We start from the raw sequence: 57671 nt of genomic DNA on the forward strand, positions 1-57671 counted from the left end.
GCCATTGGTGGGCTAACTTCTACAAAAAAGGACATCAACATGGAACTAATCTTAAAACAAGACGTTCAAAATTTAGGTTTTAAAGACGATATCGTAACGGTTAAACCAGGTTACGGAAGAAATTATTTAATTCCTCAAGGATTTGCAAGTTTAGCTACTCCTTCTGCAAAGAAAGTTTTAGCAGAGAATTTAAAGCAAAAAGCTCACAAAGAGCAAAAATTAGTGGATGATGCTAAAAAAATAGCGGAAGCATTAAAAGCATTAGAAATTAAAATCACAGCAAAAGCTGGTGGTGAAAAATTATTTGGTTCGGTTACCAACATTGATATTGCTGAGGCATTAGAAAAAGCAGGTCAACCAATTGATAGAAAATTCATCACTTCAGGTACAGTGAAAAGAACCGGTAAATATAGTGCTACTGTTCGTTTACACAGAAATGTTGTAATTGACTTACCATACGAAATCATTGCTGAATAATTTTATCAGTATAGTATATCAAACCCTGTCAATTGGCAGGGTTTTTTATTTTTATTCCGATTAGAAAATAAATGATACATTTGTCAAAATTTTTGAAATGGCACAGTTTATCAAAATTTATCCGCAAAATCCTAACGAAGCAGCCATTGCAAAAGTAGTGAAGGTTTTGAAAGAAGGTGGTTTAGTCATTTATCCCACAGATACCGTTTACGGATTAGGTTGTGATATTACCAATACGAAAGCTTTAGAACGCATTGCAAAAATAAAAGGTATTAAACTTGAAAAGGCAAATTTTTCATTTATTTGTCACGATTTGAGTAACTTATCTGATTATGTTAAACAAATTGATACTCCAACATTTAAAATTTTAAAACGATCATTACCCGGTCCTTATACCTTTATTTTACCTGGAAATAATAATTTGCCAAAAGAATTTAAAAAGAAAAAAACAGTCGGTATTCGTGTACCGGATAATGCTATTGTGTTAGAAATTGTTAAACAATTAGGCAATCCTATCGTATCTACTTCTATTCACGATGATGATGAAGTTTTAGAATATTCAACCGACCCGGAATTGATTTTTGAAAAATGGCAAAATCTTGTAGATGTTGTAATTGATGGCGGTTATGGTGATAATCAGCCGTCAACCATCATTGATTTATCGGAAGGTGAACCGGTTGTTATCCGAGAAGGAAAAGGAGATATTGATATTTTTTAAACAAAAAAAAACGCCTCAATTGAGACGTTTCTTTACTTCATTCTTAGGTATTATTTGGATTGTTTTTTCATTTCTTTTTCAATCATATCATAAAACTCATCGATTTTAGGCATTACGATAATTCTTGTTCTGCGATTTGCTGCTCTATTTTCAACAGTATTGTTGGCCACTAAAGGTAAAAACTCACCTCTTCCCGCTGCAATCAATTGTTTTGGATTTACTTTATGTGTTTCAGTTAATACGCGAACTACGGCAGTAGCACGTTTTGCACTTAAATCCCAGTTGTCAAGTAATACTCCATTTCTGTAAGGAACATTATCAGTATGACTTTCTACCATACATTCAAAGTTGGGTTTATCGTTTACTACTTTAGCAACTTTACCTAAAATTTCTTTTGCACGGTCACTGATTTCATAACTTCCTGATTTGAATAATAATTTATCCGCAATCGAAATCATTACTACACCTTTTTCTACATTCACTTGAATGTCCGGGTCAGAAATACCAACAGCACCTTTTAAACTAGTAACCAATGCCAAAGTAACACTATCTTTACGTGTTAAAGCATCTTGTAAACGTGATATTTTTAAATCTTTCTCTTTTAAACTTTCTAATGATTTTTCTAAGTTTTCAGCACCTTTTGCAGATAACATTGTAATATTTCCCACATTACTGATTAAGTCGGAATTTGATTTTTTTAAATCGGCTATTTGATTGTTTAACAAGTCTTTTTCAGATAAACAAAGATTTAATTTTACTGTCGTGGAATTTAATAAATCTTGACATTCTTTGTTTTTGGCTTCTAACTCAGCGATTTTTTTCTTTGTACCGCAAGAAGTAAGGGTTAATGCTACCACGGATAATACTAAAACGACTTTTTTCATATGGATTGATTTTTGATTTTACAAAATTAACGCTTAACTATTGTTTATACCAAATTAGAAATAGATAAACTATTGTTAATTTTTGTCCTCAAATATCGTGCTATTTTTGATGAAATAGTCAAAAACAATGCTTGTTTTATAGTAATAGAGAGAGTTATTGCTTGATTTTCTTTTCTTTACGGTTTTAAAAAATAATGCATAAAAAGAAAAGTGAGCTTTTAAAATGGATGTGAAATGCTTTAACTTTCCTTTGAATAGTAATTGAATTCCGGCAATACCATCTAAAATTAACCTTCCAAAAAGTATAAATAGTAATGATTGAGTAGGTAAATTTTTAGTAAGCATCAACATTGAATTCCTAAAATTCAAAAAAGTTTTTCTTGGATTGGAAGATGATAAAGTTCCGCCACCTAAGTGATAAACGGTTGATTGTCCACAATAAAAAGTATCGTAATTCATGTTAAAACTACGCCAGCATAAATCGATTTCTTCTTGATGGGCAAAAAAATCAGCATCAAAACCATTTAATTCGTAAAAGACATTTTTTCGGATAAAAAAACAGGCACCGGAGGCCCAAAATATTTGTAGAGTGTCATTGTATTGTCCTTTGTCCTCTTCAATGGTATCAAAAATACGACCACGACAATACGGATAACCAAACTTGTCAATAAATCCGCCACCGGCACCGGCATATTCAAAATGAGTTTTCTTTTTGGAATCTAAAATTTTGGGTTGAACAATCGCCGCATTCTGATGTTCTTCAAAAAGGGAAAGGATAGGAGTAAGCCAATTTTCGGTTACTTCAATATCGGAATTGACCAAACAATAGATTTCTTCTTCAATGTTTTGCAAACCTTCATTATAACCTTGTGCAAAGCCGTAATTTTCTTTGTTTTGAATGATTTGAACAGACGGAAAATCTTCTTTCAAAACCAATAAAGAATCATCTGTAGAAGCATTATCAATCACGTAAATCGTAGCTTCAGACGAATATTTGACCACCGAAGGCAAAAACTCTTTTAAAAGTTTGGCTCCGTTCCAATTCAAGATGACGACTGCAATTTTTTTCATTCAATAATTCTTAAGGATCGTACTAAAAATAAAATGTTTATAATTATGATTTCAGATTAATTTCAATTAGATTTAAGTTAAGCTCAATTTTCTTTATTCTATTCTCTATACACTATTCTCTATTCTCTATTCTCTCCATACTCCGGAATATCTTTCAAAAACAAATAACTTTCCTTCTCCAAATCCATTTGGCAAAAATAGTGATTCAATCCGTTGGTAACCATTAAATAATTCGCTTTTAAAGTCAAATTATAACGGGCAATTTGATCAAAAACAGTTTGTGTAATCGGTACATTAGGTTGTTTACATTCTATAACCAAGAAAATATTTCCATTCGGTTGAAAAACAACAATATCATACCGTTTGGTTAAACCGTTAATTTTGATGACTTTTTCAACATTAATCAACGATTTCGGATAGTTTTTTTCGACCATCAAAAACTGCACTACATGAATGCGTACCCATTCTTCCGGTGTGAGCACCACAAATTTTTTCCTGATTTCATCAAAAACCAACAAGTTATTTTCACTATTTTTGAAGCGAAACGAATAGTCGGGAAAATTTAGTTTTTGCATACCGCAAATGTACTTATTTAAAATAAAAAGCCAACTTATTCGCCAAGACAAGCTCTAACATGGATGAAATTGTAAAAATTATAAACGATATTAAAAACGGAAACATCAAACCCATTTATTTTTTAATGGGTGAAGAACCGTATTATATTGATAAATTAACGGAATATATTGAAGATAATGTATTGTCTGAAGAGGAGAAAGGCTTTAACCAAATGGTGCTGTACGGACGTGATGTAACCGTGGAAGACATTGTTGGCAATGCCAAACGCTATCCAATGATGGCCGAACGACAAGTGGTGATTGTGAAAGAAGCTCAAGAACTTTCTAGAACCATTGATAAATTGGAAAGTTATGCCGAAAATCCTCAACCCACAACGGTTTTGGTGATTGCATACAAATATAAAACGTTGGATAAACGCAAAAAAATAACGAAGACCATTGAAAAAAACGGACTCCTTTTTGAGAGTAAAAAGTTATATGAAAACCAAGTCGCCGCTTGGATTTCCAGAGTGATAAAACCAAAAGACTATTCCATTGAACCCAAAGCTGCCGCGATGTTGGTCGAGTTTTTAGGAACGGATTTAAGTCGAATCAGCAATGAATTAGACAAACTACAAATCATTCTACCCAAAGGCACAGTCATCAATCCGAATCATATTGAAGAAAATATCGGATTTAGCAAGGATTATAATGTGTTTGAATTGCGAAAAGCTATTGGCGACCGCAACGAATTACAATCTTATCGAATTGCACAACATTTTTCGCAAAACAAAAAAGAATACCCAATGGTATTGACTGTTGGAATGGTATTCGGCTTTTTCTCAGCATTATTGCAATACCATGGTTTAAAAGACAAATCTCCGGGAAATGTTTCAAAAGTCTTAAAAGTAAATCCGTATTTTTTAAAAGATTATGATGTTGCTTTGAAAAATTATCCTATGAAAAAAGTTAGTACAATCGTTTCCAAACTCCGCGAAATTGATGTGAAAAGCAAAGGAGTAGGAGCCAATCAACTCAACGATGAAGAATTATACAAAGAGTTGCTGACTACCATTTTTGCAAAATAAAAAACCACCAATCGGAGGAGGAACGATTTTGATTTTTGAAGAAATTTAATTTTAGGATAAAAAAGTTTGAAAGAATTTCCAAAGGATATAGAGTTTAAATATAGTTGGAGAAAATACCAGCAGAGAGTTCTTGACGACTTACAAGACCACTTAAATGACGGACATTTACACGTAATTGCTCCACCAGGCTCGGGTAAGACAATTTTAGGACTTGAAGTTACTATTCGACTAAATAAACCAACTTTAATTCTTGCCCCGACAATCGCAATTCGCAATCAATGGATACAACATTTTTGTGAACTGTTTCTTCAAACCAACTTGACACCTGATTGGATTTCGAGAGACATTCGCAATCCTAAATTTATGACTGTTGTCACTTATCAAGGGCTTCACGCAGCTTGTAACAATTGGAAAATTGACGAAGAAGAAATTGAAAGTGAAGAAGAAGAAACAGAAGAAACAAACGGAAATGGCAGAGCTACAAATCACAACCTTGACAACATTGTAAGCGGATTAAAAGCCCAAAAAATAAAGACCATTGTAGTTGACGAAGCACACCATTTAAAAAATGAATGGTGGCAAACGCTGACAAAAGTTAAAGAAAAATTAGACCCGAATATTGTTGGTTTGACAGCCACACCGCCATATGACGTTACAGCCACAGAATGGCAACGATACATTGACTTAAACGGACCTGTTGATACAGAAATTTCTGTTCCTGAATTGGTAATTGAAGGTGATTTATGCCCACATCAAGATTATGTTTATTTCACTCTCCCAACTGAGAAAGAAAATCAAAGCATTGTTGACTTTAGACAAAACATTGAAAATCTTTTTCAGGAAATTAAAAGTGATGAAACAATTATTCAAGCTATTGAGCAACATCCCATTTGGCAAAACCCAACAGAGCATTTAGATTGGATTTACAACAACCTCTCCTGCTATTCAGCTTGTTTAATTTTTCTAAAAACTAACGATAAAGAAATACCCGAAACACATCTTGAAGTAATTGGAGATAAAAAATTTAAAATTCCCAAACTTGATTACAAGTGGATTGAAACGCTTTTGGATTTTTATCTATATAAAGAAAAGGAACACTTTAAGACATTTGAAGAACATCAAAAAAACCTTGAAAACCGACTGAGAAGATACGGAGCAATTGAAAGAAGACAAATCAATTTTTCGCATAACAAGAGAGTTACAGGATTTTTGACTTCAAGCATCAGCAAACTAAACGGCATCAAAGAAATTGTTGATTTTGAATACAAGAATTTAGGAAACAATTTGCGTTTAGTAATTCTTTCCGACTTCATCCGAAAAGAGTTTTATATCAACTCTCATGACAACAATCTTGAACTAAATAAAATCGGTGTAATTCCAATCTTTGAAAAATTAAGACGAGAAAACAAAGAGAACAAGAAAATTGCTGTTTTGACAGGTTCAATGATTATCATTCCTATTAGTGCCTATCCTGCATTTGAAGCTAAAGCTGCAAAATATGGAATTACACAAATCAATTCTAATCCTGTTCCTTTTGACAGTAATTACATTTTAATTAGTCAAACCGAGCAACTCAAACACGATATTGTTCACATAGTAACTCAAATTTTTCAGCGTGGAGAAATTGAAGTTTTAATAGGAACAAAATCTTTGCTTGGAGAAGGTTGGGACGCACCAGCAATCAATTCTTTAATCTTGGCAAGTTTTGTAGGTTCATTTGTTCTTTCCAATCAAATGCGTGGCAGAGCCATTAGAACACAAAACGGAAATGGCGATAAGACAGGTAATATTTGGCATTTGGTCTGTATTGACCCAACCTCGCCAACAGGCGGAGATGATTTTGATTTACTAAAAAGACGTTTCAGAAGTTTTGTGGGTGTTTCTTTCAACGAAGAATCTGGGATTGAAAACGGAATTGGCAGATTGAATTTGCCAGAAAACATTTTCCAGAAAGAAGAAGCCGAAAAGAAAAATATTGAAATGTTAGCCCTAGCTGGTGACAGAGAAAGTTTGAAACAAAGATGGAAAAAGGCACTTGTAACAGGCGTTAATCTTGTAGAAGAAATCAAAATTCCATTCCCCGAAGAAAAGGAATATAAAGCAGTTAAGTCAATGTATTTGAATAAGACAATTCGTAACCTTTTAGCTACTTTAGGTTCGGGTTTAGTTGGTTTTGGTTTAGAGAGTTTACAAGGACTTGGAAGAGCAGCAAGAAACATTAAAACTACTCAAGACTTATATGCTTTCCTTGCAATTGTCGGAGTCATAGGAATGGCTATTTTTGGTAGGCTGACATTTAAGACATTAAGATTGTATTTCATATACCGAGACATTTCTAAAGACATTCAACATATAGGAGACGCACTTTTAAATTCTTTAATTAAAGCAGGAGCAATAAAAACCGACTATTCTAAATTAAAGGTGGAAACTTCGGTTGACAAATGGGGTGCGGTTTTCTGTCATTTAGAAGGTGGAACGACTTTCGATAAATCAACTTTTATAAACGCACTACAAGAAGTAATTGCTCCAATTGACAATCCAAGATATGTTCTTATAAGAAAGAACACGTTTATGCTATTTGTTAAGCAAAAAGACTATCATTCTGTTCCTGAAATACTCGGACGAAACAAGAATTTAGCGGAATATTTCAAAAACCAATGGGAAAGACTTGTTGGTTCTTGCGACTTGATTTTTACAAAGACACTTGACGGAAGAAAAATACTTTTAAAGTCAAGAGTAAAATCATTAGCAGCACAATTTGACGACAAAGTAGAACACATAAACAAATGGAGATGAAAAAAGTCAGCTCCATCGTAGCCAAACTCCGCGAAATTGATGTGAAAAGCAAAGGAGTAGGAGCCAATCAACTCAACGATGAAGAATTATACAAAGAGTTGCTGACTACCATTTTTACAAAATAAAAAACCATCAATCGGAGGGATTGATGGTTGATATAGTATTAGGAAGAAATTAGAACTTCACATTTACTGTTTTCGTTTCCCCATTGCGTTTGAATGTAACTAGTAATTCATCACCAGAATTGATTTTTGATAAACAGTTCATGTAACCATATACTTCTTTTATCTCACAATCTCCAATTTTTAAAATCACATCACCGCCTTGAATTCCGGCCAATTGAGCCGGTCTGTTGTCAGTTACACCATCAACATGCAAACCATCGCCGTGGTCGGTGTAATCAGGCATGATACCTAATGTAACTTTGTATTTTGGAGCGGTTTTAGGAGCGTCTGTTTTGGTAGGAACAAATTCTACTTTGTCTAAAGCAGCAATTTCATTACACACTCTAAAAACATAATCGGTAATATTGCGGACTCCGTAATAATTGATTTTTTCTTCATCATCTGAAGGTTTGTGATAATCGGCATGGGTTCCCGTAAAGAAAAACAAAACCGGAATATTTTTCAAATAAAAAGATGTATGATCTGATGGTCCCATACCGCTTTCGTCCAACGTAACGGCAAATCCGGCCGGTTTATTTCGTTCTACAATCGATTTGAAGTTGGGATTGGTTCCAATTCCGCCCACTGTCAAGTTTTTCATTTCATTCAAGCGACCAATCATGTCCAAATTTATCATACTAATAATATTCGGATGATTGTTTTTTAATACATTGGCCAATTGTTTTGAACCAATTAAACCGTCTTCTTCACCAGAGAAAAAAGCAAATAAATAGTTTACATTCTCTGTAGTTTTGTTTTTCGCATACATACGAGCCAATTCCAGAACTGCCGCCACACCCGAAGCATTGTCATCTGCACCGTTGTGAATTTCTCCTTTTGAATTGGGTTTAGAAGAATGATTGTGCTCATTCAATCCCAAATGATCATAATGAGCTCCAATTAAGATCGTTTTTGTCGCTTTGTTATCTAAAAAGCCAACCACATTCTTTCCTGAATTTTGTTTGATTTGTGTGGAATCATGCGGATTCAAACGTACTTTATAGTCGAATTTTTGAATATAGTTTTTTCCATCATACGGCTTTACACCTAAACTTTTTAATTCTTTTACTAAATTATTAGCCGCTAATTCTTCGCCTTTTGAACCAGTTAATCGACCTTGCAATTCATCAGAAGCTAAATATGAAATGTGTTTTTTCAACGATTTTGGTTGAGCCAATTCCGCCTCGTCTTGATCTACCCAATCCGCGATAAATACATTGGTTTCTCTGGGTTTGGATTGTTGACGATTACTTGAAAAAACTAACTTTTTTCCATCCGGTGAAAACATTGGAAAGGCATTAAATTCACTTTCCCATGTAATTTGACGTAAATTTTCTCCGTTGATATCAATCATATACAATTGAAAATCATATCCTCTGGTAGAATGATGATTGGAAGAAAAGATGATTTTTTGGTCTGACTTATGAAAATAAGGAGCCCAATTGGCTTTTCCTAAGTTAGTAATTTGCTTTAAATCAGACCCGTCAATGTTACAAGTGTAAATTTCCATTTCTGATGGAGCAACCAAATTTTGACTCAATAAATCTTTGTATTCTTTGATTTCTTCCTCTGTTTTAGGGCAAGAAGAACGGAATACAATTTTTTTGCTGTCATGTGAAAAGAAACATCCCCCGTCATATCCTAATCCAAAAGTGATTTGTTTTAAGTTTGAACCATCAATGTCCATTGTATAAATTTCCAAATCACCACTTCTAATACTGGTAAACGCAATTTTTTTTCCGTCAGGCGAAACTACCGCTTCGGCATCATAACCGGGAGAATCAGTTAATTTTTTGGTGATGTTTCCATTTAAATCGGCAATGTAAATATCAAATTCAGGATAAATCGCCCAAAGATATTTTCCATCGGTTGATTTTGGTGGTGCGGGACACGCGTGATTGTCGGCATGCGTAGAAGCATATAAAATGTGCTTTCCATCCGGCATGTAATAAGAGCAAGTGGTTCTTCCTTTTCCGGTAGAAATCAATTTTAAACTTTTTTCATTGAATTCTTTTTCCTGTAAATCCAACATAAAAATTTGGTCACATGGAACACCAAACGCTTTATTAGTAACTTGTAAGGTTAATTTTTTTCCATCGGGACTAAAATAAGCTTCGGCATTATCGCCACCAAAAGTGAGTTGTTTGATGTTTTTTAAATGTTTCTCTTGTGCCACCAAAAGTGTTGACAAACAAAGAAAAGCAAGAAGAAAAGTATTTTTAAACATGATGTAAATTTTGAAATGAGGACAAATATACCAATTCCAAATGGGTCGAAAAAAGATTTTTATTTTGTTTGTGATTTGTTCCATTCAATTCATTTTGTATTAAAACTTTATTGTCGATATTTGCATTTCCAAAAAACAAAAAATAACTACATCATGAGCATGAATAAGAATACAGTCTTAGCATGGGCAACTTTCATTATGATTATTATGGGAATAATTCTTATCGGATTAGGCATTTATCGTTATGCCGATGTAGCCGGTTGGGGATTTGCCACAGTAGGCATAGGATTTTTAGCCATTGCATGGGTATTTAATGCCTTAAAAGGAAGAGTATAATTTAATTTTAAACAACAATGTCAGACGATAAAAAGGTCATCTTTTCGATGTCGAAAGTGAGTAAAACCTACTCAAGCACAAACAAACAAGTTTTAAAAGATATTTATTTGAGCTTTTTTTATGGAGCTAAAATTGGTATTTTAGGTTTAAATGGTTCCGGAAAATCATCTTTGCTTAAAATTATTGCCGGAGTAGATAAAAATTTTCAAGGCGATTTGGTTTTTGCACCCGGTTATAAAGTGGGTTATTTAGAACAAGAACCACAGTTGGATGAAAACAAAACAGTGATTGAAATTGTGAGAGAAGGAGCAGCCGAAATTTTTACTCTCTTAGAAGAATTCAACAAAATCAATGATATGTTTGGTTTACCGGAAGTCTATGAAGATGCTGATAAAATGCAGAAATTGATGGACCGTCAAGCGGAATTGCAAGATAAGATTGATGCCGTTGGAGCTTGGGAAATTGATAATAAATTAGAAGTAGCGATGGATGCACTTCGCACACCGGATTCGGATACACCAATCAAAGTATTGTCCGGTGGTGAAAAAAGACGTGTGGCTTTATGTAGATTATTATTACAACAACCTGATGTTTTATTATTAGATGAGCCAACCAACCACTTAGATGCAGAATCAGTATTATGGTTAGAGCAACACTTACAACAATATCCGGGAACGGTAATTGCTGTAACGCACGACCGTTATTTCTTAGATAATGTGGCCGGATGGATTTTAGAATTGGATAGAGGAGAAGGTATTCCGTGGAAAGGAAATTACTCTTCTTGGTTAGACCAAAAATCAAAACGATTAGAATTAGAAGAAAAAGTTGCATCTAAACGTAGAAAAACATTAGAACGCGAGTTAGATTGGGTGCGTCAAGGAGCAAAAGGACGTCAAACGAAACAAAAAGCACGTTTACAGAATTATGATAAACTCTTGAATGAAGACCAAAAAGAGTTGGATGAAAAATTAGAATTGTATATTCCAAATGGACCGCGTTTGGGAACAAATGTAATTGAAGCAAAAGGTGTTGCTAAAGCGTATGGTGATAAATTGTTATATGAAGATTTGAACTTCACTCTTCCACAAGCCGGAATTGTGGGTATTATTGGTCCGAATGGAGCAGGTAAAACAACCATTTTCAGAATGATTATGGGTGAAGAAACACCGGACAAAGGAACTTTTACAATAGGTGAAACCGTAAAAATTGCGTATGTTGACCAATCGCATTCCAATATCAATCCGGATAAATCGATTTGGGAAAACTTTTGCGATGGACAAGAATTAATTATGATGGGCGGAAGACAAGTAAATTCCAGAGCTTATCTAAGCCGTTTTAACTTTGGTGGTAGCGATCAAAATAAAAAAGTAGCTACGTTATCCGGTGGTGAACGTAACCGTTTACACTTAGCGATTACGTTAAAAGAAGAAGGAAACGTGTTGTTACTTGATGAGCCAACCAACGATTTGGATGTAAATACTTTACGAGCTTTAGAAGAAGGTTTAGAAAATTTTGCCGGTTGTGCCGTGATTATTTCTCACGACAGATGGTTTTTAGATAGAGTTTGTACACACATTCTTGCGTTTGAAGGCGATTCACAAGTCTATTTCTTTGAAGGTAGCTTCTCAGAATACGAAGAAAACAAACGCAAACGATTAGGTGGTGATTTGACACCAAAACGAATTAAATACAAAAAATTAGTTCGAAATTAAATTTAATTAAAATCCTGAGCAATCAGGATTTTTTTATTTAAAATAGTATATTTGAGCATTATATTAAAGAAGAATGTCCCCAAGAATACTATTTATTTTTTTACTGCTCTATAATGTAGCTTTTTCTCAATCCTCTTCAAATGGAAAAAGCAAAAAAGAAGTTTTACAATTTCTTTCTGTTTCTGATAGCTTGTTGCTAAAGGCAGATTATAAGAACTCTTTGGTTTCTTCTAATAAAGCTTTAACTAAAGCTATTCAACTCAATGAAAATAATCTTATTGCATTGTCTTATAATTCCATAGGAGGAGTGTATGAAGAAATATTAGAAATAGATAAAGCTTTGGGTTACTACGATAAGGCAATTCAATATTCTGATAAGGCAAAAAACGATACCCTTAAAATTTGGTTTTATAATAATATTGGGAATATTTATTTATATCGAAAAAATGATGCAAAAACCGGTATAGATTATTATTTAAAATCGCTTGAATATGCCGACCAATTTAAAGAAGAAGCATCAAAAGTTCTGACAAAGATTAATTTAGCTTGGGCTTATTTTCAACAAAATGAATACAAAAAAGCCATTGAAAATGTTGATTTTGCTGAAAAGAACATTGAATTGATGAAGTATCCGGATACGGAAGCCTATTTGAATTTGTTATTAGGTTTAAAATATAGTCATCTGAACAATGACGAATTGGTTGAATATCATTTCCAGAAAGCAATTGAAATCAGTAAAACCAATCAATTGGATAGTTATCTTTCGGATATTCACGAAGAATATGCACGCTATTTATTTAAAAAAGGTGATTATAAAAATGCATTCATCCAATTGGATTTGCATGAAGAAGTAAAGGATCGCATTTTTAATTCAGATAACGTAAAAAGTATCAATCTTACCGCTTTAAAAATTGAATTAGAAGAATCAAAACGCGAACTGGTAAAAGTAAACAAAGAGCGAAGTCTTCAACAGGAAAATCTTAAAAAGACTAAAATAATTACCTCACTTTCATTGGTTTTTTTGCTATTGATGGTCTTTTTGTTATATATGTTGTACCGCAATATTATTTTTAGAAAAAAAGTTAATATTTATTTAGAAGCAAAGAACAAAGAACTAAACGAAGCAAAAGAAAAAGCAGAAGAAGCTTCAAAATTAAAATCACAATTTATTTCGACTATTAGTCATGAACTTCGAACACCTTTGTATGGAGTGGTTGGAATTACCAATATGTTGGCAGATGAACACAATGAATTAACCGATAGTCCGCATTTGAAATCATTGAAGTTTTCTGCACGCTACTTATTGTCTTTAGTTAATGATTTACTTCAAATTAATAAAATTGAAGAGAACAAAGTAGTTTTAGAAAATGGAACGATGAATTTAGAAGATGAAATTCACATGGTGGCAGAATCGCTATCGTTTATTGCCACACGAAATAGTAATAAAATCATTACCGAAATTGATAAATCTATTCCTGAATATATCATTGGAGACAAGTTGCGATTATCTCAAATTTTAATGAATTTAGTGAGTAATGCTTTAAAATTTACTCAAAACGGTGAAGTTCGAATAATAGTTAAATTAGAAAATACAAATGGTAGCCACGCTAATATCCGCTTTGAAGTAAGTGATACAGGTATTGGAATTCCTCAAAAAGATTTAGCTAAAATTTTCGATAAGTTTGTTCAGATTGACCGAAAAGAAGATGATTACCAAGGTGCCGGTTTAGGACTTTCGATCGTTAAAAAATTAGTTCAAATATTTGGAAGTGAGATTTTTGTTGAAAGTGAAGAAGGTAAAGGAACTCGTTTTTATTTCACTATTGCTTTTGAAACCGACACTAAAAAAGTGGACGAGATTATCCATAATATTTCGGTAGATTTATCTGTTGAGCAAGTTTACAAAGTTTTGGTGGTGGAAGACAATAAAATCAATCAAATGGTGACCCGCAAAATAATGGAGAAAAATAACTTCAAGTTTTTGATTGTGGATGATGGTTATGCGGCCATTGAAGCGTTAGGAAAAGAACATTTTGACGTGGTGTTGATGGATATTAATATGCCACTTATCAATGGTTTTGAAACGACTCGACTCATTCGTAAAAAAGAAATTACCATTCCGATTATAGCTTTGACTGCTTTTGCAAAAGATGAAATTACAGATGAAGCTTTTGCTGTTGGAATGAATGATGTGCTAATAAAACCATTTGAACCCTCAAAATTGATTCAATGTATTGAAAAATTAATGAGAAATAATCGTTAATACCACCGTTTTTTATTCTTTTTCGAAGCATCAGATTTTCGGGAAGCGTTATTTTTCTTTGTATTTCGATAATCTTTTTTTGCCGGTTCTTCTGTTTTTGTTTCCTCAACAGTTGTCCATGGATACGGATGATCTTTTATGGTTTTTACATTCACTTTGACTAGCTTTTGAATGTCTTTCCAATATACTTCTTCATCTTTTCCACAAAAAGAAATCGAAATTCCTCCATTTCCGGCTCGACCGGTTCTTCCGATGCGGTGTACATACGTTTCCGGAATATTGGGCAAATCAAAATTCAATACGTACGGTAAACTTTCAATGTCAATTCCGCGAGCGGCAATATCGGTGGCTACTAAAACCGAAATTTCATTCTTTTTGAAGGCTTCTAAAACCCTTTGACGAGCCGACTGTGATTTATCACCGTGAATGGCTTCTGCATTTACACCGTTTTTCTTTAATGCTTTGACCACATTATCAGCACCGTGTTTGGTTCTCGAAAAAACCAACAATTGTTTTAATCCTTCGTTTCGAATCAAATGATATAACAATTTTCGCTTGTCTTCTTTGTTTACAAAGTAAATACGTTGCTCCACCGTTTCAGCTGTGGAAGATATTGGTGTTACCGATACATATTTTGGTTGTTTTAAAAAACTATCAGCCAATTCACGAATGGCAATTGGCATTGTTGCAGAAAACAATAAGGTTTGACGATTATCCGGGGTTAATTTGATGATTTTTTTCACGTCATTGATAAAACCCATGTCTAACATTTGATCAGCTTCGTCTAAAACTAAGGTGTGTAAATGGTCTAAATCGATAAATCCTTGTTTGTGTAAATCCAATAATCTACCTGGAGTAACGATTAATATATCAACACCTTTTTTTAATTGATCAACTTGAGGCACTTGACTTACGCCACCATAAATAGTGAGTTGGCGAATGTTGGTATATTTTCCATACGTATCAAAGCTTTCTCCAATTTGAATGGCTAGTTCACGAGTAGGCGTAACCACTAATGTTCGAATATATTTGCGTTTTTGAGCAGATCCTACAATTCTATGCAAAGTATTCAAGATTGGAATAGCAAAAGCGGCCGTTTTACCGGTACCGGTTTGTGCACAACCCACCAAGTCATTTCCTTCTAAAATGATAGGAATAGCTTGTTGTTGAATTGGAGTGGGAGTAGTGTAACCTTCATCCGATAAAGCATGTTGAATATTTGAAAGTAAATGTAAGTCTTGAAACGTCATAGTAAAAAAATTGACTGCAAAGATAGGGTAATTATTTTTGCGACTCTAACATTTGATTTGGAATAAAATTATCCCTCCAAACTACTTTTCGCCTTCACAAAATCAGTTATCAAATAGCCAATTAATTTTCCGATGAGTTGAGGATTTTTATCTTCCCCCAAATCCGGAGCTCCTTCACAAATATGTAAATAAGCAGCATTTGGATGTTGTCCAAAATGATGCACAAATTGTCTGGCTTGTTCAACTGAAAAACCACTAGGTGTCATGGCACTACTGGCAATGTTGGGAAGAGAATCCAAATCAATTTCAATTCCGAACGGTTCATTTTTGATAAAAGTCAACGCTTGATTCAATTCTTGCTCAAAATTTTTCACTTTTCTGATGCTGATTTCGTCATACGTATTGAAACGCACACGGTCTTCCAAGTCTTTTAAACGCATCAATACATTTTTTGAAGTATAGCTTTCGTGTAAACCATAAATGAAATACTTTTTTAAAAATCCATCATCAAAAGCATACGAAAATCCATTTCCGCTATGACGACCTTCTAAAATTCTAAAATCAGAGTGAGCATCAAGATTTACGGCATTGATGGGTTTTCCTTTTGCCAAGGCAGTTCCTTTAATATTGCCATAAGCATTATTGTGTCCGCCACCAATGATAATCGGTATTTTCCCGGCTTTCACAATGGTAAAAATGATATGTGAAACTTCTTTGTCTATTTTTTCAACAAGAGTAGAAAACGTTTTACGGTCTTCGGTATTGAGAAAATCTAAATTTTCAGCTTTTTTCATTTCATCTTTTACTTCTAATGCCCCTAAAAGCAATAGTTGACTTCCTTTACAGAAACGATTGTGTTGAATATTGGCAATACTTTTTATAGCACTTTCCCAAGCAGTTGAAGCTCCCGGACGTCCGAAATTGGCTCGAACACCAATATCTTCAGGAATACCAAGTACAACAAATTTAGCTTTACAATCCGAGATAAACTGAACAGGGTCCACATCTTTTGGAACCGTTAGCATTTTTTCACCAAATTTAACTTCACCACTTCTGTGGTTGGTAATTTTTCCTAATTCTATTGAAGTGAACGGAATCAGATTTTCCATATAAAAAAAATTGTACTCAAAAATACTATTTTTAAATAAATTACGTTAGAAAATTGCATATCGAATCTAAATTAAAATTAACTTTGCCTAAAAATCAACTAATCTTATGGAAAATCAAAACAACAATTCAAAATTAAAAGCTATCATTTTAGTATTATCCTTATTGTTACTAGCTAGTTTGGGATATATGTTTAAAATGAGTTCAGACGCTAAAAAAGTTGAAACAGAATTATCTTCTGTAACAACTGAAAAAGAAACAGCTTTAGATGAATTAGCTCAATTAAAAACAACGTATGATGCTGCAATTGCTGAAAATACCTCCATGTCTGAGGAATTAATTGCAGAAAGAGATAAGGTTGTAAAGCTAATGGAAGAATTGAAAAAAGCTAAAGTTGATTCAGGCACTTTAGCCAACTACAAGAGACAAATTGCAGATTTACAATCTAAAATGAATGCTTTGATTCAAGAGAATGACGCATTGAAGAAATTAAATCAAGATTTAACAACAGAAATTGATAGTACAAAAACAATTCTGGTAGAAGCTAAACAATATAATCAAGTATTAGCGGGTCAAAATGAAGAATTATCTAAAACGGTTGAAAAAGCTTCAAAATTATCTATCTTGAATCTAAAAACTGGAGCTTACAAGGTAAAAAGCTCAGGTAAAGAAGTAGCTACTGAAAAAGCTCGAAGAGCAGATATTTTGAAAGTGAGTTTTACTATTGCTGAAAATAAAGTAGCAAAATCAGGTGATAAATCATACTATGTTCAAGTAATTGATAGTAAAAATAATGTGTTAGGTGAGAAAAAATTAATTGAATTTGGTGATCAATCATTAACGTATAGCTTCATTACAACTGTTCAATACGAAAATAATACTGTAAATGTGTCTGAAAATTTACCAGGTGAAAATTTTGAAAAAGGCTCTTACTTTGTAAATATTTTTGACAAAGGAGAATTAGTTGGAAAAACCAGTTTTACGTTGAAATAAGAAATCTTTAAATAAAAAAAGGAGCAATTATAAGTTGCTCCTTTTTTTTTGAACTATATTAAAACTAAATTGTTTTGTTATAAAATGATTATTTTATAAACCAACTTCCTTCAATAAATCTTTTAATTTTGCATCTGAAGGTCTTGGAGCATCGGCATTCACAATTTTACCTTCGGTGTCAATTAAAATAAATCTCGGAATACCGTCAATTGCGTAATTCTTAACAAAATCAGATTTCCAATCATTATCGGCAAACAATTGAATTCCTTTTAATTCTTTGTCGGCTACCATTTTTTTCCATTTTTCAACATCTTTTTTATCATCAATTGAAATGCTTACAAATTCGATATTTTTTCCGTGGTATTCCTTTTCAACTGCTTTTAGAGCCGGAATTTCTCCAATACACGGTCCGCACCAAGTGGCCCAAACATCAATATAAACGAATTTTCCTTTCAAACTTTCTAATGAAGTTTTTCCACCATTTATGTTTTCATATTCAAAAGTAGGTGAGGGTAAACCTTTGGCAATATTTTTTAAAATTTCATATTTTTCAGTTAATTTTTCTTTGTATTTTTCATCCATTGAATAACTCAACATTTCTTTGTAAACGGATTCTAAATTTGGAGTTGTACCGTTAAGTTCATACATCATATTTTTGACCATTTCACTTTGAATGAGTTTACTTTTTATTGTTTTTAATGTAGCAAAACCTTTTTCAATTGGCGTTTTTGTTGAATCTGCTTCGGCATACATTTTTTCAGAAAAGTGATTTCCACTTAAATTACGATAGGAATAGGAAAATTTAAATAATTCTTCATTATCCATCGAAAAATCATCACCCACTTTTGGAAAACTTTCTGACGCTTTGAATTCTCTATTGTCAGTAAAATAACCATGATAAGACGGATATTGTTCATACAATTTTAAAACATGATAATCGGCATCTAATTTTTCAAGTTTTATAAAATTTTGATTGGTTAACTTTGCTTCATCCAATGTTTTCAAAATTTCTTTTTTGTATAATTCATTTTTTTCTATGAATGCTTTTTCGTCTAAAGAGAATAATGGTTTAATACCTTCCATATTATTCAATTTACCATAAATGGATTCAATTATTTGATGTTTTTTAGACATAAAATTATTTTCATCGGAACCATTTCCTTTGAAAACAAAAGATTTTTCAAACTCTTCGGCATTATTTTCTAAATTCAATTGAAAGCCTTTTTCTAAATAAATGAATCGTTGTTTTTCATCATTTAAAACCAATGAATAAAGTCCGTCATAATCCAAATTTAACGTATCAGAAAATGTTCCATCATCTTTAAGATTGATTTCTTTTGAAAAATTTAACCCTTCTAATTTGATTGTTTTTGAATCAGAATTCGTAATTTTTCCTGATAATGTGGTGATAATTTCTTTATCCTGACAAGAAATAAAGCAAATTACGGAGAGTAAAGCGATAATTTTTTTCATCATATAATTATTTAGATTCTCAAAAGTATAAAATTCAATTCACAATTTGTTATTAAAAAAACCACAATTATGTTGCATTTATGCAAACGTTTGCGGAATTTTGAAAACTCAACCAAAACCATAAATGGACGCATATCATTATATCAGTTCCGATGTACTTTCGTTGGAAACCATCAATCAAATTTTACTTGAAAATAAATCGTTGGCTTTATCGGAAGAAGCCAAAGTTAACATTCAAAAATGCCGCGAATATTTAGATAAAAAAATGCAATCACAAACCGACCCGATTTACGGAATCAATACCGGATTTGGATCGCTGTGCAATGTGAAAATTTCGAATGAAAATCTTTCGCAATTGCAAGAAAACTTAGTAAAATCGCACGCTTGCGGAACGGGTGATGAAGTTCCTAATTCGATTGTGAAATTGATGTTGTTACTTAAGATTCAGTCGTTGAGTTACGGAAATTCAGGTGTTCAATTAGAAACGGTGGAACGATTAATTGAATTTTTTAATCACGATATTTTGCCCATAATTTACACGCAAGGTTCTTTGGGAGCTTCCGGTGATTTGGCTCCGTTAGCCCATTTGAGTTTACCATTATTAGGTGAAGGCGAAGTGTTTTTTGAGGGTAAAAAAATCCATTCTAAAGAAGTTCTTGCTCATTTTAACTGGAAACCAATTGTTTTGCAATCCAAAGAAGGTTTGGCTTTGTTAAACGGTACGCAGTTTATGAGTGCATATGGTGTTTATATTTTATTAAAATCGTATAAGTTATCCTATTTAGCCGATTTAATCGGAACCATTTCTTTAGAAGGTTTTGATGGAAGAATAGATCCGTTTAACGAATTGATTCACTTGGTTCGTCCGCACAAAGGACAAATTGAAACAGCTCAACGCATCACTGAATTTTTAGAGGGCAGTGAAATTATAAATCAAAAGAAAGTTCACGTTCAAGATCCGTATTCTTTCCGATGTATGCCGCAAGTTCATGGAGCTTCAAAAGATACAATGGATTATGTGCGAAGAGTTTTTAGAACAGAAATCAATTCGGTTACCGATAATCCGAATGTTTTTGTTGGCGAAGATATTATTGTTTCCGGTGGTAATTTTCACGGACAACCGTTGGCTTTGGCTTTAGATTTTCTAGGAATTGCTTTAGCCGAATTAGGAAGTATTTCGGAAAGAAGAACCTATCAATTGATTTCCGGTCTGCGAGGTTTACCAGCATTTTTGGTTGATAATCCGGGTTTGAATTCAGGTTTTATGATTCCGCAATATACGGCTGCAAGCATCGTAAGTCAGAATAAACAATTGGCAACTCCAGCCAGTATTGATAGCATTGTTTCCAGTAACGGACAAGAAGATCACGTGAGTATGGGTGCGAATGCGGCGACAAAATGTTTCAAAATTATTGAAAATGTAGAACGCATTTTAGCCATTGAATTGATGAATGCTTCACAAGCGATTGAGTTTAGAAAACCATTGAAATCCAGTGAGTTTATTGAGCAATTTATAGCTTCTTACCGTACCGAAGTTCCGTTTGTAAAAGAAGACCGCATTTTGCATTATGACATTGAAAATTCAATTGCTTTTTTGAGGAGTTTTGAGATAGATATTGAAAATTAATTAAAAATTTAATACTTCACATATTCTGTTATCTCCAAACCATAACCAATCATCCCAACTCGTTTGGTTTGTTCTGAATTGGAAAGTAGTTTGATTTTAGAAATGTCTAAATCATGTAATATTTGAGCTCCAATACCAAAGTCTTTTGAATCCATTTTGATAGATGGAGCATTCATCTGACCGTTTTCTTGTAACGTTTTTAATTCGCCAATTCTGGTTAACAACTCAATAGGTGGAATTTCTTGATTGATAAAAACAATGGCTCCTTTTCCTTCAAGATTTATGGCTTCAAACATTTTTTCTAACCTTGAATCTGTATTATGGGTCAAGGTTTCTAAAATATCATTATTAACTTGTTTGGAATTGATTCGAGTTAAAACAGCATCTCCTTTGTTCCAACTTCCTTTTGTGAGGGCAATATGTACTTGTTTATTAGTTGTTTGTAGATAAGCTCTTAATCGGAAAGTGCCAAAGCGAGTTTGCATTTCAAAGTCTTCTTTCTTTTGAATTAAGCTATCATGTTGCATTCGATAAGCAACCAAATCCTCAATTGAAACTAATTTAAGGTTGAATTTTTGAGCTACTTTTACGAGTTCAGGAAGGCGAGACATTGTTCCGTCTTCATTCATAATTTCACAAATTACACCTGCTGGAGAAAATCCGGCTAAACGAGCAAAATCTATTGCGGCTTCTGTATGACCGGTTCTTCTGAGCACGCCACCTTGTTTAGCAATAAGAGGAAAAATATGTCCCGGTCGTGCTAAATCGTATGGTTTTGTATCTTCGTCCACCAATGCTAGTATTGTTTTAGCTCTATCAGCAGCAGAAATTCCGGTGGTCACACCATGTCCTTTTAAATCTACAGAAACTGTGAAAGCTGTTTCCATATGATCTGTATTATTTACAACCATTGCTCTTAAATCTAGTTCATTGCATCTTCTTTCAGTTAAAGGAGCACAAATTAAACCTCTTCCATGAGTGGCCATAAAATTGACCATTTCTGGAGTAACTTTATCAGCAGCTGCCAAAAAATCACCCTCATTTTCTCGGTCTTCGTCATCAACCACGATTATTACTTTTCCTTGACGAATGTCTTCAATTGCTTCTTCAATGGTGTTTAATATGATAGACTCAGCCATAATTTTATAATTTTTTTTCTTTTTTCTTGAAAAGTTTAGTAAACGGTTGCAAAATCATATCCATGTTGATTAAACCGATATCGTTTGTTGCTCTGTGAGTTAGTAATAATGCAAAAGGAGTTAAAAATATAGAAGACATCCAAGCACCTAAAAAAGGATGAATACCATCTTCCTGAGCTAATTTTTTACCAAATACATTTATAAAATGAAATACAATAAATACAATCATGGCAAAAACAATTGGTAAACCCAATCCACCCTTACGGATAATTGCTCCAAGTGGTGCTCCAATAAAAAACATTAATAAACAGGCGTAAGCGATTACAAACTTTTCATAAAATGCAAGCCAGTGATTATTGATATTTTTTGTTTTACTTTCAAAATCATAAACAGCACCATCAATAGTATATTTTGTATTAGTGACATTACTTTTTGCCATAGAAAGCACTTGTACTTTTTGATAAGGTTCTAAAATGGACAGCAAGTCTTTAAAAATAGTATCTTTTTTAACTAACTTCTGTTTTTTTTCTTCATTTATGACTGAATCTGTTTTGGTAATTACAGTTATTTTTTTTGAAAAAGCAGTCTGGCGTTCATGGATGTTATCTGTATAAGAAATTAAATCTTTCTTACGATTTAATACTAATGAATCCAATGTATAGCTTAATTCATTTACATTAAGCATATTATTAGTATTAGTTACCTGTTCATCATCAATATTTGTTTTTTGAAGTGGAGCTAAATCATAATTGATGATATATTTTTCAAAAGAACTTTTTGCAAAAGGCATTCGACTTCGCTCTTCAAATTGTTTAGGTGTAATATCTTCATAATAATTTCCGTCATATAAAACCAATTGAAGAAAATTTGTGTTTTCATTACTTAATATCTCTCCTCTTTTGGCTTTGATAATAACAGAAACACCAACTCCAAGATTTGAGATTTTATGAATCGTTATGTCTTCTAGCTTATTTTTATCTTCTCCATATTTTTTATTAACCTTAATATAGTAACTCCCTAACGGACTAAATTGGCCTTCTGCAATAGCTAAGGAAGGTTTTTGCTGTGCAATAGTTTTTCTTAGGTTTACAAATTTATATTCTGCTTGAGGAATAATATTGTTAGCAAAAACAAAAGCAACCAAACTCAATAAAGCTATAAATACAGTAAGTGAATACATTGCTCTTCTCAATGAAATTCCTGATGATTTCATAGCTGCAAACTCATAGTTTTCGGCAAAATTTCCGAATGTCATGATTGAAGCCAACAAAACAGAAAGTGGTAAAACTAAAGGAACAACTTTTGGAGAATAGAACAATAAAAATTTTATTATCAAAAACGAGTCTAAATCTTTACCCGCTAAATCAGCAATAAACAGCCAAATTCCTTGAAGTATAAAGATGAAAAATAGAATAACAAATACCGTAGCAAATGTTTGAAGAAATGAAACCAGTATATAACGATCTAGAATTTTCACCTTTGAATTAGTCTATTCTATTGATGTAGTAATTTTTATATTTACTCTCGTCAAAGGTAAATTGATTTTTCGATAACGGTTGATTGGTTTTGAAAGAATTAACAGTAAGCGTTGTTTTTGTACCTTTTTTACCCACTTCAATCAAATTATAAATGTGTTTGGTTTGAATATCTATTCCAAGAAGAATTTCTTTTCTTTGGTCTTTTGAACTGATTGGAACCAATTTTATATATTGTATTTTTCTTCCTTTTACATCTTGTAGAATATCCCAATAATATTTGTATCCGTTATTAAAAAATGTTAAGAGTCTTGAAGGAGTAATCGCATTTTCATCTTTTTCATCAATTTTTGAAATGGTCACTTCTTCATCCTCCGGTACAATTGTATATACTTTTTTGCCGTCGTATAATTTTGTTGTTCCCATGAAATTTAAATAGTATAAGTTCTTTTTCAAGATTACACTTCCTTTACTTTCTTGATTGATATTTTCATTAGTGTTTTGTAAGGCGTATTTAAAATCGATTGAAATATTCTCATAACTTTCAACCTTTGCCGTCACTTCATCTAATAAGTTTTTTGCTTTTTTGTCTTGCGAAAGGGCAAATTGGAACGTAAATAAGAAAATAAAAATCGTTAAAAAGGGTTTCATTTTAAGTATTGTTTTGTTCATTATTAAAAAATTCGTTGAGCGAATTTAAATCAGGAATATTTACGGCTCTAGCTTTACTTCCTTCAAAAGGGCCAACGATTCCGGCTGCTTCTAATTGATCAATTAAACGTCCGGCACGATTGTATCCCAATTTTAATTTCCGTTGGAGTAGGGAAGCAGAACCTTGTTGAGCAATTACTATCACTTCGGCTGCTTCTCTAAACATACTGTCTCGCTCTGAAATATCTATATCAAGTACTGTGCCATTGTCTTCACCTACATATTCAGGGAGTAAATAAGCATTTGGATATGCTTTTTGTGAACCAATATATTCAGTAATGCGTTCTACTTCGGGTGTGTCAACAAAAGCACATTGTACACGAACTAAGTCATTTCCGTTAGTATAAAGCATATCTCCACGACCTATCAGCTGATCCGCTCCTTGTGTGTCAAGAATAGTTCTGGAGTCTATTTTTGAGGTAACTCTAAAGGCAATTCTAGCAGGGAAGTTAGCTTTAATTAAACCGGTAATTACGTTTACTGATGGTCGTTGTGTAGCAATAATCAAATGAATTCCAATTGCACGAGCCAATTGTGCCAAACGAGCAATAGGGGTTTCCACTTCTTTTCCGGCAGTCATGATTAAATCGGCAAACTCATCAACCACCAATACAATATATGGGAGAAAACGATGTCCTTCATTAGGATTTAATTTTCTGTTCTTAAATTTTTCATTGTATTCTTTTAAATTTCTAACCATTGCATCTTTTAAAAGCGAATAACGGTTATCCATTTCAATACAAAGTGAATTCAAAGTATTGATAACTTTAGTGTTATCAGTAATGATTGCATCAGAAGTATCCGGCAATTTTGCCAAATAATGTCTTTCAATTTTGTTGAATAGTGTCAACTCAACTTTTTTAGGGTCAACCAAAACAAATTTAACTTCAGCAGGATGTTTTTTATACAATAATGAAGTTAACACCGCATTTAATCCAACAGATTTACCTTGTCCGGTTGCTCCTGCCATTAAAAGGTGAGGCATTTTTGCCAAATCAACAACAAATGTTTCATTAGAAATGGTTTTTCCTAACGCAATTGGAAGTTCCATTTCGGCTTCCTGAAAACGCTGAGAAGCCAAAACGGATTTCATTGGAACCATTGTTGGATTTTTATTTGGTACTTCAATACCAATTGTTCCTTTCCCCGGAATAGGAGCAATAATTCTGATTCCTAATGCTGATAAGGAAAGAGCAATATCATCTTCTAAACTTTTAATTTTTGAAATTCGAATACCGGCTTCAGGTACAATTTCATAAAGTGTAACCGAAGGACCAACTGTTGCTTTTATTTGAGCAATGTCAATTTTATAATTGCGAAGTGTTTCAACAATTTTATTTTTATTTTCTTCTAATTCTTCTTGATTAATTGTAATACCGCTACTTCCATAATCTTTCAACAAATCAAGCGTTGGGAATTTATATTTTGATAAATCTAGCGTTGGATCAAATTCACCAAAGTCAGCTACTAAGCGAGCCGCAATATTTTCATCAATTTGTTCTTCCTCTGGTGCTTTTTCTATTACAAATTGTTCATCATCAGTCTGAATTATTTCTGGCTCACGAACAACTGGTTGCGGTTCAGGCGTTAGTATTTTAATTTTGGGTTCTAAATTTATTTCAGATGAATGCTCAATTGTTGGCTTTAAATCTTCTTTATTGATTTCAAAACTTGAAGTAGGTTTAATGCTGATTACACCATCTTCCGTTTCTTCTTTATCTTTTTTCTTTTTTTCTTTGATTTCGTCTAGAGAATTATTGGCCTCTGTCCAATCTTCTTTGACTTCTTTTTTCTTCTTTTCAAAGAATTTTTCAAAGGTTTCAGGCGAAATATTCACTTTGAATATTAAATAAATAATGAAAGTAAACAAAAGCACTAACAAAGTTCCCGGTTTACCCATAAAATCCTGAAATAAAGCATTCATTTCAAACCCAATAACACCACCCAATTCTGGAATATAGTTAGAAAAAAAACCAAATAGCAATGAAAAATTTATCATAGCATAAATATCCCAAAACCAAATGTCTTTTAATTTTGAAAGAGAAAAATTAGCAATAAGATAAATTCCGGTTAAGAAAAATAATTTTACCAGTAGGAGAGAAGCTATTCCAAAACCACGATAAACAAATAAATCAGCTAAATAAGCACCAATTTTTCCTAACCAATTTTGTACTTCAACAGAACGATCAGCCAAGCTGTTTACTGCACTTTGATCTTGTTTCCAGTAAATGAAAAAAGAGATTATTGATAAAAATAATGCTACAGAAAAAAGAACCAAAACTACACCTAATAAAAAACGATGTTGTTTAGTAAACGTAAATCGCTTTTTTGGTGTTTTTACAGTATCAGTTTCTTTTTTGGAAGAATTTGTAGCGTTGGCCATTTTCCTTTGATGAATTGTTAATTCTTATTGAGCAATATACGGATAATAAATGATTGCACCCACTAATAAAGCTGTAACTGCAGCAAAAAATACAGCTCCGGCAGCAATGTCTTTAATAAAACCTATTTTTTCATGATAATCAGGATGGATAAAATCAGCGATTTTCTCTACAGCGGTATTTAATCCTTCAATAGCTAAAACTAAACCTACAGCTAGTGTTTGAAACAACCATTCTTCTTTTGTAATCTGAAAATAAAACCCTGCAATAGTAATCATTACAGCTAAAGAAGACTGAACCATAATACTATGTTCAGTTGTTATTAGTTTAAAAGCTCCACCAATTGCAAATTTTAAACTTTTTATTCTACCCTTAACAAATCCATTGTCTTTATTTAAGTCTATCATGTTATAAACAAGCTAAAGCGGCATCATAATTAGGTTCTTGAGCAATTTCCGGTACTTGTTCAGCGTGTAAAACTACACCGTTTTCATCTAAAACTATTACAACTCTTGAATGCAAACCGGCAAGAGGACCATCCGTAATTGTTAAACCATATTGATCACCAAAACTTCCGTTTTTGAAATCAGATAAATTTTCTACATTTTCAATACCTTCTGCACCACAAAAACGTTTTTGAGCAAATGGCAAATCTCTTGAAATACATAATACTTTGGTGTTTTGAAGGGAAGAAGCCTTTTGATTAAATGTACGAACAGAAGTTGCACAAACACCAGTATCTATACTTGGAAATATATTTAAAACTAATTTTGAACCGGCATAATCGCTTAGAGTTGTTGTTGATAAATCGGTTTTTACTAATTGAAAATCTGGTGCTTTTGAACCTTTTATAGGTAATTCTCCATTGGTATGTATCGGATTTCCTCCTAATGTAATTGTTGCCATTTTTTATTTAAATTTAGTCTTCAAAAATATAAAATATTTCCCAAATTTATGATGCTAAATAAAAAAAGGTTAATCCTCGTTTGTAAATGATTTTACAATCAATGCTATTAAAAGAGTTAAATCAAATAAATAAAGAATTAAATAATAAAAATGCTTCAAATCAATTTCAAAATATACACTTTATTTAGTAGTTAGCTGTTTGATTTTAATATTAAACGCTGCAAAAGTCAATGTCATAAACGGACTGATAATATTGAAAAATGCATACGGTAAATAGGCCCAAGTAGAAACACCCAACACTCCCGATTGGTAGGCTCCGCAAGTATTCCATGGAATTAAAACTGAAGTAACCGTTCCTGAATCTTCTAACGAACGGCTCAAGTTTTCAGGAGCTAATCCTTTATCTTGATACGCTTTAGCAAACATTTTTCCGGGTACTACTATAGCTAAATATTGATCAGAAGCAGTTAAGTTCAATGCTAAACAACTCGTAACTGTACTGGCAAACAAGCCCAATGTAGTGTGGAATAATTTTAAAAGTGAATCTGTAATTCGCGTTAAAGCTCCAATGGCTTCCATTACACCTCCAAATACCATCGCACAAAGAATTAGCCAAATGGTTCCCAACATTCCTTTCATTCCTTTTGATGAAAATAAGTCAGATAACATTTCATTGGTGGTTTCAATAGATGTTTCAACAGTTATGGCATTCATTACGCCTTTGTAACCGGATATAAAAGAAAGTTGGTTACTTCCACCGATTTTAGCGACTAATTCCGGTTGAAAAATCAAAGCGAATAAACCTCCTAAAAGTGTTCCAATTAACAAAGCAATTAAGGGTTCAGTTTTCTTTATAATGAGTAAAATTACAATTCCGGGAACTAAAAACAACCAAGGAGAAATCGTAAATGTTTCTTTGATAGAAGCCAATGTGGCAGAAGAATCACTCACACCGGAAGTGTTTTGTGCCAAACCTAAAAAGATAAAGATAATTAACGTCAACACCATTGTTGGAACGGTTGTTAACGTCATATAGCGAATGTGTGTGAATAAGTCCGTTCCAGCCATTGCCGGTGCAAGATTAGTTGTATCAGAAAGTGGAGAAAGTTTATCACCAAAATAAGCCCCTGAAATTACGGCTCCGGCTACCATTCCTAAAGGCATTCCGATGGTTGAACCTATTCCAATTAGAGCAATACCAACCGTAGCAGAAGTTGTCCACGAACTTCCGGTTGCAATTGATATTACGGAGCAAATGATTAAACAAGCCGGAAGAAAAATTGCCGGATGTAAAATTTGTAATCCGTAATAAATCATCGTTGGAATTACTCCACTTAATAACCAAGTTCCCGATAAAGCTCCTACCATCAAAAGAATTAAAATTGCTCCCGATGTAGATTTTACATTTTTGGATACATCTTCCATCATGGCGGCATACGAAACTTTATTTCTAAATCCGACCATTGCGGCAATAGCTGCACCAATAATTAAGGCAAATTGATTTGGACCGGAAGTAGCACTGTCTTCATACGCATAAACATTATAACCAAGAATTCCGATTAAAAGAAAAATCGGGAGTAGTGCTTCAAATAGTGAAAGGTTTTTATTTTCAATAAGTTGTTCGTCTTTTGGGTCGAATGGTTTAATGTCTTGACTTTCCATGAATGATGTTTAATGATGCAAGATATAAAAATTAGCTTAAATGAGAAATAAAAAATCCGACTCGTTGGAATCGGATAATATTTTTATTTTTTTATAATTTTTTGATTCTTCATTCCCCGATCTGTTTCAATCTTTACATAATAAATTCCAGACCTAAAATTACTGATGTCATAATCAGAATGGTTTGAAGAAAACACCTTCAAACATTGTCCTATAGAATTATAAACTGAAACCTTATTGATAAGTAAAGTAGTATCGGATGAAATTGAAAATGAATTAAATGTTGGATTGGGGTAAACATTCAAAGCTAGCATCTCAAAACCATCAATATTCATAGCAGGTACTTGCGTTGGAATATCACAATTATCACCAATATAAATCAAAACATTTTCATTTACATTATAGTCAGTATAGTTTAGATTATAAACTTCATAATCATCCATACAAATCGATTCTAATAAAGGTAGATTATTGAAATCAAAAGCAAAAAACAACATATCAGGATCGGAGTTAGAATTAATATTATTTCTAACATTAATTTGCGTTAAATTTTGATTGTTTTTACAAAAAAGCTGAATTACTCCTGTTTGACTGCAATTCAAATCACTTATCAATGTATCGTTGACAGATAAATACATTAGATTTAATAAACCATTACAATTTAATGAGGTTAAAGGATTATTAGAAATGTCAAAATAATTTAGATTTTGTAAATTAGATATTCCAATTTGTGAGAGATTATTTTCGGATAATATTAGAAAACGTAAAGCATTCAATCCGTTTAAGTTAATAGAAGAAATGGCATTACTAGAACCAATAACCTCTTCTAGAAATGCTAAGTTTTCAATATTTACAGAAGTTATGTTGTTGTGGTCAAATGCAGTATATTTTAACTGAGGAAGAACTGTTAAATCTAATGATGTAAAATTATTTGAGCTACAGTAAAATTGAATCAAATTTGGTGTTTCTGTTATATTTAAAGAACTAAGATTATTGCTATGAACTCGAAGTGTTTCTAGATTGTTTAAGCCGGTTAAATTTAATGAACTTATATTGTTGTAGGCACATTTTAATGTTTTTAATTGTCCTAAATTGGAAACGTTTAAATCAATTAAAAGATTATTATTAGCATTGATTTCTTCTAGGTTTGACAAGCTACTTAAATCTAAACTCGTGAGTTGATTTCCATTACAATTCAGTATTTTTAAATTTTGAAAGTTAGAAATTCCGGTTAAATCATACGTATCATTAACAGTATTTATTGGTGAGGTTGATATATTCAATTCAAAAACCAATAAAACTTCAGATACCTCAATTTGACCATTGTCATTACTATCTATTTTAATGTTTTGACCAAAACTATTCTTTGCTATTCCATTTGCTGTGTTGGCTGATAGTAATCTATTTTTGAAAATAGTATCATGAAAATCAATCACTTGAGCATTTATTGAAAGTGAAATAAACAAAAAAATAAATATTTTTTTCATAACAATGATTTTATCAAAATTACAAAAAATCCGACTCAATTGAATCGGATTTTGAAATTTTATACTTGCTGATGTTCTTAAAGTATTCCTAATTCCATCATACAAGCTTTCATCATTTGATATGTGCGTTCAATATCGTTGTCTAAACCAATTGAAAAGCGAATTAATCCGTCGGTTAAACCCATCTCTTTTTGCTCTTCTAATGGAATTTCAGATGATGTTGAAGTTCCCGGAGCACTAAATAAGGTTTTGTAAAATCCTAAACTTACAGCTAAATAACCTAGATTTCGATGTTGCATCAATTCCATTAATTGGTTTGCTTTTTCCAACGTTCCAACATCAACGGTCATCATTCCTCCAAAACCATATTCTTTGTTGATCATGTTGGTGTAAACTTCATGACTTGGATGACTTTTTAAACCGGGATAAACCACTTTTAAACCATCATTCTCAAATTTTTCAGCTAAATAGGCCGCATTATGACTATGCTGTTTCATTCGAATGTGAAGAGTTCTTAAATTCTTTAAGATACTTGCCGAACGAATACTATCCATTGTTGGTCCCAATAGCATACTTGCACCGTTATTTACATTCTTTAAATCATTGATGAATTCTTGGGTTGCACAAACAACACCGCCAACGGTATCGCTACTTCCGTTGATGAATTTAGTCAAACTGTGAATTACAACATCTGCTCCCAATTTTGCAGGAGCGACAGAAAGCGGTGAAAAAGTATTGTCAACAACCAATTTAATGTTGTATTTTTTGGCAAGTTTTGATAAAGCTTCAATGTTGGCAACTTCTAATAAAGGGTTACTTACGGTTTCACAATATAACACTTTGGTATTCTTTGTAATAGCTGCTTCAACACTATCTAATTTGGTTATATCAACAAAGTAGGTTTTAATGTTCCATTTGGGTAACATATTTTTCATAAAAGCATACGTTCCTCCATAAATGGTTCTACTTGAAACTATTTCATCACCGGCTGCACACAATTGCAAAAGAACCGGAGTTATTGCACCCATTCCGGAAGCGGCAACATTGGCACTTTCGGTACCTTCCATAGCAGCCAGAGCTTCACCAAGATAAAGATTCATGGGTGAGGAATGACGTGAATATAAATAACAACCTTCTGCATTTCCTTCAAAGGTATCAAACATCGTTTTTGCAGATAGAAAAGTATAAGTTGAACTATCTGAAATCGATGGATTAACACCACCAAATTCGCCAAAATATTGTAAATCTTGAATTTTATCAGCCGGATTAAAAGTTTCTTTATTCATAAGTATAATGTTACTATTCATTACAAAATAATGAAATAACAGTAAAATAATCAATAGTATTATATTAAATTAGATTTTATATCTATTATTTTTAATTTATATAGAAAAAAATTGTATATTTGAATTGCTTTTTAATACAAATTAGAAAATTTAATTATTTAGAAAATGGAATTTGATTTAATAGACAAAAAACTCTTGATGCTTTTGCAGGAAGACAGTAAAAAAACAACCAAAGAACTCTCAACAAAACTCAATCTTTCGGTCACGGCTGTATATGAACGAATTAAGAAATTAGAACGAGAAGGAGTGATTCACAATTATGTTGCTTTACTGAATAGAACAAAGATTAAAAAGAGTTTTGTAGTTTTTTGTCATATCAAATTGATTCAGCATACAAAAGAATATTTGAATACATTTGAACATGAAGTTACCCAATTGAAAGAAGTGTTAGAATGCTTTCATGTTAGTGGAGATTATGATTATATTCTTAAAATTTGTGTTGAAAATATGGAAGAATACAGAGAATTTATGGTAACCAAACTAACCAATTTGAAGCATATTGGCAGTACGCATAGTTCTTTTATGATATCAGAATTAAAAAATACAACTCAATTTGATTTGTTATAAACCATAATTTTAACGAATTCTTACGAATTTGCCGATTTGAAAAATGTAGATTTGTTTGTCAAAAAAAAGCACATGAAAATTGCCATTGTTTGTTATCCAACATTTGGAGGAAGTGGAGTAGTAGCCACTGAATTAGGGTTAGAATTAGCTCAACGCGGTCATGAGATTCACTTTATTACCTATAAACAGCCTGTTCGATTAGCATTACTAAATCCGAATGTACATTTTCATGAAGTGAATGTTCCGGAATATCCGTTGTTTCATTATCAACCTTATGAATTGGCTCTTTCCAGCAAGTTGGTGGACATGGTAAAACTGCATAAAATTGAATTGTTACATGTGCATTATGCAATACCGCATGCCTACGCTGGATACATGGCAAAGCAAATGTTAAAAGAAGAAGGAATCAACCTTCCAATGGTTACAACGCTTCACGGGACTGATATTACTTTGGTTGGAAAACATCCTTTTTACAAATCTGCTGTAACGTTTAGTATCAATCAATCGGATGTAGTAACTTCAGTATCAAAGAATTTGAAAGAAGATACTTTGAAACATTTTGCCATTCATAAAGAAATTGAGGTCATTCCAAATTTTATAGAGATTAATAAACCGAAACCAGAAGATGGAACTCCTTGTTATCGTTCTTTAATGGCTAAAGATAACGAACGAATTATTACACATATCAGTAATTTTAGAAAAGTAAAAAGAATTCCGGATATTATTCAGATATTTTATAAAATTCAGCAACATATTCCGGCTAAATTGATGATGGTGGGAGAGGGCCCTGAAAAAGAAAAAGCAGAATTATTGTGTGAAGAATTGGGAATTTCAAATCAAGTCATTTTTTTTGGAAACAGCAATGAGATTGATAAAATTTTGTGTTTTACCGATTTGTTTTTATTGCCATCTGAAACCGAGAGTTTTGGTTTGGCAGCATTAGAAGCCATGGCTTGTAAAGTTCCGGTTATTTCAAGTAATACCGGTGGTTTACCGGAAGTAAATAAAGATGGTTTTTCAGGTTATTTAAGTAATGTGGGTGATATAGAAAGTATGGCCAACAATGCTTTACATATATTAAAAGATGAAGATACTTTAAATCGGTTCAAAGAGCAAGCTTATGAAGTAGCCAAAGAATTTGATATTGCTGAAATTTTACCAATGTATGAATCAATTTATGAAAAAGCTTTTGCAAAATCAATAATGGAAAAAATATGAAAAAAGTAGGTTTAATGATGTTCTTGATGACATTGATTTATGGTTGTTCAACTCCCAAAACAACTGAAAATTTACCACTTTATGAAATCTTAAAGCAAGATGAGCATGAAGGAGCGGCTTTTCAATTTTATGAAATTGTAACGGAAAAGAAAGAATTTAAAATGATCCTAAATGATGTAGATTTAAAGAAAAAGGTAAAACAAGAAGATATTTTAAAAGCTAATTTTATTATCTTAAATATGGGACAGAAATCATCCGGAGGATATTATTTCACTATTGAAAACGCTGAAGAAACCAATGAAAATATCATTTTAACCATAAAGGAAAATGCACCAAAAGGAATGGCTACTAGTGTAATGACCAATCCGATGTGTGTTATAAAAATAAATTCTAAAAAGAATATCATTATTAAATAAAAAACCCTGAAAAAATCAGGGTTTATGTATTAGAATTTATATCGAACGCCAAGAGCAATATCCGGACCAAAACTATCGTTTCTGTAACCGTCACCAAAATAAATTTCTGGTCTAAAATCCAACGATAGCATCAAAGGAAAGTCAAAATGGTACTCAATTCCAATGTCCCCGGCTGCAAATAAAAATGTTCCACTATCATTAGCAGGACCTTTTTCATAATTCCAACTTCCGATTCCACCTCCGGCACCAACAAACCAATTAAATCCACCTTCAATGTTCCATACCCATTGATAAAGACCGGTAAGTTTGTATGCATCCCAATCTTTACTGTTTCTCCATCCTAAGTCAACTTCTAATCGGTTAACATCAGAAAAACCTCTTTGATATGAAATTTCACCTCCAAAACCGTCATTGTCGCCTAATCGAAGACCAATTGCATTTTTAGAAAATGTCTGAGCGTTTGCACCAATGGTACATAGAACTAAAAATAATGTTGATAAAACTACTTTTTTCATGGTTTATAAATTTAAATTATTACAAATTTAACGCTTCTAAAAGCAAATTCGTATAATTTAAAATTTAATTAACGATATAGGTGGTTAAAAATTCTTTTTGGGTTTGGGTTGCAGATTGTGGTATTGGTAAATCAAAATCATCCGGATTAATAGCTAAGTTATAACTAATCACGTTTTCAGCATATACCATTCCAATTTCTTTTGCATAATATTGATTGGCTGTAACAACATCTTGTGTATTTAATATTGTAACACTTAAAGGAATTGGGCTACCTGGAATTGTTATTACCGCAACTACTTTCAATGCAATTGTGAATTTTACTTTTTTTACATCAGTATAAACTTCACCTCTTGTAGTAGTAAATGTTGGTAGTGATTCAACACCAACAGTTTTAAGTGTATAATCAATTGTTACGGGTATTCCGTCAAAATCTTGATCAATAGTACCGGTTTTGGTAGCAAGCGTTTCGTTTGAAGTTGCATTTTCTTTCAAAATAACAAAATCATCTAACTGAAACTCAAATGGAGCAGATAAACCTAAATCAAACGTAATGGCTCCGGATAAAAGCACTTTATTATCGTTTTTACGTAATCCATTGTTATTTAAAAATGTACAATACATTCCGGTTGGAGTAGTTTCAGTCAACATTTTTTTATACGTTTTGCCATTGATGGTAACGTCATCACCAACCGTTAGAACATCTGTTTGTACTGTTTCGCCTTCCACTTCATAGTTCCAGCTATTACCTGATGTTAATGGATAATAATTAACTGCTGTAGTTCCACTTGAATCATCATCAGAGGAACAAGAAACACTTGCAATAGCCAGCCATAAAAAAGCTACTAATTTGTTTTTCATAATTGTTTATTAGTTATTAGTTTAGAAAACAAATTAAAGAAAAAAAAATTACTTTTTGGCAAAAATTAATGAAGCCACTAATTGCTCACTTAATTTTGTTTCTAATTCAAAATAATCTTCTTCAACCATATTGGTATCTTTGTCATATCGGTAGAGTTTCCATCTTTTTTTATGGTATTCTAATGCAGTTAGATTTTCAACCCAATCGCCTGAATTCAAATAGAATGTAGTTCCTTTTTTATTGACTTTTCGTATTAATTTTGGTTCGTGAATATGACCACAAATTACATAATGATACCCATTTTCAATTGCCAATTCTGCTGCAGTTGTTTCAAAATCTGAAATGAATTTGACCGCTTTTTTTACATTTTGCTTTATCTTTTTTGAAAATGAATACGGTTCTTTTCCTGCTTTTTGCAATAAGTAATTGATAAATCGATTTGCCAATATCAATAAATCATAACCAATTCCGCCCAATTTAGCTATCCATTTGGCATGTTGAACAGATGAGTCAAATACATCTCCATGAAAAAACCACGCTTTTTTGCCATCCAATTCTAAAACCAATTTATCCAAAATAGAAAAATTTCCAATTGATACATCACTAAATTTGCGTAACATTTCATCATGATTCCCAGTCAAATAGTAGACTTCTGTTCCTTTTGAAGCCAAATCAATGATTTTTTTTATCACCTTTAAATGTGATTTTGGAAAGTAGGATTTACGGAATTGCCAAATATCAATAATATCTCCGTTAAGAATTAAAATTTTTGGTTTAATGTGGGATAAGTAAGCATACAATTCTTTGGCATGACAACCAAATGTTCCTAGATGTACATCGGAAATAACAACTAAATCAACTTTTCGCTTTTTCAACATTGAATGAAGGTTTTGCAAATGAAATAAGATTTCTACAATTAAAGTTTATGGTAAGGTTAATTGAAATTGCTTGATTGTTATGAATTTGTGAATTCAATTTTAATGATAACTTCAAAAGTTGAATGAAAAAGCTTATTTTTGTTGAAAAACTTATTTATATGGCCGGAAATAGTTTCGGAAAACTTTTGATTTTAACCACTTTTGGTGAATCACACGGTGAAGCCATTGGCGGTATTTTAGAGGGTTGTCCTGCCGGAATTAATCTCAATTTTGATTCTATTCAAAACGAATTAGACAGAAGAAAACCAGGACAGTCAGCCATTGTTACACAACGAAAAGAGTCAGATGAAGTTCAGTTTTTATCCGGCATTTTTGAAGGTAAAACGACGGGAGCTCCAATTGGCTTTATGATTCCAAATGCAAATCAAAAGTCAACCGATTATGCTCATTTGGCAACCGCTTTTCGTCCAAGTCATGCCGATTTTACTTATGAAAAAAAATATGGTCATCGCGATTATAGAGGTGGTGGTAGAAGTTCTGCACGTGAAACGGCCAGTAGAGTAGTTGGAGGAGCCATTGCAAAACAAATTATTAAAGAGGTTAAAATCAATGCATTTGTTTCTTCTGTTGGCTCAATTTTTATTAATAAACCCTATCAAGCCTTAGACTTTTCTCAAATTGAATCAAATCCTGTTCGATGTCCTGATGCGGAAACCGCTCAAAAAATGGAAGAATTAATTCGTTCCATTCGCAAAGAAGGGGATACGATTGGTGGAACCATTACATGTGTAATTCAAAATGTACCGATTGGTTGGGGTGAACCGGTTTTTGACAAATTACATGCACAACTGGGAAAAGCAATGCTTTCCATAAACGCAGTAAAAGGTTTTGAATTCGGAAGTGGTTTTTGTGGTGCACAAATGAAAGGGAGTGAACACAATGATTTGATTCAACCCGATGGAACAACTTCCACTAACTTATCAGGCGGAATTCAAGGTGGAATTTCTAATGGTATGGATATTTATTTTAGAGTTGCATTCAAACCGGTTGCAACCATTATGCAAACACAAACAACCATTAATCATGAAGGAGAAGTGGTTTCCATTGAAGGTAAAGGACGACATGACCCATGTGTTGTCCCGAGAGCAGTTCCTATTGTGGAAGCAATGGCAGCCTTAGTGTTAGCCGATTTTTATTTACTTCAAAACAGTTATCAAAAATAATATGAAATTAGCCTTACATTGGAAAATATTAATCGGAATGGTTTTCGGATTAGTTTTCGGTTTTATCATGAAAAATTTAGAGTTAAAAGGCATTGTTGTCGATTGGATTAAACCTTTCGGTACAATCTTTATAAACTTGTTAAAAATGATAGCGGTACCTTTAATTGTAGTCTCGCTTATTGTTGGATTATCAGATTTAAAAGATATTTCAAAACTTTCAAAACTAGGCTTACGAACCGTAGTTTTATATTTGATAACAACGGTTACTGCTGTTAGTATTGGTTTGGTTTTAGCTAATGTCATACAACCAGGAAATTACATAAATGAAGCTTCACGAAACAGTTTGCTAGAAAATTTTGCAGGCGATGCCGCTCAAAAAATTGAATTAGCCGACAAAGCTAAAAATAGTGGACCTCTACAGCCTTTGGTTGATGTAGTTCCCGAAAATTTTTTCAGAGCTATGACCGATAATGCTTCTATGTTGCAAGTGATTTTATTTGTTATTTTAATAGGAATCGGTTTGATTTTAATAGAGGAACAAAAAGCTAAACCGGTAGTTGATTTTTTTAAAGGTTTAAATGATGTCATTTTAAAAATAATCGACATTATTATGTTAGGAGCACCCATCGGCGTTTTTGCTTTAATGTCTGCTTTAATGGTTGAAATTCCTGATTTTTCAACTTTAAATGCTCTATTGGTGTATGCATTAACCGTAGTGTTAGGTTTACTGATTATGGTATTTGTTTTCTATCCTACAATGTTAATTGTATTGGCAAAATATTCTCCAGTAAAATTCTTTAAAGCGATATCTCCTGCTCAATTGTTAGCTTTTTCTACTAGTTCAAGTGCAGCAACATTACCCGTTACGATGGAACGAGTTACAGAACATGTTGGAGTAGATGAAGAAGTGTCAAGTTTTGTTTTACCACTTGGTGCTACCGTTAATATGGATGGAACCAGTTTATATCAATCTGTAGCCGCCGTATTTATCGCTCAAGCCATGGGAATTCCATTGGATTTACCAACGCAATTGATGATAGTTGTAACGGCAACTTTGGCTTCTATTGGTTCGGCAGCTGTTCCTAGTGCGGGAATGGTAATGCTAGTAATTGTATTAGGTCAAGCGGGAATTCCCGAAGCAGGATTGGCACTTATTTTTGCTATTGATCGTCCTTTGGATATGTGTAGAACAGTGGTAAATGTAACCAGCGATGCTGCCGTTTCAACGGTTGTGGCAAAATCAGTTAATAAATTAACGATTAAAAATTAAGTCACTAAAAAAAATTTAGTATATTCGTATCGATTTTAAAATTAACTATTTATGAAAAAACTATTACTATTTTCTTTGCTAACTACTTTTACGGTTAGTGCTCAATTCTGGACTGAAAAAGCTACTTCATTTACTGCGGCTAGCAGAGGTGTTAGAAGTGTTTCGATGCCGGATGATAACGTAACTTGGATTATTGCATATGATGGTTCAGCTTCTGATGTACAAACAATTAAAGAATATGCAAAAACATCTAATGGAGGAAATAATTGGACTTCAGCTTCTTTTACTTTAACAAGTGGAGCCGGTTCATTGGCATTATCATGTATTACTTCGGTAGATATTAATACGGCTTGGGTAGCTGCACATCCCACATCTTCAGCTGCTGGTGGAATTTGGAAAACTACAAATGGAGGTTCTACATGGGCAAAGCAAACTACTGCACTTTTTAATAATTCTGCGGCGTTCGCTAATGTTGTTCATTTTTGGGATGCTAACAATGGTGTTTGTCAAGGAGACCCTGTAGGTGGTTATTATGAAATTTATACAACCAATAATGGTGGAACAACTTGGACACGCGTTCCAAGTGCGAATATTCCTGCTCCTGCAGATGCCGGCGAATATGGCTATGTAAATAATTATGCTGTTATTGGCGATACGATTTGGTTTGGAACTAATTATGGTAGAATTTTTCGTTCTTCTGATAGAGGTTTAAATTGGGTAGCATTCCAATCACCATTAAATGATTTTGGTGGTCAATCAGAAAACGGAAGTTATACTTTCTCATCTACAACTAAAGGTTTGTTAAGTTCTAATGCCGGACAATTATGGTCAACTAATGATGGCGGTGAAAACTGGACACCGGTATCTTTCTCCGGACCTTTTTACTTAGCTGATTTAGCATACGTACCGGGAACTTCTAATGTAGTTTCTACCGGTTCAGCAACTAATAATTCCGGTTCATCTTATAGTACTAATGATGGTTTAACTTGGACAGGTATTGACAACAATGTGCAACATACTATTTGTAGATTTAGAAATACAACTATTGGATTTTCAGGAGGTTTCTCTCAAAATGCAACAACCGGTGGTATCTTCAAATATACAGGAAATGTATTAAGCTTACCAAAATCATCTGAATTGGATTTTTCTGTTTTTCCAAATCCTGCTTCAAATAATTTGACAATTAGTCATAATAGTGCATTGATTTCTAATGTTCAATTAGTTGATGTAAACGGAAGAGTAGTGAAGTCAATAGATTTTGATGGAGTTGCTGAAGCTCAAGTTTCCATCAGTGAATTAAACTCAGGAATGTACATTGTAAACATTACTTCAGCTGAAGGTGTTGCAACAAAAAAGATTGTGAAAAACTAATTTAATTTTCACTGCATAAAAAAAGACTAAGTTTTTGCTTAGTCTTTTTTGTTTTTACCGTTATTCATCATAAGCATTAATGCTCCAACCAAACCAATAATGACAAGTGCAAATACACCAATCATAATAATGGCACCATTGTCCCAAGAATACAAAGCAATCGTTGATAGTTTCATTCCAAAAAGATTTATGAAGCAAATTTACTTTTTGTAAAACCAAAAAAATATGACTTTTATCAGTTCAGAAATTTTTTCATCAATTCAGGTGAAGGAAGCATGCATTGATCTTTTTTGCCATACCATTTATAGCGATTGCTTGCTACATAATCATAAATGAAATTTCCTAATTTTCCGGTAAAGGATAAATAACCAATAATCTTATGCCAACTATTCAATTCTTTGGCAATTTGCATGGCGGCTTCTGCTTTCACATAATAGGCTTCACCCGGCACATAAAGAATTATACTATCTAGATTGTGATTTGAAACTCCAATGTATTCGCTTATTTGTTGACCAATTTCAGATTGCAAGGAAGTGAATCTAAAAACATCTTTATGGTCATGTTTAATGATAAACTGAACGGAAGATTCGCATAAATTGCAAACTCCATCAAAAAGAATAATTTTTTTATTTTCAGGTAAATTCAACATTTTTTATTTCTTTGATTCAACCCATTCTAAAGCATCAAGACTTACTTTTGAGGTAAATAAACCATAATTAACCGTGGCTTTATTTTTTTCAATGCTATCTAACGTACCAACCGCTTTTCCATCAATCATTCGCACTCGGTCGCCAATTTTCAAGACGATTTTTGGTTTTTCTGTTTCGGCTTTAATGGCTTTTAATTTTTTTTCTTTTTTATCTGTTCTGATTTCTTCAACTTTTTCTTGAACTTCTTTGAGAACTTCTTTCTGCTTTTTTACTTCAATCGATTGTTCTTTTGCTGAACTCTTTTTCCGTTTGGAATTTTCAATTTCTACAATTTTTAAAAGTTCACCTATCAATACTTTTTTGTCTTTGTTTTGAAAATACTTTGATGATAAATCATCGATTTTCTGACCTAAATAAATCAACCGTTGATTGGCGTCGTATAGTTCTTGATAACGCTCTAGTTTATCTTGAATTTTTGCATTAATCGTCTCCATTCGTTTGCTTTCTTCACGAGCTTTTGATTCTTCTTCTTTCAAATTCAACGAAGTTTTTTCTAACTTTGAACGTTCTTTTTGAAGCGTTGCAATAGTTTGGTCAAAACGAATTTTGCCTTTTTCAATTTTCTTTTTAGCTCTATTAATGAGTCCGTAGGGTATTCCGTTTTTCTGAGCCACTTCAAACGTAAATGAACTTCCGGCTTGACCTAAAACCAATTTATACATGGGCTCTAATGATTTTTCATCAAAAAGCATGTTAGCATTGGAAGCAAATGGCAATTCGTTGGCAAGTATTTTTAAATTGGTATAATGAGTGGTAATGATTCCAAAAGCTTCACGATGATAAAATTCTTCTAAAAAAGTTTCTGCTAAAGCACCACCTAATTCAGGGTCGGAACCCGTTCCAAATTCATCAATTAAAAATAAGGTTTTGGCATTGCACTTTTTCAAAAAATGATTCATGTTTTTGAGTCGGTAACTATACGTACTCAAATGATTTTCAATGGATTGATTGTCGCCAATATCCGTGAGTATTCGATCAAACAAAAAGGTTTCACTACGTTCATGTACCGGAATTAACATCCCCGATTGAAGCATCAATTGTAACAAACCAACCGTTTTTAATGAAATGGTTTTTCCACCTGCATTTGGTCCGGAAATCACAATAATTCGATTAGTATTATCCAATTCAATGGTCTGTGGATAAGTTGTTTCTCCTTTGTTTTTATTGTTCAAATATAAAATAGGATGGAAGGCATCCCTAAAAAACATTCTTTTTTCTTCCACAATAGTAGGAAGAATGGCATTAATTTTTAAGGCATATTTCGCTTTTGCAGCAATCACATCAATGTCGCTTAAAAATTCTTGATAGTCAATCAATAACTCTTTGAATGGTCGAATATCATTGGTGAGCTTTTTTAAGATGCGAACAATCTCCTCACGCTCCTCATATTCTAAATTACTCAATTCTCTCGAATAACGAAACGTAGCTTCAGGTTCAATGTAAGCGATACTACCGGTTTTGGAACTGCCCAAAATACTACCTTTCACTTTTTTGCGATACATCGCTAAAACCGCTAAAACACGTCGGTTTTCAACAAAACTCTCTTTGATTTCGTCCAAGTAACCAAGACTGTTATATTGGCTCATGGCCATCCCAAAACTTTGGTTCACTTTACCTCTCACCACACTAATATCACGGCGAATATTAATTAAATCCGGCGAAGCATTGTCTTTAATTTCACCATATTTATCAATCACTTCATCTACTTTTTGAATGATAAATTTAGTAAATTCAATTGTAGAAGATTTTTGAAATAAGGTGGGATAATAATCGTGAAATTTCTTCAAAAACAGCAACATTGTGTTGACCGTTTCAGACAAATTGGCAATTTTTCTAAAACTACCTACTTCTAAGAAACTGTTTTCAATTCCGATGAATTTGATTTCATGAGCAATACTGTCAAAACCGTGATTAGGCAATGCATTATTATTGGAAAAAGAAGATAAATACTCGGATGTTTGTTGCAATCCATCCATCAACACATTTTTATCTTTATAAGGTGTAATGGATAATGCTTTTTCTTTTCCCAGTTCGGTGTTACAACGGTCAGAAACCGTTTGTAATATGGTGGCAAATTCTAAATCCTTCAGGGTTTTATCTGAAATAGAAATCATGTAGTGTAGCAATTTTACGCAAATTTACGCATTATTTTGATTGTTTCCCTTTTTATGAAAAGTATATGAATTGTTTAGGATTATGTACATTTGTAGTATAGACTATTGTATGGAAAAATTCATCCCAACTGATTGGTATTCTTTTTTGGAGTCGACTTTACAGCAAACCTATTTTCAAAATTTATCAGATTTTGTAGAGAAGGAATATGTGTCATTTCGCTGTTATCCTCCTAAAGAAATGATTTTTTCAGCTTTTAAGTATTTTCCACCTTCTGAAACGAAAGTGGTTATCATTGGTCAAGATCCTTATCACGGTCACGGACAAGCCAATGGGTTGTGTTTTTCAGTGAATGACGGTATGGCTTTCCCTCCATCTTTACAAAACATTTTCAAAGAATTAGAACGCGATTTAGACATTCCAATTGCGATTTCCGGAAATTTAGAACGTTGGGCTGAACAGGGTGTTTTGCTATTAAATGCCACATTAACCGTTAGAGAAAATCTTGCCGGAAGCCATCAAGGGAAAGGATGGGAAACTTTTACAAATTATGTTATTAAGGAATTATCCAATCAAAATGAACAATTAATATTTATTTTATGGGGAAATTATGCTCAACAAAAAACAAAGTTTATTGATGAAAAAAAGCATATTATTCTGAAAAGTGGTCACCCATCACCGTTAAGTGCAAATAGGGGATTATGGTTTGGAAATGGTCATTTTGGTAAAGTAAATGAGTTGTTAAGGAAGCAAAGTAAAACCACAATTGATTGGTAAAAAAAAGACTTGTGCATAAACACAAGTCTTAAAATTTTGAAAAAATAAAGTTTATTTCAAACTTCCCACCATATCTTCCGGCTTCACCCAAGCATCAAAATCTTCCGGGGTAACATATCCTAATCGAACAGCTTCTTCTTTTAAAGTTGTCCCGTTTTTATGAGCTGTTTGAGCAATCTCAGCCGCTTTATAATATCCAATTTTAGTGTTTAGAGCCGTTACTAACATCAATGAATTATCAACCAATTCCTTGATTCTTCCATAATTTGGTTCGATTCCTTGTGCACAATGTTCGTCAAACGAAACACAAGCATCACCAATTAATATAGCGGATTGCAAGAAATTTGCAGCCATCACCGGTTTGAACACATTTAATTCATAATGACCTTGCGTACCACCAACTGTGATTGCTACATCATTACCCATTACTTGAGCACAAACCATCGTTAAGGCTTCACATTGCGTTGGATTTACTTTTCCTGGCATAATAGAAGAACCAGGTTCATTTTCAGGAATCAAAATTTCACCAATTCCGGAACGTGGTCCTGAGGCCATCATTCGGATATCGTTAGCAATTTTGTTTAATGAAACGGCTAGCATTTTTAAAGCTCCGTGAGTTTCAACAATAGCATCATGAGCGGCTAACGCTTCAAATTTATTTTCAGCGGTTACAAAAGGTAATCCGGTGAACTCAGCTATGTAGTTGGCTACTGTTACATCGTAACCGTTAGGGGTGTTTAAACCGGTTCCAACCGCTGTTCCTCCTAAAGCTAATTCTGATAAATGAGCTAATGAATTGTTCAACGCTTTTAAACCATGATCCAATTGCGAAACATATCCAGAAAATTCCTGACCTAGGGTTAGGGGAGTGGCATCCATCAAGTGAGTACGTCCAATTTTTACCACATTCATATACGCATCAGATTTTGCTTTGAATGTATTACGTAATTGCGTAACACCCGGAATTGTTTTCTCAATAACCGCTTTGTAACAAGCAATATGCATTCCGGTAGGGAAGGTATCATTGGAAGATTGTGATTTATTTACATCATCATTTGCTTTTACAAGTTGCTCACCTTCGCCAATGTTGAATCCGGCTAACACTTGTGATCTGTTGGCAATTACTTCGTTCACATTCATGTTACTTTGTGTGCCCGAACCCGTTTGCCAAATCACTAACGGAAATTGATCATCTAATTTTCCGGCTAAGATTTCGTCGCAAACAGTTGCTATTGCATCTCTTTTTTCAATCGATAAAACGCCTAAATGATGATTGGCATAAGCCGCTGCTTTTTTTAAGTAAGCAAAGCCTTCAATAATTTCTTTTGGCATAGAGGCGGATGGCCCAATTTTAAAATTGTTGCGAGAACGCTCTGTTTGTGCTCCCCAATATTTATCGGCGGGTACTTTTACTTCGCCCATGGTGTCTTTTTCAATACGATAATTCATGGTTATGTATATTTATAATTTAATTTGTTTTTTATTGAACACAGATTTTTACAACTTTAAAATCTGTAAATATTATATGTTATTTTTTAAACCCGTAACTAAAAAATGGAACACGGATTCCGATAGCTATCGGAACGGATTTTGACAGCTTCGTTGTAATGGATTTTCACGGATTTGTATCATATTCTTCATCATTCATTACCAATTCTTTATCCACAATCATGGAAACCGTTTACGGATAACCAATAACCAACAACTGATAACCGATAACCGACAACCGACAACCGACAACCGACAAGCAATAACCGACAACCGACAACCGACAACCGACAACCAATAACCGACCACAAATTTACTTATTAACATTCCTATTTTAAAATATTTTTGAATTTATCTTGATAAAATGATATAGTTAAATTACATTTGTAATTGAATTCGATAAATTCCGGAAAACATGTTTGAATTTCAACAGTATTTAGGCTTTTTACTTTTCTTAACCATTTTAACCATTGGTTTTTGGTTAATGATTTTCTTGGTTGGTTTTGTTCACTATTGGTTGGGCGGAGCAATCATGGAATTAATCAAAGAGAGAAAGGCTAAAAAAGAAGAACAAATCTCTTAACCATATTGATTTGTAAAAAAAAGGGATGCGATTGCATCCCTTTTTTTATGGTCTTCCCATAAACTCACCATCATCTCCATTTTCTCTTCTTTGATTTTTCTCTCTTTCGTTTTTCTGCTTATTGAAACGATAAGTAAAGGTAAGATTGATTTGTCTTACTCGCCATTGCATTTCACTATAGGATTGTACTTGAGGTAAATTCACTTCAGAAATTCTTTTTCTGGAATTAAACACATCACTTACGTTTAACGCTATTGTTCCTTTATCTTTTAAAATATCTTTGCTAAAGGCCAAGTTGGCACTTAAAACACCTAAACTTCTTCCTTGAGCGTTGTTTTGTGGAGCATTGTAGGTGGCATTGGTTTGCCAATCGATTTTGTAAGGCAACGTGATTTTAGAATTGATTCTAGCAAACCAACTCGTTGCTACATTATCCAAATCAATAACTACATCATTACCTAAGAAGTTAGTATAGTTATATTCGCCTTGGGTTTCATTTCTAAAGAAATTAAAATTACCGTTCAATCGCCACCATTTATATGGAGAGTAATTCAAGGTGAATTCAAAACCCATTCTATATTCGGTCGCTAAGTTAATTGGACCGCTCAAAATTTGTGGAACGCCGTCAATTATTACTCCGGATTCTCTTCTTATAAATTGAAATACATCTTCCGTTTTGTTAACGTAAGCAGACGTATTAAATGTTAATTTATCCCATCTTTTCAAATACCCCAAATCAATGGCATGTGTTAAAGCAGGATCCAAATCCGGATTTCCTCTAAAAATATTGATATTACTGGATAAATTAGCTGTTGGATTTAAAAATCTTCCTCTCGGACGTTGAATTCTTCTGCTGTAACTTAAAGTAACATTGCTTTTGTCTGATATTTCATAAGCAAAAAAGGCACTTGGAAAAAAGTTGTTGTACTTTTTAGTATTAAAATTATCATCCGAAATAACATTTACACCAATATTAGAATCTTCCCAACGCAATCCAAATAAATAAGAAAATTTATTAATCTTAGAACCAAATTGAGTGTATAAAGCATTTACATATTCCTTGTATTCAAATAGATTTGAAAATAAAGGGTCAATTTCAAATTGATTGTTCGTTTCGTTAAATGTTTCTACTTGAAAATCAGTAAGAATTTTGGTAAAATCTCCACGGTATCCGGCTTCAAAACGACTATTTTTTCCCAATGGTAATACATAGTCGGTTTGAATTAAGTTTCGAGTTTGTCTTTGAGCATTAAATGTAGTCTGATCAATGTCATCTTCAATCAATGCATCTTCGTTATCTTTATTGGTTGATGCAGAAAAATCAACGGTTAGTTTGTGCCCGTCTTTTTGGAAGTTTTTTACATAATTAGAAGAAAACTCAATATTTTCCCCATTGCTGATTTGGTTATTAAAACGTCTTCTTGTACCCGTTGGATTTCTATCAGCATCAAAGTTAAAGAAAAGTACTTCATCCGGATTTGAACCATTGTCATTGCGATAAGAAAAGGTATTTGTCCATGAGGATGATTTATCTAAAATCCATTCCGCACCAAAACTTCCGTTAAAAGCATCTCTGATACGATTATTTTCTCGTCGCTCGTTTTGATAACGAATAATTTCTCCTGTTTCAGGATTTAAAATTTTTGAATCGGTTTTTGAATTTCCTGGACTATTACGATCACTCCAACCCAAAGTAGAAAATAAATTGAATTGCTCAGATTTATAATTAATATTTCCCGTTAAACCATAATTTCTTGGGTCCCCAACAGTACCTGTAATTACACCATTAAAGCCTTGATTCTTACCTTTTTTCAAAATGATATTGATAATTCCACCTCCACCTTCTGCATCATAACGAGCCGATGGATTGGTAATCACTTCTACTTTATCAATAGCATCAGCCGGAATTAAACGCAAAGCATCAGTTACATTAATCGCATTTGATGGACGACCGTCAATCAAAATGCGTACGTTTTCATTTCCACGTAAACTTACATTTCCTTCTACATCAACAGATACTGAAGGAACGTTATCCAACACATCACTTACGGTTCCACCTTTCACCATCATGTCTTGACCAACGTTATAAACGCGTTTGTCAAGCTTAATTTCAACAGTTGAACGTTCTGCTCTTAACTCTACACCATCCAATTGTGTAGATTCGTCTTCTAACGTAATAGTACCAAAATTTGTATCTGCTTGTAAAGCACGTCCTTTATATTCAATCGTTTTGAAGGATATAAATTCAAATCGAACGTTATAATTTCCAGCAAACGTCTCAATGCTGAATTCACCCTTGCTATCTGTAATTCCTCCGGTTACCATTTCAGGATTTCTAACACTTTGCAATACAATAGTGGCATACTCTAACGGTTGAGAAGTAGATTTGTCAATTACTTTTCCTGAAACTTTAATTTTTTTAGGTTCAGGACGTTGAGCTAAAGCATCAATTGAGAGTGTTAAAAATAAGATAAGTAATAAGTTGATTGATTTTTTCATAGATTTATTTTAATGTAAAATAAGATTGCAAAAATAGACGTAGGTTTAATCTTAAAATCACAAACCTTTGTTAAAAGATGAATGGAATTATTCTAAATAATATCAATAATTTGTTGTGGAGGTCGACCTATAATTGCTTTATTATCGGTAACTACAATAGGTCGTTCCATTAAAATAGGATGGGCTGCTATCGCTTTTAAAATTTCATTATCAGATAGGTTTTGATTTTTATATTGCTCGATCCAAAGTTTTTCTTTCTGTCGAACGATTTGAATGGGGCGAATGTTCAGTTTCTGGATTAATTCATTTAATTCTTCTTCATTTAAAGGATGTTCCAAATATTTAATCACTTCAAAATCTTTTCCGGATGCTTCCAAAAGTGCAATTCCATCTCTTGATTTTCCACATCGCGAATTATGTAATATTCGAATCATTAGCTTTTTTTTGGCAAAGTAAAATCATTGAAACGCATTTTTAGTTAAAAAAAATGTAACTTATTCTTAAAGAATTAACTTATATTTGAAAATAAAAAATCGTTTGTATGTATATAGAACAAGTTAACAACAAAAAATTTAATATAATTCTCTATTTGCCTATTCCTTTGGTATTCTTGGGGTTAGTTCTCGTAAACTTTATTACAACCTCAGATGTTAATACTGAAGAACTGCTACAAATGATTATAGATAAGTTTGGCACCAATCTTACTTTTGCCCTTATGGTAGGTCAATTGGCATTTTGTTGCCTTGTTTTATTATTGTGGGTCAAATTTATTCACGGTCAAAGCATTACCAGCTTAACCACTTCAAGAGAAAAAATTGATTGGAAACGCGTGTTTTTCTCTTTTTCTGTTTGGGGAGGCTTTACTGCAATCACAACCCTTATTCTGTATTGGTTGTCACCTGAGAATTTTGTCATCAATTTTGATCCTATCAAATTTTTTCCTTTTTTACTATTAGCATTATTGCTCATTCCTTTGCAAACCAGTTTTGAAGAATATTTTTTTAGAGCGTATTTAATGCAAGGTATTGGAGTAGTTACTAAAAGTAGATTAATTCCTTTACTTATAACATCAATTACATTCGGATTAATGCACATTGCCAATCCGGAAGTAGGTAAGCTAGGAATGATCATTATGGTCTATTATATAGGAACCGGTTTCTTTTTAGGCATTATGACGTTAATGGATGAAGGTTTAGAATTGGCGTTGGGTTTTCATGCGGCCAACAACTTAATCGGAGCACTATTAGTAACGGCAGATTGGACCGCTTTTCAAACACATTCTATCTTAAAAGATGTATCTGAACCATCCGCAGGGTTTGATGTTTTGTTTCCGGTTTTGGTCATTTTTCCGATTCTTTTGTTTATTTTTGGTAAGAAATACAAATGGACAAACTGGAAAGATAAACTAACCGGAAAAGTCCATGAATATTTACCGCAAAATGATCAAATTAATACTATAGGAGCAAATGATTGATACTGAAATTACCTATCATAACGTACACAATAAATTCAAATTAAACGGTTTTCACTTAAATCGTGAAGAGCTTTGTACGTTTGCATATAGCTTCATCAAAGAAGGGGAGGATTTTGAAAAACCTGTTGGCGATTTCCTTTTGGACTGGTTTGATGATAAAAGCTATATCGAAATGAATACTTCCGGCTCAACCGGTAAACCCAAATTAATCAAAGTTGACAAACAAGCAATGGTTCGGTCGGCTTTGGCTACCGGAGATTTTTTTGATTTAAAACCGGGTGATAAAGTACTTCATTGCTTACCTGCCAATTATGTAGCCGGTAAAATGATGTTGATACGCGGATTTATTTTAGGATTAGAAATTGATTTCGTAGCTCCAAGCTCACATCCATTAGCGAAGATTGATTATGATTATGACTTTGCAGCTTTAGTACCTATGCAGGCTCAATATTCATTAGACAAATTAAAACATGTTCGTAAAATCATTATTGGTGGAGCGAAAATCACTAAACCTTTAGAACAAAAATTACTGAAAATTAAATCAGAAATTTATGAAACCTTTGGAATGACGGAAACCATTACGCACATTGCCGCCCGTAAAATGGGAGAGGAGGCTTTTACCGTTTTTCCAAATGTAATGTTGTCGTTGGATGATAAAAACTGTTTGTTAATTAAAGCTCCTTCTGTTTCTCTGGATATTATTGAAACGAATGATATTGTAGAAATGGTCTCTGAAAACCAATTCATTTGGCTAGGTAGATACGATAATGTAGTTAATAGTGGCGGAATCAAATTAATTCCCGAACAAATTGAAGAAAAACTTGCCACCCGAATCCCGAGACGTTATTTTGTGGCCGGTAAACCTGATCCGGTGTTGGGTGAACGACTGGTTTTAATTGTAGAAGGTGAACCTATGCCAATTGAAGAATCTGTTTTTGAAGTGTTAGACAAATACGAAAAACCAAAAGAAATTCACTTTGTGAAACATTTTGAAGAAACACCAACCGGTAAAATTGTTCGAAAAGATACGTTGGGGAAGTTTATGAGTTAAAGCTCTAGCTATTACTTGAATACTTTCAAACAAACCTGACAGGTTTTGAAAACCTGTCAGGTTTATTTTTAATCAATTTATCAGTTACTAAAAATTACTTCTTAACCGTAATCAACATTTTATTCAATGACAATTGAATGTCTTCAACAGCAGTAGCATTAGGAACTCTTACCCAATCATTACTAACCACAACACGCGAACTTTTTCCACTAGCATAATATTCAATCGGCATTTCAAAACCGGTTACATCAGTGTTCCATCTAGCTTCTATTTTCTTTTTTTCCACTCTAAATTCTAATTCCGGTAGGTTTTTATATTTCAAATATTGTTCAAAAATAGGAGTTAAGTTTAATCCTGACTCTTTAGTAAAAAAGTCCACCACATCTTTCGTTTCAATGATTTGATGACGATAAGTTTCAGCATATTTACGTAACATTGTCCACCATTTCTCATCATTATTAACAATATGACGAATAGTATTAAGCATTAACGCACCTTTATAATACATGTCCGAATTTCCGGTTTTGAAATTTACGCCAAACTGTCCAATAATCGGTTTTCTATTACCTACCATCCGTTTTTGACCGTTGATATAGCTCATGGCATTTTCATATCCAAACTGACATTCTACAAATACCGATTCGGTGTAAGTTGTAAAACTTTCGTGAATCCACATGTCGGCTATGTCTTTAGAAGTGATGCTATTGCCAAACCACTCATGTCCGGTTTCATGAATGGTGATATAATCAAAAAGTAGTCCCACACCGGTGCCGGTCATGTCATTTCCCATATATCCTTTTAGATACTTATTTCCGTAAGCTACAGCACTTTGATGCTCCATACCTAAATAAGGAGTTTCAACCAACTTAAAGCCATCTTCTGCAAAAGGATAACTGCCAAATTTCGATTGAAAACAATCCATCATCGGTTTGACTTCTTCAAAATGTTGTCGTGCTTTGGCTTCATTTTCCCGTAAAACATAATAATCCAAATCCAAACCCTTGTGATGATCATGAATATGCACATAATCAGCCACGTTAATCACAATATTATAATTGTTAATCGGACTTTTTACTTCCCAGTCCCAACGCGTAAAACCATTTTTAAGGTCTTCTTTTCCTAAAAAACGACCATTGGAAACATTCATTAAGCCATTAGGAACCGCTACTTTCACCGATGCTCCTCTATCCGGTTCATCCGTTTGGTGATCTTTCACCGGATACCATAAACTTGCACCTGTTCCTTGTACGGCAACTCCAATAAAATCTTTTCCGTTACTGTCTTTTTTCCAAACAAATCCACCGTCCCAAGGAGCATTTTTGGCAACTAATGGCGAACCTGAATAATAAAATCGAAGGGTTGTTTCAGCAATGACATGTAATTCGTTAGGAATATCAATAAATACAGCATCTAATTCTCTAGTATAAGAAAGTTTGCTTTTTTGAAGTACAATACTATCCACTTGCATGTTCTCAAACAAGTCAATCTGTATTCGTTTAGAAGGTTTGACCCATTTATAGGTTATATCATTGTATCCTGATACTGATTTCGTTTCAGGTTGAATAATGATATTCAAATCATAGCGTTGCACATCAAAAGCAGTTCGTTCCGGTCGTAGACTTCCTTGTAACGAATCTCTTCGGGTGAAATTTTGACCGGTTGAAATAAAAGTGACGAATAAGCAAATGACATAAAAATGTTTCATGATACTATATATTGATACTACAATATTAAATCAATTCACGGAATACTTATCAATTTTATGATTTTTTTGATAAAGTTCTAATTTCATGTGATATTTAATGAATCCAAGAAAAGAGGAATTTAAATTTTAATATAGATAAAATCTATTCGTTTTTATTTTTGAATAGAAAATGATGTATTACTTTAGTACCGCAATTAATAACTAAATGTAAACTCGTTTGTAACGTTATTTAATTGCTAAATAAAGAAAAATCCATTATTTATCGCTTTAATTTTCGTAAATTTATAGGCATAAATGATATCAAGATTCAAAACAAATTAATAAACAATAAATATAGTATTATGAACAATTCAACTGAAGGAAAATGCCCTCATCATCATCAAGCAATGGGATATGAAGCTACTCCATCGCCTTCTGCATCCGGAAAATGTCCTGTGATGCACGGAGCCAATTCAAATGCAAATCAGTCTGTAATGGAATGGTGGCCAAAATCATTAAACTTAGACATTCTTCACCAACACGACAAAAAAACCAATCCACTTGGAGAAGATTTTAATTATGCCGAAGAATTCAAAAAATTGGATTTAGAAGCATTAAAGCAAGATTTAAAAAACCTTATGACTGATAGTCAGTCTTGGTGGCCTGCAGATTGGGGTCACTATGGAGGTTTGATGATTCGCTTGGCGTGGCATGCAGCTGGAACATATAGAGTAGCTGATGGTAGAGGAGGAGCCAATACCGGAAATCAACGTTTTGCTCCTTTGAACAGCTGGCCTGATAACGGAAACTTAGACAAAGCCCGTCGTTTATTATGGCCAATCAAGAAAAAATACGGTAACAAAATTTCATGGGCCGATTTAATGATTTTAGCCGGTAATATGGCGTATGAATCCATGGGCTTCAAAACATTTGGTTTTGCAGGTGGTAGAGAAGACATTTGGCATCCTGAAAAGGATATCTATTGGGGTTCAGAAAAAGAATGGCTTGCACCATCCGGTAGTGAAGGAACGCGTTATTCAGGTCAACGCGATCTTGAAAATCCTCTTGCAGCTGTAATGATGGGATTAATTTACGTGAATCCGGAAGGAGTGGATGGAAACCCTGATCCTCTAAAAACAGCTCGTGACATGCGTGTTACTTTTGAACGTATGGCCATGAATGATGAAGAAACAGTTGCTTTAACTGCCGGTGGTCACACGGTTGGTAAAGCTCACGGAAATGGAGATGCTTCAGTTCTAGGCGAAAGTCCGGAAGGTGGAGATATCAAAGACCAAGGTTTTGGTTGGATGAATCCAAAAGGGAACGGAAACGGTACAGATACGGTTACTTCCGGTTTAGAAGGAGCGTGGACTACTCATCCTACTGTTTTTGACGATGAATATTTCCATTTATTATTTAAATACGATTGGGAATTGAAGAAAAGTCCGGCAGGTGCATGGCAATATGAGCCAATTAACATAGCCGAAGAAGACATGCCAATCGATGCTCATAATCCGTCAGTTCGCAGAAATCCGATTATGACAGATGCGGATATGGCCTTAAAAATCGATCCGGAATACCGCAAAATATCGGAACGTTTCCAACAAGACCCGGCGTATTTCCGCGATGTATTTGCAAGAGCTTGGTTCAAATTAACGCATAGAGATTTAGGACCAAAATCACGCTACCTTGGAGCAGATGTTCCGGCAGAAGATTTGATTTGGCAAGATCCGGTACCAACAGTTGACTACACATTATCAGCTTCAGAAATTGAAGAATTAAAGTCTAAATTATTGAACTCCGGTTTAACTAGAGCTGATTTAATCAATACAGCATGGGATAGTGCCAAAACATTCCGTGGGTCTGACTTTAGAGGAGGTGCGAATGGTGCACGCATTCGTTTAGCTCCTCAAAAAGATTGGGTTGGAAATGAGCCCGGTCGTTTGCAAAAAGTAATCAACACCTTAACCGAAATTCAATCCGGATTGGCTAAAAAAGTAAGCTTGGCTGACTTGATAGTGCTGGGTGGTTCTGCTGCGATTGAACAAGCAGCCAAAGACGGTGGTTTCAACATCACGGTTCCTTTTACTCCCGGTCGTGGTGATGCATCACAAGAAATGACCGACGTGAAATCATTTGCTGATCTTGAGCCATTGCACGATGCTTTCCGTAACTTCCTGAAAAAAGATTATATCGTTGCTCCGGAAGAAATGATGTTAGACAAAGCTCAATTACTTGGTTTAACTGCACCGGAAATGACTGTTCTTTTAGGTGGAATGCGAGTATTAGGCACTAACTATGCCGGAACAAAACACGGTGTTTTCACCCACAATGAAGGCGTTCTATCAAATGATTTCTTTGTTAACTTAACCGACATGAGCTACAGTTGGAAACCGGTTGGAGAAAACCTTTACAACATTGTTGACCGTAAAACCGGAGCTACCAAATGGACCGCAACGCGTGTGGACCTAGTATTTGGTTCTAACTCGATATTAAGAGCGTATGCTGAAGTGTATGCCCAAGATGACAACAAAGAAAAGTTCGCTCGCGACTTTGTAAACGCTTGGGTTAAAATCATGAATGCTGATCGTTTTGATGTGAAATAATTCCACTTAACATAAATTACCCTGAAAAGCAACTCGGAAACGGGTTGCTTTTTTTATTTTGGGTTGACGGTTGTCTGAACTCAGTTTTCCGACAATCTAAAAGTAATAAAAAGATTTCCTAAATTTCTATCTTTCCTTAATAAAGCTTAATTTCTTAATGGTTTAAGGATTAATGCAAATAAATCTTCGTGTTCTTTTGTGCCTTCTATGTGCTCCTAGTGGTTACAACTCTATTGCTTTTTAAACCGAAAAATCATCACTACTATTATCCAAAAGGGAAGTGTAGATAACAAAATTGTCCACTTTAGGCTTAACAATCCTACTATTGTCATCATTCCAAAAAGAATACTCATACATGCAATACCAATGTACGTTAGCTTTTTGGAAGGAATGGATTGAAACAACGTAATAAAAATGAGCATTTGTCCCAAAAGCGGTAACAAAATAAAAGGATGCACTATAGCAAGCGGATTAGAGAATACTTTAGCTATTACTTCCCATTCCACCTCAAATATAAAGGAATGATTGTCCTTTCCCCATTCTAAGTATCCAAAAAAAGAGGTAATAAAAAGTAAAATATTGAATTGTTTTTTTGACATATAAAGTTTATAAATAATAACTTCTCTTTACATTAAATTTAAATCAAACTACACATTTAGAATTATAATACTTTTTCAAAACATACACTATTTTCTATACCGGTATATTGTCCGTAATTAGGAATGACAGTAAACAGGTTTTTCTTGTAAAGCCCGATAGCTTCAGGTTGATTGACACCGGTTTCCAGAATGCATTTGGAATACCCCATTTCCTTTGCCCAACTTTCTAATACTTTTAAAATCATAGAAGCAATACCTTTTCCTCTTTTATCCAAAGGCACGTACATGCGTTTGATTTCCATTGTGTTTGTATCATATTCTTTCAAAGCTCCACAACCCACCGCAATCTCTTTTTCAAAAACTACAATCACATGTTTAATTGTTGTAATTTTATTGAATTGATCATAAAAGGCATGTTCGTCACCATCTCTAATGGCTAATTCTTTATCGAGTTCAATGACTAATTGTTGAAAGGCTTTGTTATCTGAATTTGTTTTGATGATGGAATACATATTTTTCTTTTTGTATTAGAATAGGATAATTAACTAATAATATTTATCAAATATAAATTACTTTTATTAAAGCTGAAAAAGTAATTTCTTTGATTTAAATGTGGATTGCAAGTGTTTTAGTATTATTAATTAGCTTTTATTTCATCATTTTTCACTCCCTTGACATTCTACTTTGTTAATTATTTCTACTTTGTTTATCTAAAAATTTTTACTTTTATAATTCAAATTAAAATTTAAACATTTATTAAAATGAAAAAATTTATCATCACCATTTTAGCTGTTTTTAGTGTAACAGGTATTTATGCCCAAACCTATGAATTCAAAATTGTCACTAGTGTTGAATCTATTGTACCTGGTGGATTGGGGAGATCTAGGGTTATTGAAAATAATGAAGAAAGAGATTTTTCTCCAGTGATGGCAAGTAATGCCGGACGACAAAAAGACACAAAAAGTAGAAAAGAAAATAAAGCTGAAAACTTTAAAGAAACCAACTTATTAAATTTTTATTCGATGGTTGGTATAAATTTTCAAAACATAGCCAGCAATGATGCCATATTATCAAGTATGCTCAATGCCTATGCTCAAGAAGGGTGGGAATTGGCTTTTGTAAGCAGTGGTGTAGAAAGTGATGCCGGAAAAGATGATGGTTCAGGAATATTTATAACTAGATATGTTTTTAAAAGAAAAAAAGAATAATTCGAATGTTGATACACAATAAAACCAGTTAAATTACTAGTTTTTTTATTTTAATTGAATAGATTAAAATAATACTCTTAGCGAAATAAAATCAATAAAAACCAAAATATAAATACTACATTTGACGACTATAACATTAAGGAAATTCTTTCTATTTTTGGATACTAACAACCTAACTATTTTCATGAAAAACATTTTTATTTTTAGTTTAATTATCTTTTTTCAATTTTCATTTGCACAAGAGGAAACCAAAAAAGATAGCATTTTACCCACTGAATTGAAAGAGGTTGTCGTTCAATCTAAAAAGAAAAGTATAGAACAAAAAGCCGATCGAACCATCTTTAATTTTTCTGAACAAAGTCATTTAAATTCCGGTTCGGTGATGGAAGGATTAAAAAAATTGCCCGGATTGATAGTTTCTGATGTAGCAGGCATGATGTACCAAGGAAAACAATTGGAAGTTTTTATGGACAATCGACCTTTAAATATATTTTCCAATGAACTTACTTCGTATTTAGAAAGTCTTCCGGCTAATTCGATTGAAAAAGTAGAAATTATCACTCAACCCGGTGCCGAATTTCCGGCTACCTCCGGTGGAGCCATTATCAATATTGTTACTTCTAAAAACGCAAAAAAATACCTTTCTGCAACGTATTCAAACGGATATAGTTATACAAAATACACAAAATCAAGGCATCGTTTTAATAACAGTGTG

General features: G+C 33.2%; 51 protein-coding genes (1 of these 51 only partly in view). 23 read left to right on the forward strand and 28 right to left on the reverse strand.

The window, feature by feature from the left end:
* The first annotated feature begins 39 nt into the window (after positions 1 to 39).
* A complete protein-coding gene (rplI, locus tag H601_RS0109300) occupies positions 40 to 477 on the forward strand; it encodes a 50S ribosomal protein L9 (protein WP_026711264.1) in 438 nt (145 codons plus the stop codon).
* 97 nt (positions 478 to 574) lie between these two features.
* Positions 575 to 1195, forward strand: coding sequence for an L-threonylcarbamoyladenylate synthase (locus tag H601_RS0109305; protein WP_026711265.1), 621 nt, complete (start codon positions 575 to 577; stop codon positions 1193 to 1195).
* A 50-nt stretch (positions 1196 to 1245) separates the two neighbouring features.
* Here the strand turns inward: H601_RS0109305 and H601_RS0109310 are convergent, their stop codons facing one another.
* The 3 genes from H601_RS0109310 to H601_RS0109320 all read right to left on the reverse strand — a co-directional run bounded on the left by H601_RS0109310 (position 1246) and on the right by H601_RS0109320 (position 3725).
* Positions 1246 to 2079, reverse strand: coding sequence for an OmpA/MotB family protein (locus tag H601_RS0109310; protein ID WP_026711266.1), 834 nt, complete (start codon positions 2077 to 2079; stop codon positions 1246 to 1248).
* A 75-nt stretch (positions 2080 to 2154) separates the two neighbouring features.
* Entirely contained in the window at positions 2155 to 3150 is a 996-nt protein-coding gene (locus tag H601_RS0109315; RefSeq protein WP_026711267.1) for a glycosyltransferase family 2 protein, read from the reverse strand.
* 119 nt (positions 3151 to 3269) lie between these two features.
* Positions 3270 to 3725 (reverse strand): type I restriction enzyme HsdR N-terminal domain-containing protein, encoded by a 456-nt coding sequence (locus H601_RS0109320; protein WP_026711268.1) that lies wholly within the window; start codon positions 3723 to 3725, stop codon positions 3270 to 3272.
* Positions 3726 to 3784: 59 nt separating this feature from the next.
* On the opposite strand from H601_RS0109320, the gene holA reads away from it, so the two are divergent.
* The 3 genes from holA (at position 3785) to H601_RS16505 (ending at position 7713) form a co-directional block, all read left to right on the forward strand.
* Entirely contained in the window at positions 3785 to 4792 is a 1008-nt protein-coding gene (gene holA / locus H601_RS0109325; protein WP_026711269.1) for a DNA polymerase III subunit delta, read from the forward strand.
* A gap of 66 nt (positions 4793 to 4858) precedes the next feature.
* A complete protein-coding gene (locus tag H601_RS0109330) occupies positions 4859 to 7588 on the forward strand; it encodes a DEAD/DEAH box helicase family protein (protein WP_026711270.1) in 2730 nt (909 codons plus the stop codon).
* Positions 7585 to 7713 carry a hypothetical protein gene (locus tag H601_RS16505; RefSeq protein ID WP_425402334.1) on the forward strand — a complete coding sequence of 43 codons (129 nt, stop codon included), beginning with the start codon at positions 7585 to 7587 and terminating at the stop codon, positions 7711 to 7713. Before H601_RS0109330 ends, H601_RS16505 begins: the two co-directional genes overlap by 4 nt.
* 49 nt (positions 7714 to 7762) lie before the next feature.
* Here H601_RS16505 and H601_RS0109340 read toward each other — a convergent pair whose 3' ends face one another.
* Positions 7763 to 9979, reverse strand: coding sequence for a M20/M25/M40 family metallo-hydrolase (locus tag H601_RS0109340; RefSeq protein WP_026711271.1), 2217 nt, complete (start codon positions 9977 to 9979; stop codon positions 7763 to 7765).
* Between the two features lie 153 nt (positions 9980 to 10132).
* On the opposite strand from H601_RS0109340, the gene H601_RS15535 reads away from it, so the two are divergent.
* The 3 genes from H601_RS15535 (at position 10133) to H601_RS0109360 (ending at position 14290) form a co-directional block, all read left to right on the forward strand.
* Entirely contained in the window at positions 10133 to 10315 is a 183-nt protein-coding gene (locus H601_RS15535) for a CAL67264 family membrane protein (protein ID WP_035655800.1), read from the forward strand.
* Positions 10316 to 10332: 17 nt separating this feature from the next.
* Positions 10333 to 12027, forward strand: coding sequence for an energy-dependent translational throttle protein EttA (ettA, locus tag H601_RS0109355; RefSeq protein ID WP_026711272.1), 1695 nt, complete (start codon positions 10333 to 10335; stop codon positions 12025 to 12027).
* Between the two features lie 73 nt (positions 12028 to 12100).
* The gene (locus tag H601_RS0109360) at positions 12101 to 14290 is read left to right on the forward strand and encodes an ATP-binding protein (RefSeq protein WP_026711273.1); all 2190 of its coding nucleotides are present in this window, start codon (positions 12101 to 12103) and stop codon (positions 14288 to 14290) included.
* On the opposite strand, the gene H601_RS0109365 is transcribed toward H601_RS0109360, so the two are convergent.
* Both H601_RS0109365 and H601_RS0109370 read right to left on the reverse strand, forming a co-directional pair.
* Positions 14287 to 15540, reverse strand: coding sequence for a DEAD/DEAH box helicase (locus H601_RS0109365; RefSeq protein WP_026711274.1), 1254 nt, complete (start codon positions 15538 to 15540; stop codon positions 14287 to 14289). The genes H601_RS0109360 and H601_RS0109365 overlap by 4 nt on opposite strands.
* A 68-nt stretch (positions 15541 to 15608) precedes the next feature.
* Positions 15609 to 16649, reverse strand: a complete 1041-nt coding sequence (locus H601_RS0109370; protein ID WP_026711275.1) for a formimidoylglutamase — start codon at positions 16647 to 16649, stop codon at positions 15609 to 15611.
* Between the two features lie 106 nt (positions 16650 to 16755).
* On the opposite strand from H601_RS0109370, the gene H601_RS0109375 reads away from it, so the two are divergent.
* Positions 16756 to 17640 carry a hypothetical protein gene (locus H601_RS0109375; protein WP_026711276.1) on the forward strand — a complete coding sequence of 295 codons (885 nt, stop codon included), beginning with the start codon at positions 16756 to 16758 and terminating at the stop codon, positions 17638 to 17640.
* 93 nt (positions 17641 to 17733) lie between these two features.
* On the opposite strand, the gene H601_RS0109380 is transcribed toward H601_RS0109375, so the two are convergent.
* Complete coding sequence (locus H601_RS0109380; protein WP_026711277.1) at positions 17734 to 19113, reverse strand: TlpA family protein disulfide reductase; 1380 nt, start codon at positions 19111 to 19113, stop codon at positions 17734 to 17736.
* Positions 19114 to 19237: 124 nt separating this feature from the next.
* Here H601_RS0109380 and hutH point away from each other — a divergent pair, with 124 nt between their 5' ends.
* A complete protein-coding gene (gene hutH / locus H601_RS0109385) occupies positions 19238 to 20740 on the forward strand; it encodes a histidine ammonia-lyase (RefSeq protein ID WP_026711278.1) in 1503 nt (500 codons plus the stop codon).
* Between the two features lie 8 nt (positions 20741 to 20748).
* Here hutH and ribB read toward each other — a convergent pair whose 3' ends face one another.
* The 9 genes from ribB to H601_RS0109435 form a co-directional block, all read right to left on the reverse strand.
* Positions 20749 to 21879, reverse strand: a complete 1131-nt coding sequence (gene ribB, locus H601_RS0109390) for a 3,4-dihydroxy-2-butanone-4-phosphate synthase (RefSeq protein ID WP_026711279.1) — start codon at positions 21877 to 21879, stop codon at positions 20749 to 20751.
* A gap of 4 nt (positions 21880 to 21883) precedes the next feature.
* Complete coding sequence (locus H601_RS0109395; protein ID WP_026711280.1) at positions 21884 to 23356, reverse strand: LptF/LptG family permease; 1473 nt, start codon at positions 23354 to 23356, stop codon at positions 21884 to 21886.
* Positions 23357 to 23363: 7 nt separating this feature from the next.
* Entirely contained in the window at positions 23364 to 24005 is a 642-nt protein-coding gene (gene lolA1 / locus H601_RS0109400; protein WP_026711281.1) for an outer membrane lipoprotein periplasmic chaperone LolA1, read from the reverse strand.
* Position 24006: 1 nt separating this feature from the next.
* A complete protein-coding gene (locus tag H601_RS0109405) occupies positions 24007 to 26448 on the reverse strand; it encodes a DNA translocase FtsK (protein WP_026711282.1) in 2442 nt (813 codons plus the stop codon).
* A gap of 24 nt (positions 26449 to 26472) precedes the next feature.
* Positions 26473 to 26850 (reverse strand): diacylglycerol kinase family protein, encoded by a 378-nt coding sequence (locus H601_RS0109410; RefSeq protein WP_026711283.1) that lies wholly within the window; start codon positions 26848 to 26850, stop codon positions 26473 to 26475.
* A gap of 4 nt (positions 26851 to 26854) precedes the next feature.
* Positions 26855 to 27352 carry a thiol peroxidase gene (gene tpx, locus H601_RS0109415; protein ID WP_026711284.1) on the reverse strand — a complete coding sequence of 166 codons (498 nt, stop codon included), beginning with the start codon at positions 27350 to 27352 and terminating at the stop codon, positions 26855 to 26857.
* Between the two features lie 180 nt (positions 27353 to 27532).
* Entirely contained in the window at positions 27533 to 29014 is a 1482-nt protein-coding gene (nhaC, locus tag H601_RS0109425; RefSeq protein ID WP_035655804.1) for a Na+/H+ antiporter NhaC, read from the reverse strand.
* 83 nt (positions 29015 to 29097) lie between these two features.
* Entirely contained in the window at positions 29098 to 30501 is a 1404-nt protein-coding gene (locus tag H601_RS0109430; RefSeq protein ID WP_156900379.1) for a T9SS type A sorting domain-containing protein, read from the reverse strand.
* A 77-nt stretch (positions 30502 to 30578) separates the two neighbouring features.
* The gene (locus tag H601_RS0109435; RefSeq protein ID WP_026711287.1) at positions 30579 to 31787 is read right to left on the reverse strand and encodes an aminotransferase class I/II-fold pyridoxal phosphate-dependent enzyme; all 1209 of its coding nucleotides are present in this window, start codon (positions 31785 to 31787) and stop codon (positions 30579 to 30581) included.
* Between the two features lie 165 nt (positions 31788 to 31952).
* On the opposite strand from H601_RS0109435, the gene H601_RS0109440 reads away from it, so the two are divergent.
* From H601_RS0109440 to H601_RS0109450, 3 genes are all read left to right on the forward strand, one after another.
* On the forward strand, positions 31953 to 32414 hold the full coding sequence (locus H601_RS0109440) for an Lrp/AsnC family transcriptional regulator (RefSeq protein WP_026711288.1): 462 nt from the start codon (positions 31953 to 31955) through the stop codon (positions 32412 to 32414).
* 72 nt (positions 32415 to 32486) lie between these two features.
* Positions 32487 to 33632, forward strand: a complete 1146-nt coding sequence (gene bshA / locus H601_RS0109445; protein ID WP_026711289.1) for an N-acetyl-alpha-D-glucosaminyl L-malate synthase BshA — start codon at positions 32487 to 32489, stop codon at positions 33630 to 33632.
* Positions 33629 to 34048, forward strand: a complete 420-nt coding sequence (locus H601_RS0109450; protein WP_026711290.1) for a protease complex subunit PrcB family protein — start codon at positions 33629 to 33631, stop codon at positions 34046 to 34048. Before bshA ends, H601_RS0109450 begins: the two co-directional genes overlap by 4 nt.
* 29 nt (positions 34049 to 34077) lie before the next feature.
* Here the strand turns inward: H601_RS0109450 and H601_RS0109455 are convergent, their stop codons facing one another.
* The 3 genes from H601_RS0109455 to H601_RS0109465 all read right to left on the reverse strand — a co-directional run bounded on the left by H601_RS0109455 (position 34078) and on the right by H601_RS0109465 (position 36298).
* Entirely contained in the window at positions 34078 to 34563 is a 486-nt protein-coding gene (locus H601_RS0109455; protein ID WP_026711291.1) for a hypothetical protein, read from the reverse strand.
* A 64-nt stretch (positions 34564 to 34627) separates the two neighbouring features.
* Positions 34628 to 35422: a hypothetical protein gene (locus H601_RS0109460; RefSeq protein ID WP_026711292.1), complete on the reverse strand. Its 795-nt coding sequence runs from the start codon at positions 35420 to 35422 to the stop codon at positions 34628 to 34630.
* A 48-nt stretch (positions 35423 to 35470) separates the two neighbouring features.
* Positions 35471 to 36298 (reverse strand): UDP-2,3-diacylglucosamine diphosphatase, encoded by an 828-nt coding sequence (locus H601_RS0109465; protein ID WP_026711293.1) that lies wholly within the window; start codon positions 36296 to 36298, stop codon positions 35471 to 35473.
* Positions 36299 to 36459: 161 nt separating this feature from the next.
* Between H601_RS0109465 and aroC the strand changes: the two genes are divergently transcribed.
* The 3 genes from aroC to H601_RS0109480 are packed head-to-tail and all read left to right on the forward strand — an operon-like array spanning position 36460 to position 40165.
* The gene (gene aroC / locus H601_RS0109470) at positions 36460 to 37524 is read left to right on the forward strand and encodes a chorismate synthase (RefSeq protein WP_026711294.1); all 1065 of its coding nucleotides are present in this window, start codon (positions 36460 to 36462) and stop codon (positions 37522 to 37524) included.
* Between the two features lies 1 nt (position 37525).
* The gene (locus tag H601_RS0109475) at positions 37526 to 38794 is read left to right on the forward strand and encodes a dicarboxylate/amino acid:cation symporter (protein WP_026711295.1); all 1269 of its coding nucleotides are present in this window, start codon (positions 37526 to 37528) and stop codon (positions 38792 to 38794) included.
* Positions 38795 to 38845: 51 nt separating this feature from the next.
* Positions 38846 to 40165 carry a T9SS type A sorting domain-containing protein gene (locus tag H601_RS0109480; RefSeq protein ID WP_026711296.1) on the forward strand — a complete coding sequence of 440 codons (1320 nt, stop codon included), beginning with the start codon at positions 38846 to 38848 and terminating at the stop codon, positions 40163 to 40165.
* Between the two features lie 38 nt (positions 40166 to 40203).
* Here the strand turns inward: H601_RS0109480 and H601_RS16625 are convergent, their stop codons facing one another.
* From H601_RS16625 to H601_RS0109495, 3 genes are read right to left on the reverse strand one after another with little or no spacing between them, the layout of a single operon-like run.
* Positions 40204 to 40341 carry a hypothetical protein gene (locus H601_RS16625; protein WP_169628262.1) on the reverse strand — a complete coding sequence of 46 codons (138 nt, stop codon included), beginning with the start codon at positions 40339 to 40341 and terminating at the stop codon, positions 40204 to 40206.
* A 59-nt stretch (positions 40342 to 40400) separates the two neighbouring features.
* Positions 40401 to 40814 carry a thiol-disulfide oxidoreductase DCC family protein gene (locus H601_RS0109490; protein ID WP_026711297.1) on the reverse strand — a complete coding sequence of 138 codons (414 nt, stop codon included), beginning with the start codon at positions 40812 to 40814 and terminating at the stop codon, positions 40401 to 40403.
* Between the two features lie 3 nt (positions 40815 to 40817).
* The gene (locus tag H601_RS0109495; protein ID WP_026711298.1) at positions 40818 to 42989 is read right to left on the reverse strand and encodes an endonuclease MutS2; all 2172 of its coding nucleotides are present in this window, start codon (positions 42987 to 42989) and stop codon (positions 40818 to 40820) included.
* A 109-nt stretch (positions 42990 to 43098) separates the two neighbouring features.
* Between H601_RS0109495 and H601_RS0109500 the strand changes: the two genes are divergently transcribed.
* Positions 43099 to 43764, forward strand: coding sequence for a uracil-DNA glycosylase (locus tag H601_RS0109500; RefSeq protein WP_026711299.1), 666 nt, complete (start codon positions 43099 to 43101; stop codon positions 43762 to 43764).
* 51 nt (positions 43765 to 43815) lie between these two features.
* On the opposite strand, the gene fumC is transcribed toward H601_RS0109500, so the two are convergent.
* Positions 43816 to 45213 (reverse strand): class II fumarate hydratase, encoded by a 1398-nt coding sequence (fumC, locus tag H601_RS0109505; RefSeq protein ID WP_026711300.1) that lies wholly within the window; start codon positions 45211 to 45213, stop codon positions 43816 to 43818.
* A gap of 454 nt (positions 45214 to 45667) precedes the next feature.
* Between fumC and H601_RS16630 the strand changes: the two genes are divergently transcribed.
* Positions 45668 to 45835 (forward strand): hypothetical protein, encoded by a 168-nt coding sequence (locus tag H601_RS16630; protein WP_026711301.1) that lies wholly within the window; start codon positions 45668 to 45670, stop codon positions 45833 to 45835.
* A gap of 45 nt (positions 45836 to 45880) precedes the next feature.
* On the opposite strand, the gene H601_RS0109515 is transcribed toward H601_RS16630, so the two are convergent.
* Positions 45881 to 48334 (reverse strand): outer membrane beta-barrel family protein, encoded by a 2454-nt coding sequence (locus H601_RS0109515; protein WP_026711302.1) that lies wholly within the window; start codon positions 48332 to 48334, stop codon positions 45881 to 45883.
* A 92-nt stretch (positions 48335 to 48426) separates the two neighbouring features.
* Entirely contained in the window at positions 48427 to 48768 is a 342-nt protein-coding gene (gene arsC, locus H601_RS0109520; protein WP_026711303.1) for an arsenate reductase (glutaredoxin), read from the reverse strand.
* A gap of 107 nt (positions 48769 to 48875) precedes the next feature.
* Here arsC and H601_RS0109525 point away from each other — a divergent pair, with 107 nt between their 5' ends.
* Complete coding sequence (locus H601_RS0109525; protein ID WP_026711304.1) at positions 48876 to 49808, forward strand: CPBP family intramembrane glutamic endopeptidase; 933 nt, start codon at positions 48876 to 48878, stop codon at positions 49806 to 49808.
* Positions 49801 to 50859, forward strand: coding sequence for an AMP-binding protein (locus H601_RS0109530; protein ID WP_026711305.1), 1059 nt, complete (start codon positions 49801 to 49803; stop codon positions 50857 to 50859). The genes H601_RS0109525 and H601_RS0109530 overlap by 8 nt, the downstream gene beginning before the upstream one ends.
* A 94-nt stretch (positions 50860 to 50953) precedes the next feature.
* Here H601_RS0109530 and H601_RS0109535 read toward each other — a convergent pair whose 3' ends face one another.
* A complete protein-coding gene (locus H601_RS0109535) occupies positions 50954 to 52564 on the reverse strand; it encodes a M1 family metallopeptidase (protein WP_026711306.1) in 1611 nt (536 codons plus the stop codon).
* Positions 52565 to 52950: 386 nt separating this feature from the next.
* On the opposite strand from H601_RS0109535, the gene katG reads away from it, so the two are divergent.
* Positions 52951 to 55149: a catalase/peroxidase HPI gene (katG, locus tag H601_RS0109540; protein ID WP_051220715.1), complete on the forward strand. Its 2199-nt coding sequence runs from the start codon at positions 52951 to 52953 to the stop codon at positions 55147 to 55149.
* A 230-nt stretch (positions 55150 to 55379) separates the two neighbouring features.
* Here the strand turns inward: katG and H601_RS0109545 are convergent, their stop codons facing one another.
* Both H601_RS0109545 and H601_RS0109550 read right to left on the reverse strand, forming a co-directional pair.
* Complete coding sequence (locus H601_RS0109545) at positions 55380 to 55748, reverse strand: hypothetical protein (RefSeq protein WP_026711308.1); 369 nt, start codon at positions 55746 to 55748, stop codon at positions 55380 to 55382.
* A gap of 62 nt (positions 55749 to 55810) precedes the next feature.
* Entirely contained in the window at positions 55811 to 56260 is a 450-nt protein-coding gene (locus H601_RS0109550; protein WP_026711309.1) for a GNAT family N-acetyltransferase, read from the reverse strand.
* A 249-nt stretch (positions 56261 to 56509) separates the two neighbouring features.
* On the opposite strand from H601_RS0109550, the gene H601_RS0109555 reads away from it, so the two are divergent.
* Complete coding sequence (locus H601_RS0109555) at positions 56510 to 56956, forward strand: hypothetical protein (protein WP_026711310.1); 447 nt, start codon at positions 56510 to 56512, stop codon at positions 56954 to 56956.
* A 184-nt stretch (positions 56957 to 57140) separates the two neighbouring features.
* On the forward strand, positions 57141 to 57671 hold the 5' end (the start) of the coding sequence (locus H601_RS0109560; RefSeq protein WP_026711311.1) for an outer membrane beta-barrel family protein. Its footprint extends 1566 nt past the window's final position; only the first 531 of its 2097 coding nucleotides appear in the window; its start codon is at positions 57141 to 57143; the stop codon falls past the right edge of the window.

Source organism: Flavobacterium filum DSM 17961, from assembly GCF_000425465.1.
Lineage (GTDB): Bacteria > Bacteroidota > Bacteroidia > Flavobacteriales > Flavobacteriaceae > Flavobacterium > Flavobacterium filum.

Excerpts from the sequence above, each read along its gene's own strand:
- H601_RS0109360 (WP_026711273.1), top strand. The coding sequence starts at position 12,101 with ATGTCCCCAAGAATACTATTTATTTTTTTACTGCTCTATAATGTAGCT.
- H601_RS16505 (WP_425402334.1), top strand. The coding sequence starts at position 7,585 with ATGAAAAAAGTCAGCTCCATCGTAGCCAAACTCCGCGAAATTGATGTG.
- H601_RS0109370 (WP_026711275.1), bottom strand. The coding sequence starts at position 16,649 with ATGGAAAATCTGATTCCGTTCACTTCAATAGAATTAGGAAAAATTACC.
- H601_RS0109430 (WP_156900379.1), bottom strand. The coding sequence starts at position 30,501 with ATGAAAAAAATATTTATTTTTTTGTTTATTTCACTTTCAATAAATGCT.
- H601_RS0109500 (WP_026711299.1), top strand. The coding sequence starts at position 43,099 with ATGGAAAAATTCATCCCAACTGATTGGTATTCTTTTTTGGAGTCGACT.
- ettA (WP_026711272.1), top strand. The coding sequence starts at position 10,333 with ATGTCAGACGATAAAAAGGTCATCTTTTCGATGTCGAAAGTGAGTAAA.
- H601_RS0109460 (WP_026711292.1), bottom strand. The coding sequence starts at position 35,422 with ATGAAAAACAAATTAGTAGCTTTTTTATGGCTGGCTATTGCAAGTGTT.
- H601_RS16625 (WP_169628262.1), bottom strand. The coding sequence starts at position 40,341 with ATGAAACTATCAACGATTGCTTTGTATTCTTGGGACAATGGTGCCATT.
- tpx (WP_026711284.1), bottom strand. The coding sequence starts at position 27,352 with ATGGCAACAATTACATTAGGAGGAAATCCGATACATACCAATGGAGAA.
- H601_RS0109475 (WP_026711295.1), top strand. The coding sequence starts at position 37,526 with ATGAAATTAGCCTTACATTGGAAAATATTAATCGGAATGGTTTTCGGA.
- H601_RS0109455 (WP_026711291.1), bottom strand. The coding sequence starts at position 34,563 with ATGAAAAAAGTAGTTTTATCAACATTATTTTTAGTTCTATGTACCATT.
- H601_RS0109375 (WP_026711276.1), top strand. The coding sequence starts at position 16,756 with ATGGAAAATCAAAACAACAATTCAAAATTAAAAGCTATCATTTTAGTA.
- H601_RS0109530 (WP_026711305.1), top strand. The coding sequence starts at position 49,801 with ATGATTGATACTGAAATTACCTATCATAACGTACACAATAAATTCAAA.
- H601_RS0109440 (WP_026711288.1), top strand. The coding sequence starts at position 31,953 with ATGGAATTTGATTTAATAGACAAAAAACTCTTGATGCTTTTGCAGGAA.
- katG (WP_051220715.1), top strand. The coding sequence starts at position 52,951 with ATGGGATATGAAGCTACTCCATCGCCTTCTGCATCCGGAAAATGTCCT.
- H601_RS0109535 (WP_026711306.1), bottom strand. The coding sequence starts at position 52,564 with ATGAAACATTTTTATGTCATTTGCTTATTCGTCACTTTTATTTCAACC.
- H601_RS0109380 (WP_026711277.1), bottom strand. The coding sequence starts at position 19,113 with ATGAAAAAAATTATCGCTTTACTCTCCGTAATTTGCTTTATTTCTTGT.
- H601_RS0109340 (WP_026711271.1), bottom strand. The coding sequence starts at position 9,979 with ATGTTTAAAAATACTTTTCTTCTTGCTTTTCTTTGTTTGTCAACACTT.
- H601_RS0109515 (WP_026711302.1), bottom strand. The coding sequence starts at position 48,334 with ATGAAAAAATCAATCAACTTATTACTTATCTTATTTTTAACACTCTCA.
- H601_RS15535 (WP_035655800.1), top strand. The coding sequence starts at position 10,133 with ATGAGCATGAATAAGAATACAGTCTTAGCATGGGCAACTTTCATTATG.
- rplI (WP_026711264.1), top strand. The coding sequence starts at position 40 with ATGGAACTAATCTTAAAACAAGACGTTCAAAATTTAGGTTTTAAAGAC.
- H601_RS0109315 (WP_026711267.1), bottom strand. The coding sequence starts at position 3,150 with ATGAAAAAAATTGCAGTCGTCATCTTGAATTGGAACGGAGCCAAACTT.
- H601_RS0109545 (WP_026711308.1), bottom strand. The coding sequence starts at position 55,748 with ATGTCAAAAAAACAATTCAATATTTTACTTTTTATTACCTCTTTTTTT.
- H601_RS0109450 (WP_026711290.1), top strand. The coding sequence starts at position 33,629 with ATGAAAAAAGTAGGTTTAATGATGTTCTTGATGACATTGATTTATGGT.
- aroC (WP_026711294.1), top strand. The coding sequence starts at position 36,460 with ATGGCCGGAAATAGTTTCGGAAAACTTTTGATTTTAACCACTTTTGGT.
- H601_RS0109365 (WP_026711274.1), bottom strand. The coding sequence starts at position 15,540 with ATGACGTTTCAAGACTTACATTTACTTTCAAATATTCAACATGCTTTA.
- H601_RS0109495 (WP_026711298.1), bottom strand. The coding sequence starts at position 42,989 with ATGATTTCTATTTCAGATAAAACCCTGAAGGATTTAGAATTTGCCACC.
- H601_RS0109310 (WP_026711266.1), bottom strand. The coding sequence starts at position 2,079 with ATGAAAAAAGTCGTTTTAGTATTATCCGTGGTAGCATTAACCCTTACT.
- H601_RS0109490 (WP_026711297.1), bottom strand. The coding sequence starts at position 40,814 with ATGTTGAATTTACCTGAAAATAAAAAAATTATTCTTTTTGATGGAGTT.
- H601_RS0109435 (WP_026711287.1), bottom strand. The coding sequence starts at position 31,787 with ATGAATAAAGAAACTTTTAATCCGGCTGATAAAATTCAAGATTTACAA.
- hutH (WP_026711278.1), top strand. The coding sequence starts at position 19,238 with ATGGACGCATATCATTATATCAGTTCCGATGTACTTTCGTTGGAAACC.
- H601_RS0109405 (WP_026711282.1), bottom strand. The coding sequence starts at position 26,448 with ATGGCCAACGCTACAAATTCTTCCAAAAAAGAAACTGATACTGTAAAA.
- H601_RS0109305 (WP_026711265.1), top strand. The coding sequence starts at position 575 with ATGGCACAGTTTATCAAAATTTATCCGCAAAATCCTAACGAAGCAGCC.
- fumC (WP_026711300.1), bottom strand. The coding sequence starts at position 45,213 with ATGAATTATCGTATTGAAAAAGACACCATGGGCGAAGTAAAAGTACCC.
- lolA1 (WP_026711281.1), bottom strand. The coding sequence starts at position 24,005 with ATGAAACCCTTTTTAACGATTTTTATTTTCTTATTTACGTTCCAATTT.
- H601_RS0109525 (WP_026711304.1), top strand. The coding sequence starts at position 48,876 with ATGTATATAGAACAAGTTAACAACAAAAAATTTAATATAATTCTCTAT.
- ribB (WP_026711279.1), bottom strand. The coding sequence starts at position 21,879 with ATGGCTGAGTCTATCATATTAAACACCATTGAAGAAGCAATTGAAGAC.
- H601_RS0109555 (WP_026711310.1), top strand. The coding sequence starts at position 56,510 with ATGAAAAAATTTATCATCACCATTTTAGCTGTTTTTAGTGTAACAGGT.
- arsC (WP_026711303.1), bottom strand. The coding sequence starts at position 48,768 with ATGATTCGAATATTACATAATTCGCGATGTGGAAAATCAAGAGATGGA.
- H601_RS0109550 (WP_026711309.1), bottom strand. The coding sequence starts at position 56,260 with ATGTATTCCATCATCAAAACAAATTCAGATAACAAAGCCTTTCAACAA.
- nhaC (WP_035655804.1), bottom strand. The coding sequence starts at position 29,014 with ATGGAAAGTCAAGACATTAAACCATTCGACCCAAAAGACGAACAACTT.
- H601_RS16630 (WP_026711301.1), top strand. The coding sequence starts at position 45,668 with ATGTTTGAATTTCAACAGTATTTAGGCTTTTTACTTTTCTTAACCATT.
- H601_RS0109320 (WP_026711268.1), bottom strand. The coding sequence starts at position 3,725 with ATGCAAAAACTAAATTTTCCCGACTATTCGTTTCGCTTCAAAAATAGT.
- H601_RS0109480 (WP_026711296.1), top strand. The coding sequence starts at position 38,846 with ATGAAAAAACTATTACTATTTTCTTTGCTAACTACTTTTACGGTTAGT.
- holA (WP_026711269.1), top strand. The coding sequence starts at position 3,785 with ATGGATGAAATTGTAAAAATTATAAACGATATTAAAAACGGAAACATC.
- bshA (WP_026711289.1), top strand. The coding sequence starts at position 32,487 with ATGAAAATTGCCATTGTTTGTTATCCAACATTTGGAGGAAGTGGAGTA.